Annotated in this window: 46 protein-coding genes and 6 pseudogenes (2 of these 52 only partly in view); 10 read left to right on the forward strand and 42 right to left on the reverse strand. The window is 41.5% G+C overall.

The features are described 5' to 3' along the window. Positions 1–880, forward strand: partial view of a chromate efflux transporter gene (gene chrA / locus ACE3JL_RS09105; protein ID WP_271992628.1) — the 3' portion only. The gene continues 278 nt to the left of window position 1, outside the view; the window shows 880 of its 1,158 coding nt (coding positions 279–1,158); its start codon lies off the left edge, out of view; the stop codon is at positions 878–880. Between the two features lie 565 nt (positions 881–1,445). Here chrA and ACE3JL_RS09110 read toward each other — a convergent pair. The 16 genes from ACE3JL_RS09110 to ACE3JL_RS09185 form a co-directional block, all read right to left on the reverse strand. After that, positions 1,446–2,483, reverse strand: a complete 1,038-nt coding sequence (locus tag ACE3JL_RS09110) for a fatty acid desaturase (protein WP_271992630.1) — start codon at positions 2,481–2,483, stop codon at positions 1,446–1,448. Between the two features lie 953 nt (positions 2,484–3,436). Next, positions 3,437–4,135 (reverse strand): metallophosphoesterase family protein, encoded by a 699-nt coding sequence (locus ACE3JL_RS09115; RefSeq protein WP_271989232.1) that lies wholly within the window; start codon positions 4,133–4,135, stop codon positions 3,437–3,439. Between the two features lie 21 nt (positions 4,136–4,156). Continuing rightward, entirely contained in the window at positions 4,157–4,966 is an 810-nt protein-coding gene (locus tag ACE3JL_RS09120; RefSeq protein ID WP_375329601.1) for a metallophosphoesterase family protein, read from the reverse strand. Next, positions 4,966–5,745 carry a hypothetical protein gene (locus ACE3JL_RS09125; RefSeq protein WP_375329322.1) on the reverse strand — a complete coding sequence of 260 codons (780 nt, stop codon included), beginning with the start codon at positions 5,743–5,745 and terminating at the stop codon, positions 4,966–4,968. The genes ACE3JL_RS09120 and ACE3JL_RS09125 overlap by 1 nt, the downstream gene beginning before the upstream one ends. Positions 5,746–5,970: 225 nt before the next feature. Continuing rightward, complete coding sequence (locus tag ACE3JL_RS09130; protein ID WP_260441968.1) at positions 5,971–6,096, reverse strand: hypothetical protein; 126 nt, start codon at positions 6,094–6,096, stop codon at positions 5,971–5,973. 99 nt (positions 6,097–6,195) lie between these two features. After that, complete coding sequence (locus ACE3JL_RS09135; protein WP_375329323.1) at positions 6,196–7,221, reverse strand: CobW family GTP-binding protein; 1,026 nt, start codon at positions 7,219–7,221, stop codon at positions 6,196–6,198. Between the two features lie 114 nt (positions 7,222–7,335). Beyond that, positions 7,336–9,192 carry a threonine--tRNA ligase gene (thrS, locus tag ACE3JL_RS09140; protein WP_375329324.1) on the reverse strand — a complete coding sequence of 619 codons (1,857 nt, stop codon included), beginning with the start codon at positions 9,190–9,192 and terminating at the stop codon, positions 7,336–7,338. Positions 9,193–9,301: 109 nt separating this feature from the next. After that, entirely contained in the window at positions 9,302–9,679 is a 378-nt protein-coding gene (locus ACE3JL_RS09145; protein WP_375329325.1) for a hypothetical protein, read from the reverse strand. A 19-nt stretch (positions 9,680–9,698) separates the two neighbouring features. Further along, positions 9,699–10,442, reverse strand: coding sequence for an alpha/beta hydrolase (locus ACE3JL_RS09150; protein WP_375329326.1), 744 nt, complete (start codon positions 10,440–10,442; stop codon positions 9,699–9,701). A gap of 155 nt (positions 10,443–10,597) precedes the next feature. Further along, positions 10,598–11,110, reverse strand: a complete 513-nt coding sequence (fldA, locus tag ACE3JL_RS09155) for a flavodoxin FldA (protein WP_002760221.1) — start codon at positions 11,108–11,110, stop codon at positions 10,598–10,600. Between the two features lie 266 nt (positions 11,111–11,376). Continuing rightward, a complete protein-coding gene (locus ACE3JL_RS09160) occupies positions 11,377–12,405 on the reverse strand; it encodes a chlorophyll a/b binding light-harvesting protein (RefSeq protein ID WP_375329602.1) in 1,029 nt (342 codons plus the stop codon). Between the two features lie 468 nt (positions 12,406–12,873). After that, a complete protein-coding gene (locus tag ACE3JL_RS09165; RefSeq protein WP_150976011.1) occupies positions 12,874–13,185 on the reverse strand; it encodes a hypothetical protein in 312 nt (103 codons plus the stop codon). Positions 13,186–13,391: 206 nt separating this feature from the next. Beyond that, on the reverse strand, positions 13,392–14,153 hold the full coding sequence (gene tatC, locus ACE3JL_RS09170) for a twin-arginine translocase subunit TatC (protein WP_271990741.1): 762 nt from the start codon (positions 14,151–14,153) through the stop codon (positions 13,392–13,394). Positions 14,154–14,843: 690 nt separating this feature from the next. Then, on the reverse strand, positions 14,844–15,719 hold the full coding sequence (locus ACE3JL_RS09175) for a 3'(2'),5'-bisphosphate nucleotidase CysQ (protein ID WP_375329327.1): 876 nt from the start codon (positions 15,717–15,719) through the stop codon (positions 14,844–14,846). A 395-nt stretch (positions 15,720–16,114) separates the two neighbouring features. After that, a complete protein-coding gene (locus ACE3JL_RS09180; protein WP_375329328.1) occupies positions 16,115–17,926 on the reverse strand; it encodes a proline--tRNA ligase in 1,812 nt (603 codons plus the stop codon). Between the two features lie 686 nt (positions 17,927–18,612). Then, entirely contained in the window at positions 18,613–20,322 is a 1,710-nt protein-coding gene (locus tag ACE3JL_RS09185) for a diaminopimelate decarboxylase family protein (RefSeq protein ID WP_375329329.1), read from the reverse strand. A gap of 734 nt (positions 20,323–21,056) precedes the next feature. On the opposite strand from ACE3JL_RS09185, the pseudogene ACE3JL_RS09190 reads away from it, so the two are divergent. The 3 genes and pseudogenes from ACE3JL_RS09190 to ACE3JL_RS09200 all read left to right on the forward strand — a co-directional run. After that, positions 21,057–21,197 (forward strand): annotated as a pseudogene (locus ACE3JL_RS09190) (transposase); the annotation flags it as partial. 28 nt (positions 21,198–21,225) lie between these two features. Beyond that, positions 21,226–21,651 (forward strand): annotated as a pseudogene (locus ACE3JL_RS09195) (hypothetical protein); the annotation flags it as partial. Between the two features lie 537 nt (positions 21,652–22,188). After that, positions 22,189–24,909, forward strand: coding sequence for a valine--tRNA ligase (locus ACE3JL_RS09200; protein WP_375329330.1), 2,721 nt, complete (start codon positions 22,189–22,191; stop codon positions 24,907–24,909). Positions 24,910–25,079: 170 nt separating this feature from the next. On the opposite strand, the gene ACE3JL_RS09205 is transcribed toward ACE3JL_RS09200, so the two are convergent. Together ACE3JL_RS09205 and ACE3JL_RS09210 are read right to left on the reverse strand one after the other, a co-directional pair. Next, positions 25,080–25,202 carry a hypothetical protein gene (locus ACE3JL_RS09205; RefSeq protein ID WP_002738230.1) on the reverse strand — a complete coding sequence of 41 codons (123 nt, stop codon included), beginning with the start codon at positions 25,200–25,202 and terminating at the stop codon, positions 25,080–25,082. Between the two features lie 722 nt (positions 25,203–25,924). Then, positions 25,925–27,625 (reverse strand): hypothetical protein, encoded by a 1,701-nt coding sequence (locus tag ACE3JL_RS09210; RefSeq protein ID WP_375329331.1) that lies wholly within the window; start codon positions 27,623–27,625, stop codon positions 25,925–25,927. A 273-nt stretch (positions 27,626–27,898) separates the two neighbouring features. Between ACE3JL_RS09210 and ACE3JL_RS09215 the strand changes: the two genes are divergently transcribed. Continuing rightward, complete coding sequence (locus tag ACE3JL_RS09215; protein ID WP_375329332.1) at positions 27,899–29,113, forward strand: ISL3 family transposase; 1,215 nt, start codon at positions 27,899–27,901, stop codon at positions 29,111–29,113. A gap of 14 nt (positions 29,114–29,127) precedes the next feature. Here the strand turns inward: ACE3JL_RS09215 and ACE3JL_RS09220 are convergent. Beyond that, positions 29,128–29,352: pseudogene (locus tag ACE3JL_RS09220) on the reverse strand (ISNCY family transposase); the annotation flags it as partial. Positions 29,353–30,189: 837 nt separating this feature from the next. Here ACE3JL_RS09220 and ACE3JL_RS09225 point away from each other — a divergent pair. Further along, entirely contained in the window at positions 30,190–30,663 is a 474-nt protein-coding gene (locus ACE3JL_RS09225; protein WP_375329333.1) for a transposase, read from the forward strand. 226 nt (positions 30,664–30,889) lie between these two features. Here the strand turns inward: ACE3JL_RS09225 and ACE3JL_RS09230 are convergent. Continuing rightward, positions 30,890–32,651 (reverse strand): annotated as a pseudogene (locus tag ACE3JL_RS09230) (IS1634 family transposase). A gap of 401 nt (positions 32,652–33,052) precedes the next feature. On the opposite strand from ACE3JL_RS09230, the pseudogene ACE3JL_RS09235 reads away from it, so the two are divergent. Beyond that, a pseudogene (locus tag ACE3JL_RS09235) lies at positions 33,053–33,745 on the forward strand (IS630 family transposase); the annotation flags it as partial. A 15-nt stretch (positions 33,746–33,760) separates the two neighbouring features. On the opposite strand, the gene ACE3JL_RS09240 reads toward ACE3JL_RS09235, so the two are convergent. After that, positions 33,761–34,710, reverse strand: a protein-coding gene (locus ACE3JL_RS09240; RefSeq protein WP_375327693.1) for an IS630-like element ISMae26 family transposase whose coding sequence is annotated in 2 segments (ribosomal slippage) — positions 33,761–34,368 and positions 34,368–34,710 — 951 coding nt in all. Because the reading frame shifts where the segments join, the coding sequence is not laid out codon by codon here. Positions 34,711–34,778: 68 nt separating this feature from the next. Here ACE3JL_RS09240 and ACE3JL_RS09245 point away from each other — a divergent pair. Further along, a pseudogene (locus ACE3JL_RS09245) lies at positions 34,779–35,087 on the forward strand (transposase); the annotation flags it as partial. Positions 35,088–35,483: 396 nt separating this feature from the next. On the opposite strand, the gene ACE3JL_RS09250 reads toward ACE3JL_RS09245, so the two are convergent. The 3 genes from ACE3JL_RS09250 to ACE3JL_RS09260 form a co-directional block, all read right to left on the reverse strand. Further along, the gene (locus ACE3JL_RS09250) at positions 35,484–37,328 is read right to left on the reverse strand and encodes an AAA family ATPase (protein ID WP_375329334.1); all 1,845 of its coding nucleotides are present in this window, start codon (positions 37,326–37,328) and stop codon (positions 35,484–35,486) included. Between the two features lie 83 nt (positions 37,329–37,411). Next, the gene (locus ACE3JL_RS09255) at positions 37,412–39,313 is read right to left on the reverse strand and encodes an ArsA family ATPase (protein ID WP_375329335.1); all 1,902 of its coding nucleotides are present in this window, start codon (positions 39,311–39,313) and stop codon (positions 37,412–37,414) included. Positions 39,314–39,325: 12 nt separating this feature from the next. Further along, positions 39,326–40,009 carry a GvpL/GvpF family gas vesicle protein gene (locus tag ACE3JL_RS09260; protein WP_271988823.1) on the reverse strand — a complete coding sequence of 228 codons (684 nt, stop codon included), beginning with the start codon at positions 40,007–40,009 and terminating at the stop codon, positions 39,326–39,328. Positions 40,010–40,101: 92 nt separating this feature from the next. On the opposite strand from ACE3JL_RS09260, the gene ACE3JL_RS09265 reads away from it, so the two are divergent. Further along, positions 40,102–40,434 carry a gas vesicle protein gene (locus ACE3JL_RS09265; RefSeq protein ID WP_334311244.1) on the forward strand — a complete coding sequence of 111 codons (333 nt, stop codon included), beginning with the start codon at positions 40,102–40,104 and terminating at the stop codon, positions 40,432–40,434. A gap of 132 nt (positions 40,435–40,566) precedes the next feature. Here ACE3JL_RS09265 and ACE3JL_RS09270 read toward each other — a convergent pair whose 3' ends face one another. The 11 genes from ACE3JL_RS09270 to ACE3JL_RS09320 form a co-directional block, all read right to left on the reverse strand. Next, positions 40,567–40,830 (reverse strand): gas vesicle protein GvpG, encoded by a 264-nt coding sequence (locus ACE3JL_RS09270; RefSeq protein ID WP_271988820.1) that lies wholly within the window; start codon positions 40,828–40,830, stop codon positions 40,567–40,569. 14 nt (positions 40,831–40,844) lie between these two features. Further along, positions 40,845–41,579, reverse strand: a complete 735-nt coding sequence (locus ACE3JL_RS09275; RefSeq protein ID WP_271988818.1) for a GvpL/GvpF family gas vesicle protein — start codon at positions 41,577–41,579, stop codon at positions 40,845–40,847. A gap of 15 nt (positions 41,580–41,594) precedes the next feature. Beyond that, entirely contained in the window at positions 41,595–42,068 is a 474-nt protein-coding gene (locus ACE3JL_RS09280) for a gas vesicle protein K (protein ID WP_271988816.1), read from the reverse strand. A gap of 91 nt (positions 42,069–42,159) precedes the next feature. Beyond that, a complete protein-coding gene (locus ACE3JL_RS09285; protein ID WP_271988814.1) occupies positions 42,160–42,369 on the reverse strand; it encodes a hypothetical protein in 210 nt (69 codons plus the stop codon). A gap of 63 nt (positions 42,370–42,432) precedes the next feature. Then, a complete protein-coding gene (locus ACE3JL_RS09290) occupies positions 42,433–42,741 on the reverse strand; it encodes a gas vesicle protein (protein ID WP_334311243.1) in 309 nt (102 codons plus the stop codon). Further along, positions 42,698–43,108 carry a gas vesicle protein gene (locus tag ACE3JL_RS09295; RefSeq protein ID WP_271988812.1) on the reverse strand — a complete coding sequence of 137 codons (411 nt, stop codon included), beginning with the start codon at positions 43,106–43,108 and terminating at the stop codon, positions 42,698–42,700. The genes ACE3JL_RS09290 and ACE3JL_RS09295 overlap by 44 nt, the downstream gene beginning before the upstream one ends. Before the next feature lie 29 nt (positions 43,109–43,137). Beyond that, positions 43,138–44,178, reverse strand: a complete 1,041-nt coding sequence (gene gvpN, locus ACE3JL_RS09300; protein WP_271988811.1) for a gas vesicle protein GvpN — start codon at positions 44,176–44,178, stop codon at positions 43,138–43,140. A 646-nt stretch (positions 44,179–44,824) separates the two neighbouring features. Further along, on the reverse strand, positions 44,825–45,364 hold the full coding sequence (gene gvpC / locus ACE3JL_RS09305) for a gas vesicle protein GvpC (RefSeq protein WP_271988809.1): 540 nt from the start codon (positions 45,362–45,364) through the stop codon (positions 44,825–44,827). 441 nt (positions 45,365–45,805) lie between these two features. After that, positions 45,806–46,021 (reverse strand): gas vesicle structural protein GvpA, encoded by a 216-nt coding sequence (gvpA, locus tag ACE3JL_RS09310; protein WP_002735503.1) that lies wholly within the window; start codon positions 46,019–46,021, stop codon positions 45,806–45,808. Between the two features lie 376 nt (positions 46,022–46,397). Next, positions 46,398–46,613: a gas vesicle structural protein GvpA gene (gvpA, locus tag ACE3JL_RS09315; RefSeq protein WP_002735503.1), complete on the reverse strand. Its 216-nt coding sequence runs from the start codon at positions 46,611–46,613 to the stop codon at positions 46,398–46,400. Positions 46,614–47,776: 1,163 nt separating this feature from the next. After that, positions 47,777–48,046, reverse strand: coding sequence for a hypothetical protein (locus tag ACE3JL_RS09320; RefSeq protein WP_271990033.1), 270 nt, complete (start codon positions 48,044–48,046; stop codon positions 47,777–47,779). An 896-nt stretch (positions 48,047–48,942) separates the two neighbouring features. On the opposite strand from ACE3JL_RS09320, the gene ACE3JL_RS09325 reads away from it, so the two are divergent. After that, positions 48,943–49,755, forward strand: coding sequence for an HMA2 domain-containing protein (locus tag ACE3JL_RS09325; RefSeq protein WP_271990037.1), 813 nt, complete (start codon positions 48,943–48,945; stop codon positions 49,753–49,755). Between the two features lie 343 nt (positions 49,756–50,098). On the opposite strand, the gene ACE3JL_RS09330 is transcribed toward ACE3JL_RS09325, so the two are convergent. From ACE3JL_RS09330 to ACE3JL_RS09360, 7 genes are all read right to left on the reverse strand, one after another. Continuing rightward, positions 50,099–51,718 (reverse strand): SUMF1/EgtB/PvdO family nonheme iron enzyme, encoded by a 1,620-nt coding sequence (locus ACE3JL_RS09330; RefSeq protein WP_375329336.1) that lies wholly within the window; start codon positions 51,716–51,718, stop codon positions 50,099–50,101. A 142-nt stretch (positions 51,719–51,860) separates the two neighbouring features. Continuing rightward, entirely contained in the window at positions 51,861–53,549 is a 1,689-nt protein-coding gene (locus tag ACE3JL_RS09335) for a SulP family inorganic anion transporter (RefSeq protein WP_271992242.1), read from the reverse strand. 112 nt (positions 53,550–53,661) lie between these two features. Further along, a complete protein-coding gene (locus tag ACE3JL_RS09340) occupies positions 53,662–54,345 on the reverse strand; it encodes a Mo-dependent nitrogenase C-terminal domain-containing protein (RefSeq protein ID WP_002754710.1) in 684 nt (227 codons plus the stop codon). Positions 54,346–54,589: 244 nt separating this feature from the next. After that, on the reverse strand, positions 54,590–55,975 hold the full coding sequence (locus ACE3JL_RS09345; protein WP_375329337.1) for a UDP-glucose dehydrogenase family protein: 1,386 nt from the start codon (positions 55,973–55,975) through the stop codon (positions 54,590–54,592). A 45-nt stretch (positions 55,976–56,020) separates the two neighbouring features. Beyond that, on the reverse strand, positions 56,021–56,947 hold the full coding sequence (locus tag ACE3JL_RS09350) for a UDP-glucuronic acid decarboxylase family protein (protein ID WP_271992245.1): 927 nt from the start codon (positions 56,945–56,947) through the stop codon (positions 56,021–56,023). A gap of 187 nt (positions 56,948–57,134) precedes the next feature. Continuing rightward, on the reverse strand, positions 57,135–57,563 hold the full coding sequence (locus ACE3JL_RS09355; protein ID WP_271992246.1) for a type II toxin-antitoxin system VapC family toxin: 429 nt from the start codon (positions 57,561–57,563) through the stop codon (positions 57,135–57,137). Continuing rightward, a protein-coding gene (locus ACE3JL_RS09360; RefSeq protein ID WP_271992248.1) for a hypothetical protein crosses the window boundary here: on the reverse strand, positions 57,560–57,671 show its final stretch. 125 nt of this gene lie beyond the right edge of the window; 112 of the gene's 237 nt are visible here — the last part of the coding sequence; the start codon falls outside the window, past its right edge; its stop codon occupies positions 57,560–57,562. Before ACE3JL_RS09360 ends, ACE3JL_RS09355 begins: the two co-directional genes overlap by 4 nt.

Genomic DNA, 57,671 nt, shown 5'->3' on the forward strand with positions numbered 1-57,671 from the left:
GGTGTTAATTACGGGTTTTGTAGCTTGGATTTATACTACCTACGGGACTTTACCCGATGTGGCTCCGATTTTTGCGGGGATTAAACCAGTAGTAATTGCCGTGATTTTTCAGGCACTCTGGCGCTTAGGTAAAAAGGCACTAAAAACCCGTCAATTACTGTTCATCGGATTGGGAGTTATCGGATTATTAATCTTAGGTTTAAATGAAATTATCGCTTTACTGTTAGGGGGAATTATCGGGATGTTTATCCTCAAAAAATTCGCTACTTTTCCCCTGATTGTGGCAGGAATAGGCAGTGCGACGGCTGTTGCTACTCCTAGCAATATCCCACCGACATTAACAGGATTAGGGCTATTTTTTCTCAAGGTAGGTAGTGTTTTATTTGGTAGTGGTTATGTATTAGTTGCCTTTTTAGAAGCGGATTTAGTGCAAGGGAAAGGATGGTTAACTCGACAACAATTATTAGATGCTATTGCTATCGGTCAATTTACCCCGGGTCCAGTGTTATCCACAGCCACTTTTATCGGTTATCAAATATTAGGAGTATCGGGGGCAATTGTGGCAACTCTAGCGATTTTCTTTCCTTCTTTTATCTTTGTTTTATTACTTAATCCTCTTATTCCTAAACTGAGACAATCCGCTTGGGCGGGGTCTTTTTTAGACGCAATTAATGCTAGTGCAGTGGCTTTAATGGTAGCAGTAATTTTTAATTTAGCTCTAGCTACTTGGTTACAACCCTACGGGAATTTACCTTTTAACTTATTGGCTATCATTTTATCTCTTGTTTCTGGTATTCTTTTACTACGTTTTCAGGTTAATTCTACCTGGTTAATTCTGGCTGGTGCGCTCGTTGGTTTACTATTGAAACAATTAAGTTAGGTGGAAATACTGCCCCAAACTAACCTATCTTTTCGTTAAACTTTTGCCATTAATGTAGTTGCTTCTCTGAGCTTTTCTACCCAGTTATAAATCTGATCGCAATTTGGTCGATAGCTGAGGGGATGGGCGATTCATCAAGTGCTACTAGCAAATAATTCTTCACCTGTGTCATAATCTGCTACTTTTTTTGCTGTCTGAGCAATTAATCTTTTATAGCAAAGTTATAATTGAGCTACTACAATAGACGGTATCATACAAATTCACTCTTTAGACCTGCTTGAGCATAAATTTTTGGAATTATGGATGCTTAATATCCTCTTGTCAGGAGCTGTTGAAAAGTCAAATGATCAAATTATAGAGAACCGCTTTGATATTTGTTTGATTCTTGGCCAATTCTACCAATGTCATTCCCTTTGTATGTTGTTCAATTTCACTGCATCAGCTTTATCCCTTGCCACTGAATCAAATAAAAACAAAGACTTTACCTCCAGTTTTGGCAACTATTTTCGGTGTGAGAGGAGGAGGCAGATTTTGCTGCCGTTTCCTCCTAATATCTAAGACAGGATTAGTTTTTGCGGTAAAAAATCTTACTACCTTGGTCACTGACAAAATGACAATTGCGGTAGGACCGCCAGAGAGATTTGAAAATCGGTTCTTTCGAGACGCGATAATAGTCTCCTAGGACGGGACGGATAGCCTCGGTTGCTTCTTGGAGATGATAGTGGGGAATGGTGATAAAAATATGATGGGCGACGTGGGTACCAATTTGGTGATGGATGGGATTAAAGATGCCATAATTGCGATCGATGGTAGAAAGCGCCCCTTTGAGAAAGTACCAGTCTTGACCGCGATACCAGGGAATATCATCTTCGGTATGGTGTAGGAATGTCACCAGGTCCAACCAAACCACAAAGACGATGTAGGGCATGATGTAGTAGTTAAACAGAAACCAAAAGCCTTGGCTAATACCCACCCCGATTAATAGACCTAACATAAAGGTACAGCAAACGGTGCTAGTCAGTACCTGCCACCGTTCTGAGGGGCGAAAGAGGGGGCTTTCTGGCATAAAATGGGATCCCTGTTTGTTAGGGGAACGACGGAAAAGATAAAGGGGATAAACAAATAAAATTAGCTGAAAACGAGCTAATTTCTCGTACCAGGCCATATTGTTATACTGGGTTTCCGTGACGGGATACCAACTTTCATCGGTGTCGATATTGCCAGTATTAGCATGATGGGTGCGATGACTGATACGCCAACCGTGGAAAGGTACGAGAATGGGAGTATGACTGAGATGACCGATTAGGTTATTTAACCAACGATAACGGGAAAAGGAACCGTGACCGCAATCGTGACCGACGACAAATAAGGCCCAAAACATGGTTCCCTGCATAAACCAAAAAAGGGGGAAGAACCAAGCTTGATTAATCTGGTAAGTTATCCAGTAAAGTAGGGTAATAATGCCAAGATCAAAAAAAAAGTAAGCTAAAGAGCGAAAAACGCTTGATTGGAAGCAACGGTCTGGGATAGCTAGACGGACATCCTGTAGGGTAAATGGTAAAAATTCTCTTTCTAGGGTGGGTTTAGATAGGGTTTGGGACACTAGGTTGTAACTCAAGATGGATAACAGGGCAGCATTGACGAAAGCTTGAGTAGCTCAAGTTTTCTGTTTCTCGATACGCTATCTTTTCTCTATCTCAGCTAGGAGCAGATAAGACTGGGCAATCGAGCGAATTTCGTCTAACTCACTAGAATTTTATTGTAGGGCTTAATGTAACTTAACAAAAGCCCCTAGGGAAAGTTAGTCAGATTTTCCCCCTGTCTGTCCGTCTGTCCCCTTGGGCATCTAGTACAATAATATCTGAGAAAAGAGATAAGACTCTCGGTTATTCAATCAACATTATGAACCAGTTACCTATTCCTTTCCTGGACAGCAATTCTCATTTTGAAACGATTTTGCGTTGTTTCAGCGATCTAGAGATTCGTTAAGAATTATTAACCCCTCTAGGTGCAAGGGTTTTAATGTCATGAAACCTTAAAATGAGAATTGCTGGAGAGTTTGTACGGTCATTGCTAAGACATGGGCACAAGTATAAGGATATGGGAATCCAAAAATATGTCACAAGACCTGAAAAAAGATATAAAGGTCAACGCAGACACAGCAGTTTTTATGTGGGTCAACATCTCTATCATTGGCTCCAGCTACATCAAATGTTCCAAAAAAATATAGAAGAGCTAATGCAAATTAGCCGCTATCGGTTGAAGGATTACATCAAAGGACAAAGAGCGATATCGCTTGCCCTATCTACCTTCTAGCTCGCTTGTCCCCCTCTCAGCCTTGAATATCGTAAACAATCTCAAAAGTTTGATTTTGCCACTGCCAAGAAAATTTCTGGAGATTAGCTGCGTCTGAAGTGACCACCATAACTATTACCTCATAGTTAACTAGATTGATTCTATCTTTAATCTAACTAAGAATAATTGCTTTTACTTGTCATTGTATCATGATCAAGAGCAACCAAATTAATCTTTAATATTTAATTGATCTATGAAAGATTAATAAGATACGGTTCTAAACTCCACGCAATTATTACTAGGATTATAGAGAGTGTAAACTGCTTTATTTAATTCTTTACCAACGCTACCAACCCCAATTAAACGCTTATCTTGAATCGTCAAAGTTTCCCTTGGTTGCCGTTTATCTAAAGTAGTAACAGTGCTAGTTAAATTAGCGGACTGTAAAGAATAATCAAAAACTTTTCCTGCACGACCACAAAATAGATTATTAACTCCCACCCGTTGCAGTCGATCTAAAATTTGCCATGGAGGAGTATCGGAGGTTAATTCTTCACTAACACTGACAGTGCTGCCATGAATTAATAAACAATCTAACTCGACAAAACCAAAATCGAGATTTCGTAACCATTGCACCGTTTCTAAAGAAACTGCGTCCCAGAGTTGTTTAGTGCTGTCAATTCCATGTTTATCGATTAATTCCTTCGGTTCTCCTGTTGCTCCTAAACTGTGTAAAATTAGACATTGTTCTTCCCACCATCCCCGACAAACCTGTGGATATAAGTTATTTTTAGTGGGATAACGTATTTGTTCTACCAGCATTTCACTATCGGGATTAACACCGATAAAATCTCCTAAAATATATAAATTTTCTACAGTAACTGACCGTTGCTGAATATCTGCTAAGACCGCTTGATAGGCTGGTAAATTGCCTTGAATACCGCTTAAAATTGCCCACATAATTTCTTGATTTATCACAAATTAACGTTCGCAAACATGATTCGGATCATCGGCTTTTTCCGCATATTCTAGACCCTTAGCCAATCGCCAAGCGAAAATAGGAGGTAAACCCGATGCTAAAATAGCCTGACAGGTTTCCTGATAGTTATAGGCCACTTCTCGCAGTTGTACCGCTGCCGTTTCTCGATCGTAAATCACATAGGTGGCATTTGGACGACCGTGACGCGGTTCTCCCACTGATCCCACGTTGATGATACGCTTGACCGGTGTGGTAAATTGCCGCGACTGTTCCCCATCCGGTTGATACACTTTTATTTGCAAGCTTCCCGCGTCGAGAGTGCGAATGTAGGGGATATGGGTATGTCCACAGAATAAAACCTCTGTATCTACCGATAAAACCCGTTCTAAAGCCGTAAAAGCGTCCATTTCGGCTAAAAGGTACTCATGGTTACTTTGGGGACTACCATGGACAAAACAGAGGTGATCTAGCTTAAAAATTTCGGGCAGTTTTGACAAATAATTACGGTTTTCTGGGGTGATTATTTGATTTGTCCACTCATGAGCTAATCTACCGCGTTTTTCTGCTAAAAGCGACGGATAACTGCATTCACAGGCATTTAATCCCTCAACGATATCCTCATCCCAACACCCTTGTACTGTAGTAATCCCCAGTTGACGGATTTTTTCCACCACTTGGTTAGGATGGGGTCCATACCCGACTAAATCCCCTAAACAGTAGATTTCTTGACAACCCTGTTGGTCTAAATCTTGCAAAACAGCATTAAAAGCGGGCATATTGCCATGAATACAGGATAAAACGGCTATTTTCATCATATTAACTCCATTTCTGGCTCTAAAGATTCTTGAAATTGTTGTTGATAATAAAAAAGTGCCTCATCGGACAGACAACAATCACTCAGGGTATCGGCAATTGTCGGTTTATCGAGATTGCGACCGACGATTTCAATCCCACTAAAGCGATTCGGTCTCCCATCGAGATTTAAGGGTAAATTTAAACTTTGAAAGTCTTTTTCTGGCCATTCATCCATAAATTCCCCATAAATACACTGACCATCGATGATATCGAAGATACTTTTAAGCCGCAGCACTTCCCCATAGGCCCCTTGGGTTAATTCTGTCCAAAAGGTAGTTAAACTGGAAAAATCGAGGATTTCTCCCGTTAAAACGGCTCTATAAATCTGTATTTCTCGTTTTTTTAACCATTGATTACCTTTTATGGTTGTTTTGACCGGACTAAAGACAATTTCATCGACGGGTACTTGTCCTTCGGGGATTTCTTCGTCTGGAGACGTAATCGCTACCCGATGACAATTGAGGGGTTTTAGAAAGCTTTCGAGGGATTGCGTGTCTAAATGCCACGGCACTTCCATATAGACCGTGTTTTCGATGGATAAACTGCCTAAATGGTCTTCTTCTTCCCTTGATACACAGGATAGTTGGGGGAATTCATTCTGCAAAATTAGGCGATCGATGGGAAAAGTTTCCGTCTGGGGGCTAAAATATAGGCTTGGCTGCTTCTGTTGGGCGATTTGTTGGCGAATCCAATGGGTTTTTCCCGCAGCTATACCCCCCGTCACCACGATAATCATTTTGCTCCTTCTCTACTGTGGTAATGATAATCATTCTAGCATAAGTGAGATTGGGGCAAGTAATCTTCCTTAACCAATCCTCTCGACTTAGCCAGGTTATTTTGGGAAAAATTGGCGGTTTCTTGGGATATTAATCATGGTTATGGCTCTTTTCTCTAGGATACCATTGGCTTTGTCCATCGGGTAAATCAACTAAGGTAATTCCCATCGTTTTTAATTGTTCCCTTAATCGATCGCTTTCGGGATAGTTTTTTCAGCGAGAAAACGGGTTTCTTGAAGAGATCGTTTTCTCGCTGAATTGATCGCCGCAAAAATAAGGGTTAAATGGCATAAAATCTGTAAGTAGACCATTTAATTGATTATTATTCATTCTTAATTCTCCTGACTACTGACTACTGGCTACTGACTCCTAACCCTAAAAACGATTTTTGATTTCTGCAAGAGGTCTATTCATAGTTTGTGCTTTTGAATTTTTTGCGAACTAGCCAAGCATTCGTTTAGTTGTGTCAAGATTTCCTCTTTATTCAAATTTCTGCCGATAAAAACTAACTGATTTTTAGGAGATGTATCCCATTCTACCGCTTGCAGATCGTAACGAAGACCGCTCAATTGAAAAATATGTTTTAAATCGCTTTGTTGAAACCAGAGAATCCCTTTAGCTCGAAAAACATTTATCGGCATTTTTTCCGTGAGAAAAGGTTCAAATTTATCTAGATTAAATGGTTTATCGCTAACAAAGGAGACAAAATTAAAGTCTTCAGGAGATTGATTATCACTGGAGTTTGGGCGATTTTTTTGAAAGTCTCTCAACTGGTTTTTATACAATTCTTCTTTAGTCAAACCTAGATCTAACAATAAACCTAAAGGAACCTGACCATAACTACTTTTTAGGAGTCTTATACCCTGTTTTTCTCGACGAATAAACTTTTCTAAATCGTCTAATTTTTTGCCCCTGACTCGATCTATCTTATTGAGAATTACCACGTCACCGTAACGAATTTGACTAAGGGCAATATTACTATCAAAATGATCAGCAGTAAAGGTTTCAGAATCCACGAGGGTAATAATAGAATCTAAGCGAGTCAAATATTTTAACTCTGTGGCTAAAAAAGTCAGAATAATTGGTAGAGGATCGGCTAATCCTGTGGTTTCAATGATTAGATAGTCCACGGGAATTTCCTTTTCTAAGACCTGATAGACTGTCTCAATTAAACTATCATTAATCGTACAACAAATACAGCCATTACTCAATTCTACCATATCTTCATCAATGGAAACAAGCAATTGAGAATCAATATTAATATCTCCAAATTCATTAACTAATACGGCAACTTTTAGACCTTCTTTATTGTCAAGAATATGATTTAGTAAAGTGGTTTTTCCACTACCCAAAAAACCAGTAATAATCGTGACAGGCATTCCCGATTTAGGTAAGCAAGGGAGAGAATCGGAGAGAGGAATTATCAAAGAACTCATGGCAGCTAACCCACTTTTAAGTTAATTAATTGGCAGAAAATAGGCTTTTCTCAACCCTGTTAAATTCGCTTGGAGGGGATCGATATCCACTAATTGCTGGTTTATACAAAAGTTTCAGGGATTAGTTTTATCTGCGATCACTGTTTGCATTTTTCCTAATAAATCTGCCAGCGTCATCGAACCTAAATCTCCCCCTTGTCGAGTGCGAATGCTTAGAGTTTTACTGCTAACTTCTCGTTTTCCAATCACAGCTAAGACAGGGATTTTTTCCAGTTCTCCTGTACGAATTTGTTTGCCTAAACGCTCACCACTTTTATCGATTTCCACTCGATAACCAGCTTGTTTTAACTGCATTGCTACCTCTAAAGCATAATGCTGCTGTTCATCACTAACGGGTAATAAACGGACTTGAATAGGTGCTAACCAGAGAGGAAAATCTCCCGCATAATTCTCGATTAAGATACCAAAAAATCTTTCCAAAGAGCCAAAAATAGCTCGATGAATCATAATCGGTCTTTCCCGAGTACCATCCCTAGCGACATATTGCATATCAAAGCGTTCTGGCAAGTTAAAATCGACCTGAATTGTGGAACATTGCCACATTCTACCGATCGCATCTTGAATTTTTATATCAATTTTAGGACCATAAAAAGCCCCACCTCCCTGATCCTCAATATAATCCCACTTTTTAGTATTTAAGGCCTCAATTAAAGCTGCAGTTGCCAATTCCCAAACACTATCGCTACCCACGGATTTACTGGGACGAGTCGATAAATTTATCTGATAATTAGTAAAGCCAAAATCGGAGAGAATTTTCTCGGTTAAATTTAAAACTCCTAGAATCTCTGCGGCAATTTGTTCTGGTAAACAGAAAATATGAGCATCATCTTGAGTAAAACCTCTTACCCGCATTAATCCGTGTAAAACCCCCGATCTCTCGTAACGATAAACTGTGCCTAATTCTGCCCATCTGAGGGGAAATTCTCGATAGGAATGCAGGTCATTTTGATAGGTTAAAACATGAAAAGGACAATTCATCGGCTTAATTTGATAGCTTTGCTGTTCTAACTCGATCGCCTCAAACATATTGTCGCGATAAAAGTCCCAATGTCCAGAAGTTTTCCACAGATCTAAATTAGCTAGATGGGGAGTATAAAGAAATTGATAACCCGCTTCTAAATGAGCTTGGCGCCAATAATCTTCGATTAAATAACGCATTGTTGCACCCCGGGGATGCCAAAAAACTAAGCCACCACCGGCATCTTCTTGGATGCTAAATAATTTTAATTGTTGTCCCAATTTGCGATGATCTCGTCGCTGCGCTTCTTCTTTTTGTTGGAGATAATTTTGTAATTCTGCGGGGGTTTGCCAAGCTGTGCCGTAAATTCGCTGTAATTGCGGCTGTTTTTCATCTCCTTGCCAATAAGCACCCGCTACACTCTCCAAGACGAAAGCATTCGGGTTAATTTCCCCCGTCGAGTTGAGATGGGGTCCCGCACACAGATCCCACCAAAATTCTTCCGGGGGAGAAACAACCCCATCAATTAACGAGGGTTCTCGATCGCTCCGTCCTGCGTCCGGACTACCGATAAAATAACGGGTAATGGTTTCATCTGGGGGAATTCTCTCTAAAATTAACTTTTTGTAGGGTTGATTAAGGCGCTCGATTTCTGCGGTAATTTCGCTTTTTTCCACCACTTCTCGGATAATTGGCAGGTTTTTCCCGATAATTCGCCCCATTTCTGCTTTTATTTTCTCCAAATCTTCGGGGGTAAAGGGTGTTTGGCGATCAAAATCGTAGTAAAATCCCGTTTCTGTCCAAGGACCAATAGCGACTTTGGTTTCAGGAAAGAGAGTTTGTACGGCCATTGCTAAGACATGGGCGCAAGTATGACGTATTTTTACGATTTTTTGCGAATCTTCCTCGATAACGGGGCTTTCTGTTAGAGGATACCTAATTTGATTGACCATTGTCAGTTAAAACGATAATCATTATCATATTAGCAGAGCAGGGCTGATGTCTGAGAAAAAAATGCGCTCAAATCCTCTAGCGGCAAGCTCAACGCTGATAGCTTACCGCTCAAACTGGAAGTTTCCCCGTTTTAAAAACAGGTATTACCGACGATATTCTCAACTTAACAGCCAGAATCCAGGTTATGATGACGAGAAAAGAAACTGAGAAAACGGGTTTCTTCAAGAAACCCGTTTTCTGATTTTCCTGAATTTCTCGCTCAAAATCCCGACAATCGATCGCCTCTTCCGAAAAGGCACGCATTGGATGCACCGCACATTTCAAGCGATAATCTCCAGTACAAAAAACACAGCGACTACAGGGAATCCGATGCAGCTTTTGCAACTGCCGGCGCCCTTGGGCAACAGCAAGAAAAAGAGCAGTAAAAAAGAACAGCAGCGTTATCCAGATTGCGATCGGACAAAAGAGCGGTATTAGCCTTAACATAAATCTCGATTTTTGTCAATTAAGGAATAATTACAGTTTGCTCAGAAAGAAATTCCTGTCGGATTAGCGATCGCCAGAAACTAAAAATCTCTTGACTGACGCTGTAGGGGTGGGAATAGTGGAAAAAATAACGCCCTTTGTGACAACTCCAAATGCGATCGCCTGACTTTAACCAGGGTTGCCATCCCTGCAACAAATGCTGATCGATAATCGTATCGATATCTCCCCCACAGACTAACAGGGGTACGGGAACTGTCCCCGGGGCGAAATGGGCATTCTGATAGAGATTATGGGGAGAAAGGGACAATAATAAATCTTCTTCCAAGAGATAGCGATATTCTTGGGTTAAAGCGCAGGGTTGATGGCCAAAAAGATTGTGAACCGATTGATTGAGCAGAGTTTGACGAGAACAAGGCAGTAATTTTGATAGCACATAATAATGAGCTTGCCAATCGATCGCCGGATAGACTCCCACAGAGAGCAAAGTTAAGGATTTTACCCTTTCTGGATAACGACGCGCATACAGTAATCCTACTAATCCCCCCGTGCCGTGGCCGACTAAATGCAGCGGTCGATCGCATTGTTTCAGGTAATCTTGTAGTAATACCAAGGCGATATCAAGAGAAGCTGGCTGATCAAGAGATTGACAGTATTGCCAATCAGCGATCGCAATTTCCCGGGCTAAAAAATCCAACACCGGGCGATCAAAACGGCGAAAACTGGGGTTAACATTAATCCAAACTGCATCAGGTAATCGAGACATAATAATCAAGGAGATGGGGGATTTTTCAGTGTTGCCAAAGGCACGGCGTAGCCGTCCAGTAAACAGTAATCAGTAATCGGTGAAAAGAAAGCTGCGAACTAGCCACTTAATACTATTCACTGGTAACTGATAACTGATAACTGATTGATAGCTAACTAAACGCCAAATTCGCCCTTAAGTCCCGCGACCCAAGTTTTGATCCGTTGTTCAGTTAAATCGGATTGGTTGTCTTCATCGAGGGCTAAACCGACAAATTTGCCATTTTTTAGGGCTTTCGACTCGTTAAAATCGTAACCTTCTGTCGGCCAGTAACCGACGGTTTTACCCCCCAGGGAGGCGATTTTTTCTTCCAGTATCCCCAGAGCATCTTGAAAGTTATCCGCGTAACCGATTTGATCCCCCATCCCGAAATAAGCGACCTTTTTGGAGACGAAATCAATGTCATCCAATTCATCGTAAAAACCCTCCCAATCGCTTTGTAATTCGCCGATATTCCATGTGGGACAACCGATAATCAGGGCATCGTAGGGGGCAAAATCCTCGGTAGAAGCGGAGGAGATATCGTGTAATTCTACAATTGCCTCACCTCCAAATTCTTTCTGAATCATTTCCGCCACCGTTTCGGTTTTGCCGGTTTGCGTGCCAAAAAATAAGCCAATTTTTGCCATAAAATTTGTCCTTGTTGTGAAATAAGTGAGTTTAACTCTTAATTCTCCTTGATAGGGAATAAAGCCCCTGATTACAGTTTTCGGCCTCTGAAACTGGCATTTCCTGCCGGCAAGAACTACAGTACCAATAAGAGCGAGAGCGTCCAATGTGATGCAGCAATTTGGTGTTACAACAGGTACAGTAAGGCATAAGGGACAGTTAGAAAGATTGATCAGCGGGGAAAATTAGGAAAATCGATAATTTATCCTAATCTTCCTTGAAAAAACTAGGCTTCTATCGCATTTAAGGCTTTTTCTACTCGTTTAAAGTCAAAACCCATCGCGCGTAAAGCGTGCCAGAGATGACCTTGTAAAAAGAAGAAAGCGAGGAAAAAGTGGGCATTAGCTAACCAACAGCGCGCCGTATGCACTCCAAAGGGCAATTTCACCGTGTCGGCAAAGTAGGGAGCAATTCCTAACTTCACTTCTAAAATTGGCCCGTAAAATTCGACTGGATAAGCGAGGGTATTTACCCCACAGAAATAGGCGGCCACGAAACCAGCTAGGGCAATTCCGCCCAAAGAATAGGATAAAATGGCTTCTCCAGAGAAAATCAGCACATTTCTCGCCCATTTGAGCGGGGGAACGATAATATGCCAGATACCGCCCCCAATTAACATTAAACCGACGTAGATATGACCACCGACTAAATCTTCGAGATTGTCCACAGTAGCAAAGTGGGTTTGATAGCCATAGATAACCCAAGGATCGAGGGTTGGTTCACTAACGACTCGGACAGCGCCGATAGTTGCGTCGTATAATCCCCCCCAGTACATAGCTTTGGCCACTAATAATAATGCAGCTATACCTAAAAAGAGCAGGTGATGACCGAGAATAACTCCTAATTGTCGGGGTTCACTCCAATCGAAATGGAATTTTTTCCCTGGACCGGAGGAATCTTTCAGGGTTTCTGGGACTCTTAACAGGTGAAATAAGGCTCCTGCTCCCAAAACTGCCGAAGAAATCAGATGAATTGAGCCAATCACGAAAAAGGGATAGATATCGATGATTTGCCCATTTTCTCCGACTCCAAAGCCTAAAGTGGCTAGGTGCGGCAGTAAAATTAAGCCCTGTTCTGCCATGGCTATATCGGGGCGATACTGGGAAATTTCAAATAAGGTGAAGGCTCCTGCCCAAAAAGCGATTAAAGCAGCTTGGGCAACGTGGGCGACGATAAATAAGCCTGATTTATCGGCAAAACGGGCATTTCCTGCCCACCAGTCGTACTCGATCTGAGGATTATCGTAGGTCTGCATGGCATCTTTTAAGGAAAATAGAACCAAGCTTATTGATAATAATATGCAATAAGCTTTAAGTCTTAGTCTAGAATAATTCTCAATAAAGTCAAGTTAAGAATTGTTACAGTTGCTCGGTATCCTTTAATACATCAGTATTTTTAGCCTGATCAGCCTTTGAAAATCAAGGCTTTTCAGCATGAATCTTGGATCGCAGCTAGAGTAATCTTCTAAAATAATTGAGAATAATTATTAATTAATTTCTTCTGAAAAAGGCCTAGGGTAGGGTCAGGCAGAATGATCCGAGGCTGTGAGGAAGGAGTTTCAGGCTTTGTTGCCCCCTTTTTTTTGTACTAATTTATGTACTACAAGAAGGATAATGCAAGGTTTTTGAAGGTTCTAATCCCATTTTCGCAGCATGAACATCGGATTCTAATAGGTCAAAAGCCTTATTTTAAAAGGGTTTTACCATTATTCGGCAAACCCTAATTACTTCCTCAGCAGTTCTTCGGCATTTTGCAGGATTTCGAGGACTTGTTCGGCACTAATCAAGCGTTTTAGCACCACTTGCCCGATAGTGGGGACAGTATCGGCAATTTCTGAACTCTTGGGGGCAACTTCCACCATAATCACAGCTTCTTCCACCTTATAAAGCCATAAAACCTGTTCTCCCTCTAAAATACCGATATTTAATCGCTCTATCTGTGGTGGTCGTCGCCAACTACTAGCGTGATCCCACAAACCGCCAAATTCCCACACCCGTCCTATTGTCCAACCTGCCGTTAAGAAAAAATATTTCACTTTGTTACTCAATCTAGAATCAATCTCTAGCTTTCTGGCTTAATTAGTTTTCAGCCGTCAAATTTTATCAGCTTTTAAGCCATCAGCCATCAGCCAGAAAAGGCAAAAGGTAGCTTTGTTATCCCTGCTCCCCGCTCGTCAATTCATAATGCATAATTTATAATTCATAATTCCCAATCCTGTCTCCTATGACGGCTAATAGCTAGTTAACGTCCTGTTAATTTCACTACCCCAATCCCCCCAAAGTATAGACCCAAGACCGCCCCTGCTAACAGGGATTGGGTGAGAGGATCTGTGGAAGGGGTTAAAATTGCGCCTAAAATCACCGCACCCAAAACCACGAAACGCCACCCCGATAACATCGTTTTCGAGGAAATAATGCCTAAAAAGCTCAAAATCAATTGAATAACGGGAATTTGAAAGGCGATGCCGGTACTAAACAGTAAAAGTAAGACAAATTCAAAATAGCGCTCGATCGACCAAGCTTGTTCGACTACTTCCGCCCCATAATTGACAAAAAAGTTTAAAGCGGCGGGAATCAGAGCAATATAGGCAAAAAATAAACCGGCAAAAAATAAAAGACTCGATCCTAACACTACCGGGACAATTAAACGTCGTTCGCGACGGGTTAACCCCGGCAACACAAAGAGGATAATTTGCAAGAGAATGACGGGACTAGCCACCAGTATGCCGCTATATCCAGCTACTTTTAGGGAGACGAAAAAAAATTCTCCCGGGGCCAACTGCAAAAATTTTACCCCTTGAGCGGGGACTTCTAGCACTTGCACTAGGGGTTTAACGAAGATAAAACATCCCACCGCACCTACAGCCACAGCAATTAAACTATAAAAAATCCGGCGCCGCAACTCCTCCAAATGGTCGAATAAGGACATTTCCACTTCTCCGGGTAATTCATCGAGGAATTCCGGACTGTCTGGGGGTGGGGTTTTTACTTCTGTCGATGACATGGCTTTGGCTCGATCGTTCTTTACTCAAGCCTTTATCCTAGCATTGATAACCCTTAGCTCTCAGGTGTCGGACTTCGTCCGTGAGCGCAGCGTTCGACTGAGATCACGCGGCGTTTCGACAGACTCACCGTCCGCTCGTGTTAGTGAGCTTGCCGAACGTCCGAAGTCTCACACCGAAGTCCGAACGGAGTCAGTAGTCAGGAGATTGCTTTTATTTATTCTCCCCACCCTCCCTACGGCTCTCTTAGGTTTAGTGGGTAAAATTTATTCTAAGATACATTACTCCTAGCAGGGGGGTGGAACGAACCACAAAGAGAAAACGGACACAAAGATTGATCGATCATATTGTAAGTTAAACTTATCACACAGAACCTAGAAGAGCCAAATTAATAGACCTACTGCTTCTAGAAAGAATTTCTCTGCGAGGTATTGCTGGAGTAACTGGAGTGAGTTGGTCATGATTAAGCTTTCGTAATTTAAATTGCTTGTTGAGATCAGACAGGAGGTAGGGGGCAGGAGGAAAAATCGAATATGCAATTTAGATTCAAAACAGCTTACAATGCACTGCAAAGCAAAGGATTAAGCCACCATCACTACTACCGAATCACCACCCAAAACAGAGGTTGTCGCTTTTTGTGAAAAGGGAACTTCCCTTTGGCCAATCTCTGATTCTCGGTTAGGGGGGAGAAATTAGACAGGGGCATCAATTGTGGCGAGGATTGCCGTGGACAACTGACAAAGTTGTTGATGACAAAGACCATTACTAGCCATGATCCCACCCCATTGTCGCACATCGCCGCGATTATAGTACACTGGTTGACCATCAAAATAGGAAAATTTGCCGCCTGCTTCTGTTAAAATTAACTCTGGGGCTGCAAAATCCCAGTCTTTAGCCGCCGATTTCCCCGATAGGGAGATATAAACATCGGATTTTTGTTCGAGGATTGTGGCAATTTTACAGCCCACACTACCCACATAATTTTTACCTAAGAAGGGTATTTGACTTAATAGATTATCAAAATGTTGGTCGCGATGGGTACGACTAACCACCAGATAGAGGTCGGTAATTTTATCTTTATTAGCAACTTTTATCCGTGTAATATTTCCGTCGCTACTCTCTAGAAAAGTGCCTTTTCCTTTTTGGGCAAAATAGAGTTTTTCTTGATCCGGTAGGGCAACCACGGCGATCATCGGTCTTCCCTGATAACATAAAGCAATATGCAGGGCATATTCTCCCGTTTTGTCGATAAAATCACGGGTTCCGTCCAAAGGATCGATAATCCATACCCAATCTTTTGGGATAGCTTCATTGCCCTGATGGGTTTCCTCGCTCAGATAACCAAAGTCGATATCAGAGAACTTTGTTTGTAATTCTCCTAAAATATAGTGATTTGCCGCTAAATCCGCTGCCGTCACTGGTCCGCCTTTTTTTTCCTCGTTGACGGCTAAATCCTGTTCACCGCGGTAGTAGGATTGGAGAATTCTAGCCCCCCCCCAACCGACGGCACGAGTTACAGCTAAAATGCGATCAAGCGTTTCGGTATCTTGCCGGGTTAAATTAATCATAAAATAGCGTCAGTTTTTCAGGTCTAAGTAGTTGGACAAAAGTAAAGTTAACTGTGGGCATAAGTTCACAACAAAAGGCCGCCCCCATCTGTTCTGGGTCGAAGTCTGGGGCATTGATTAAGCTGGACAGGAGTTAGTCGTTAATTGTCATAAGCTAAGACGCATTTAAACCGCTTATTCTTAGATTAGCCGAACCTCTCCCAATCCCTTTACTGTTGCCTTTTGCCTCTTGCCTCGTCTCAACAGCAATTTAAATTACGAACGGCTTATCTGCTATGATACAGTCAAGGAGTGCTGTTCGTCCATTATTAGTTAACTTTTCTTATTGCACTGACTAATTACGCGAATATTTTGAGCAAGAACTACAATCCCAAAATCTCCACCAGTATATTCACTCAATAGGAAGTGTTTATTTTTGAAATAGCAGTTTTTAAATAGGAAACCACCTCATTAATTGCTACTTCTGACGCTTTTTTACTCGCTCTTTCGACTAATTCCACCTTACCCGATTTGAGAGATTTACCCGTGACAATGCGATAGGGAATCCCAATTAAATCCGCATCTTTAAACTTAACTCCTGCACGTTCATCCCGGTCATCTAAAAGGGTTTCAATGCCCGCTTGATTTAAATCATTGTATAAACTTTCGGCGGTTTTTACCTGCTCGGCATCGGCTAAATTAGGAATAACCACAATCGCTTGATAAGGGGCAATAGCTACCGGCCAAATAATACCATCTTTATCGTAGGATTGTTCTACGGCTGCCTGGGCTAAACGGGATACTCCTATGCCATAACAACCCATACAAATGGGGGTAGATTCTCCCGCTTCATTAGTATAAAAAGCATTCATAGCTTGAGAATATTTATAGCCCAATTGGAAGATATGACCAACTTCAATTCCTCTAGCACTTTGCAAGGTTTGATTAGGATCGTGAATAGCTCGATCGCCTACCTGGGCTTTGCGTAGATCGACGATTAATTCCGGTAAGATAAAATCTTGACCCCAATTGGCTCCCACTACATGAAATCCAGTTTCATTAGCACCAGTGATAAAGTTTTCTAAGTCTGTCACCGTGTTGTCTGCTATGCGTAAAAACTTAGGAGCTATATCGCTGGCTTTTTTGAGTAAATTATCTTCTAAGTTGGGAGCAATATAACCTAAAGGTAAGGGTTGAGTTGCCCATTTCTGTTGAGCAGCAGCATCGGGTATTTTTAAAGCCAAAATTGTTTTAGCATTATAACGGCTCGCCTGTCTAACTAATTCATTTTGTAGTTTAACTTCGTTAACTTCTTGATCACCACGAATATGCAGTAAAACTAAAACAGTTATACCGCTATCATAAACCACTTCGTAGAGAACATTTTTAACAATGGCAGTGGCAGAACAATCGAGAAATTTAGCTAAACTTTCGATCGTGTTGGTGTTAGGAGTCTCTTTTTTAGCAAACTTTTTCAAGGGAGAAGCCACTTTATCTGCTGGCAAAGAAACGGCTTTTTCCACATTAGCCGCATACTTTTCATCGGCAGTAAATAAAACCTCATCTTCCCCAGCATCACCTAGGACCATAAATTCTTGGGATGCGGAACCGCCAATCGCTCCAGAATCGGCTTCTACTGCCCGAAAAGCTACCCCACAACGGCGGAAAATATTGCGGTAAGCTATATCCATCGCTCGATAGGTTTTCTTTAAACATTCCTCGTCGAGATTGAAAGAATAGGCATCTTTCATAATAAATTCCCGTCCCCGCATTAAGCCAAAACGAGGGCGAATTTCATCGCGAAATTTAGTTTGAATCTGATATAAATTAACTGGTAATTGTCGATAGGAACGAATTAAATCACGAGCGACGGCAGTAATTACTTCTTCGTGAGTCGGTCCTAATCCTAACTCCCGCTTTTGCCGGTCTGTCAGGGCAAACATAATCCCTTCTGCTTTCGTGTAGGTGTCCCAACGGCCTGATTCTTGCCAGAGTTCCGCCGGTTGCAGTTGGGGAAGTAAACATTCTTGGGCGCCAGCTTTATTCATTTCTTCCCGGACTATCTGGGAGACTTTCTGTAAAACCCGCCACATCAGGGGTAAATAGGCGTAAATACCGTTGCCGATGCGACGAATGTAACCGGCACGGACTAAGCATTTATGACTGGGGATTTCCGCCTCGGCTGGATCTTCCCGGAGGGTGACAAAAAGCTGTTGAGAGAGTCGCATCCTATCGATATCCTTTTGAACAGAAGACTTTCTATTATCTCATCAAAGGAGAGCGACTGCAATTATCAATTACTTGTGTTGACAAACAATAACAGCGATCAGTTTACCGATTCTCAGGTATTTCCCCTCATAACTTGAGACTGGTTGGAGAAGCATTGAACCTCGGTTGCAATTGCCTAACTCCCTTGTTCTCTACTCTAGGAAATATGAGCGTTCAGGTTGATCGCTGTTATCGCCGTTATCGAGACAGAATGTAACTTTAACAGGGTTTACTCCTTTGTGAACTTGACCTTATAACCTTGCCAGTTGATCTGTCAGGGAAGCTTTTTTCTTTAGCTTCAATTATTAATATAACATCGGATCGGGGCTAGAAGTCTTTCTCTTAATTAAACTTTACATTGCCGGGGTCAAGGAAAAGCTTAGATGTTTTGACGCTTGACCGACCATAACTCTTATTATTCAAAAATTATGGCAGCAGTGACCTCAACAGTAGTCAAAGAAAGCGCAGAAGAATTAACTAACTCAACAGAACAAAGAAGCAATCACCGCTAGGGAAAAAGACAAACTGCCCCTAAAGCAAGAAAAAGCTCCCACCCTCAAGGTGATAGCTAAAAGTTGAGGGCATCATAGAAACACAGTGCCAAGGTGCTTGTGTAAATATCGTGAGCAAGGCAACGAAAAGAACTTTATAAGATGAATCGGAACGATCCCTTAAACTTCCCGTTGCCGAGGTCCCAGTGAGACAGGTGAGTAGTATGCTTATCCACAGGGAGGCTTGATTTGGGCGCTATATATACAACCAGTCTCAATGGCTGGCTGGTACGAATTATCGTGTCTGACTTCAAATATGTTCTTGTTCCCCAAACTGAAACATCTTTGGCCTGTTTGCCGACAAGATACAAAGCTGAAATTATTGTGGCATCCGAGGCGATGCGGACGGCGAATGGGATTGATATCGCCCCTAAAGAACTCTTCGCCTTCACCATGAACTGCAAAGTTCTTGGCGCTATGAGTTGGACTCTGGTAAATGCGTAGCCATCTGAAGATTCTCCCTGCTTGAGATAGTCACTGCTTAGTCTTTCAATGATATCGAGATCAATTTCATGATCTAGAACTTCTGAAGGGGGGTGCGTCGGCCTGGAAAATCCCAAGAAACTGTGATCAGCAAATACGTCCTCAGCAGCGTAAGCCGTTTCTATTTGACCCATTTCATCTATGGTTATATGCCCGGGCCCGTGAAACCCATTAAAGTGATTGCTTACTGAATAGCAATATGCTCCTGCGTGTTGGATTAACAATGGATCCCCAGGACTCTGGCCTTCTAAATTGGTCGATGGTAGCAATATATCGCCGGCAAAACAAAGTGGCCCTCCAATAGCATCGTTCCCTTGAGTAGGCAGGGTGCGATGATTGCGATCGATAATTTGGTGGCTCCATGAGAGGAGAGTCACCTTGATTAGCTGGTCGGAGCCAACATCAACAATAGCCCAACGTCTGCCCCGCATCTGCTTAAGCTCGCGGATACGAGTCAACAAGGCGACGGCATTACCAACCAGTGCGTGTCCAGGCTCGACTATGTACTCAATACCGGGTAACAAGTGTTTCTTTAATGCTTCTGTGTACTCTGGGATTGTTGGAAACTGTTGCCCGTCATGGAAGTCAATGCCAAGCCCACCGCCAAGATTTAGTTTTCTCATGCAATGATTCGAGCCGGCTTCGATTAAGTTTTTCAAATGATGAATAAACTGAATCGAATGACTAAATGCCGATACATTATCCATCTGAGTTCCAATATGGATATGCAAGCCAGCTATAGGTAGTTTGCAACTGGCCAGAACATCTGGCAATTCCTCGGATGGGATGCCAAACTTACTGTTGGGCGAGGCGTGAGAAACCAGATCCTGCCAATCAGTATTGTGGAAATATTCCACCGGTTTTTCTGGGTTAACCCGAACCAGCAAGCTCCCACTCCAATCCTTGCCATAAAGCTTATGTTGAAGATCATCTAATATAGCTTGGGAGTCAGCAACTACTGTTGCGCCTCCATTGAGGAGATCTACCATTAGCTGGCGGTCGGGTGCCGGACTGTTGTATGTGATCCGATTCAATGGGAATCCGCAAGAAAGGGCCAACTCAACTTCATATTTAGAAGAGCAGTCTGCGGAGCATCCCAGGGATGCCAGTTCATTCAGAATCGCCATCGACGGATTAGCCTTTACCGGGTAAGCAACCTGAGATGGACTGCCCACAAGCTCCACAAAGTGGGACAGGTTCCGGCGAAGCTGACCGACGTTCAGTATGTAGAGAGGAGACCCATGGCGTTTTGCTATCTCCTCGATGTCAATTGATCGCGTCCAAGTTTCCATAATCCCTTCTATAATCTCGCTTTTGTCCAACGCCTAGCATCACCCGCAAACAGCGATCAGTTTATCGATTCTCAGGTATTTCCCCCCACTACTTGGGACTGGTTGGAGAAGCATTGAACCCTAGCTGCAATTGCCTAACTCCCTTGTTCTCTACTCTAGGAAATATGAGCGTTCAGGTTGATCGCTGTTATCGTCGTTATGCCACCCTATCGAACCATACCAAGTAAGGAAGAACCTTTTTTTTTAGCTTCAATTATTAATGTAACATCGGATCGGAGCTAGAAGTCTTTCTCTATAATCAAAGTTTACATTACTGGGATTAAGGAGAGGCCTAGATGTTTTGACGCTTGACGATAATTAACCTCAGTTCGGTATCAGAAAAGGAGGGGGTGGTAGCCTGAAAAAATACAAACGATTCAGCACCCCCGTTCTACATTAGCCGAGTCCCGCCCTCTCGAACCGGTCATCGAGTTTTTCGCCACGCTCTGACGTAATATGAAAAATCACTTAGCGATGGCGTACTGCTAGGCAGTGGCTTCGACATTGCAATCAACTTATGGAACAGGGTCAGACGGAAGGCGATGTTAGTCCAAAATTATTTATTTTGAATTACCATTGTTGCACAAGTAATTATATTTTCTAAATTGTTATACTCATATCTTTGTTTTTCAATATAATTATCAAATAAATAATTTTTGTCTGGATATTTTATCGCTAAGTCTTGGCATTTTTGTTTAAGATAATTGAATTGCATTCATACTCATCATTTTGATAACCGAACAACCCAGAGAACAGTTGAAGGAATTAACAATAAACTGAATGTGATTAAAAGGAGAGGCTGTGGATTTAGAAACTTTAAAAACTTTAGTCTTAGATATTTATTAAATTGGCATTTTGCTAGTTGATTTTATATGGTAAGTTCGGAAAAACTAGAAAAATGAAAGACAAGAGTTTGAAAATCTGCGAAGACTTCTTAAAGTAGAAAGAAAGGGTAGTCGCGGGGATAAAACTTATGAAGAAACAGCTTACTATATCAGCGGTCACTGAGCCTTTACATTGAGCTTGTTGAAATGTGTCGAAGTGTAGCCTAACCGAATCCGCTCAAGTATTTGCCAAAATTATTCGCGGTCACTGAGCTTTTACATTGAGCTTTTACATTGAGCTTGTCGAAATGTGTCGAAGTGAGGACATTGGAAAATAAAAAATCAGTTACATTGGGTAAAAGATGTAATTTTTGAGGAAGATAAAAGCCAGATCAGGGATTTTCAAGCGGCAAGCAATTGGTCAATTCTCACAACTATAGGATTGAATCTTTTTAGAGGTTTGGGTTTTCTCTCAATAACAGAGGGACAAAGGTGATTAGCTGAACGTTGGGAAAAACTGATAGTTTTATCGACGTAAGAAGTAAGCAGAAAAATTAGCTAAATTAACAGGATGTACTCTCAGACAATTTCAAGAGAGATAGGCTTTTAGTGGCTTGATAACAAGCTTTATCAATCTATTCATAATAAATATTGGCAGAGGATTAAAGATTAATTGTTGTGACTAATTCTTTTAGTTAGAGAAAGATAAACTTGAGAATCTTCAGTCAAATTTATTAACTCAAAATCAGCTGTACTTAATTTAAATGAACCAACCCTACCTTAATAAGGGGGCATCTGAAAGTTTTTAATACCTACCTACCCATTGATTGACTCCCTCAATTGATTATAGCAATTATTATACTGATGAAATGCAAAATAATTACCAGAAATTAGCTATGTTTACCCCTGCAAAAGATAACAGCTATCTTAATAGGACTCTTGAAAATTTTTAGCCGGCAACTAAACAGGAATTTGATTTCTCCCAAATGTGGGACAATTGACAAAGAACTAAGAATTGTAGAATCCCCCCATCATGACCTCGGAATTATCGAAGCAATACGATCCCAAGATCACAGAAACGAAATGGCAGCAATATTGGGAAAATCAAGAAATATTTACAGCCAACCCCGAAAAAGGCGGCGAAACCTACTGTATAGTCATCCCCCCTCCCAATGTTACCGGTAGTCTCCACATGGGTCACGCTTTCGAGAGTTCCTTGATTGATACACTTGTTCGCTACAAGCGTATGACCGGCAAAAATACCCTCTGGCTGCCCGGCACGGATCACGCTAGTATTGCAGTACAAGCTATACTCGATCGCCAATTAAAAGCCGAAAAAACCGACCGTTATCAACTAGGAAGGGAAAAATTCCTCGAACGCGCTTGGCAATGGAAAGAAGAGTCCGGTAGTACCATTGTTAATCAACTGCGACGCTTGGGGGTATCCGTCGATTGGACGCGGGAACGTTTCACCATGGACGAGGGACTTTCCCATGCTGTTCGTACTGCTTTTATCAAACTCTATGAGGACGGATTAATCTATCGCGGTCAATACTTAGTTAACTGGTGTCCCGAATCCCGGTCGGCCGTTTCCGATTTAGAGGTGGAAAACAAGGACATTGAGGGAAATCTCTGGTATTTTCGCTATCCTCTTAGCGATGGTAGCGGTTATCTTCAAGTAGCCACCACAAGGCCCGAAACCATGCTCGGTGATACTGGTGTCGCTGTCAACCCGCAAGACCCCCGTTATCGCCATTTAATCGGCAAAACCGTCACTTTACCGATAATGGGGCGAGAAATCCCGATTATTGCCGATGAATTAGTGGATCCCCAATTCGGTACCGGTTGCGTCAAAGTTACGCCGGCCCACGATCCCAAGGATTTTGAGATGGGTAAACGCCATAATTTAGCCTTTATTAATATCATGAATTTAGACGGCAGTTTAAACGAAAATGCCGGAATATTCGCAGGTCAAGATCGTTTTGTTGCCCGCAAAAATGTCGTTAAAAAACTCGATGAAGACGGTTTTTTAGTTAAGATTGAAGCCTATCGCCATAGCGTCCCCTATAGCGATCGAGGTAAAGTTCCCGTGGAACCCCTTTTATCTACCCAATGGTTCGTTAAAATTGAACCTTTAGCCACAAAAGCTTTAACCTGTTTAGATCAGGAAAACTCGCCCCGTTTTGTGCCAGAAAGATGGACAAAAGTTTATCGTGATTGGTTAGTTAAACTAAAAGATTGGTGTATTTCTCGACAACTGTGGTGGGGTCATCAAATTCCCGCTTGGTATATTATCAGTGAAACTAACAACGAAATTACTAACCATACTCCCTTCGTCGTTGCTCAGGATGAAACCTCCGCTTTAGCTAAGGCCAAACAGGAGTATGGAGAGGATATAATTATTCAACAAGACCCCGATGTTTTAGATACTTGGTTTTCCTCGGGATTGTGGCCATTTTCGACTATGGGATGGCCAGAAAAAACCCTTGATCTAGACACCTATTATCCCACCACAACCCTCGTCACCGGTTTTGATATTATCTTTTTCTGGGTGGCCAGAATGACGATGATGGCGGGGTATTTTACGGGACAAATGCCCTTTAAAGATGTCTATATTCACGGTTTAGTTAGGGATGAAAACGGCAAAAAGATGTCTAAATCTGCCAATAACGGCATCGATCCCCTAATTTTAATTGATAAATATGGAACCGATGCTTTACGATATACCTTAATCCGAGAAGTGGCAGGAGCAGGACAGGATATCAGTCTGCAATATAACCGTAAAACCGATGAATCGGAATCCGTAGAAGCGGCCCGAAATTTTGCCAATAAAATTTGGAATGCTTCCCGTTTTGTGATGATGAATCTGGAGGGAAAAACCCCAGAAGAATTGGGAGAACCAGCTTTAGAAAATTTAGAATTAGCCGATCGCTGGATTTTATCTCGTTATCATCAAACAGTGCAAAAAACTAGAGATTATCTAGAAAATTATGGCATGGGAGAAGCGGCAAAAGGTCTATACGAATTTATCTGGGGCGATTTCTGTGATTGGTATATCGAGTTAGTGAAAACTCGTTTATGGAAGGATAAAGAATCGGTTTCCTGTGCTACAGCAAGGCAAACTTTGGCTTTTATCTTGGCAGGGACATTAAAATTATTACATCCTTTTATGCCCCATATTACCGAAGAAATTTGGCATAATTTAACCCAAGAAAATCAGCAGGTTTTGGCTTTAGAAACCTATCCAATAGCTGATAGTTCTCTGATCGATCTAGACTTAGAAAATACTTTTGAGTTATTAATAGAAAGTATTCGGGTGTTGCGTAATTTGCGGGCCGAAGCGGGGATTAAACCGGGGGCAACGATTACGGCAATTTTACAGACAGAAAACAGCCAAGAATTAGCTATTTTGCAACGCGGACAAGTGTACTTAAAGGACTTGGCCAAGATCGAAAACTTAATTTTGACGACCAAATTAACCGAGGAAGTCAATCAAGCGATCGCTGGTGTTGTCGCTACGGTAGAAATCCTCATCCCCCTGTCCGGATTGGTTGATATATCGGTATTGGCCGGGAAATTAGCGAAAAATTTAGCTAAAGTGGAAGGGGAAATCAAGAGTTTGAGCGATCGCTTGAATAAACCTAGCTTTGTCAAAAAAGCTCCCGAAGCTTTAATCCAAAAAACGAAGCAAGCTTTAGCAGAGTCCGAAAAACAAGCCCAAATTCTCCAAGAACGCTTAAAACGTCTGCAATAGTGCTTTTGTACTACCTAAGTCCAGTGGGCTAGAGCAAAGCTACTGCGATCGAGATTATCCCTTAATCCATTGACTTAGTTGTTCAAGTAGTTGAAGTTAAAGGAGAGGGGCTAACCTAGGGATGACTTTGGGGAACTTAAGCATCTCATAAACTTGCTCCTCTTAACTCCCTATCTAACTCGGACTCCTTGTCCAGCAAGTCTTTCAGGAGTTTTCTGCACCACTGGGTCAATTAAGTTAGCAATTTCAAATTCCGGCTCAATAACAATAAAGCTAACCTTGACTCGCTGCATCTACGACCAAAACCTTATTTTTTTCTGTCACATTTCTAAATAAACAATCAAAATGATGATCAACAAGGATACAGTCCTTTCTGGACAACAATTAAATATTTGTTCAGCGATTTGATTGAATAATTTTTCCTTTACAAAAATACAAGAATTATTATAAAGATTTAGATAAACAAGAAAAAATATAAAGTCTTATGAAGATTATTCAAGAATTATCTCAAAAGTCAACAATTGATGAGATTCTGTCCAGATAATTGGGGTGGTAGATCAACCTTATCCGAAACAGAGATTGTTGTCGAGAGTCGGAGAGAAAAGCAATGAATATCAAGGATACGTTACAGAATGTTGTCCAGTACCTAACAGACAGGGTAAGGGTATCTTAAAAATCCTTGACAAAATGAACTTTATGTGAGTTGCTTACCCAGATGACGATTCAGGCATATTTGAGGAGAATTTGCCATCTCAATTGTTAAACAAAAATCGACCAAATGGGTCGAGTTCGTAACTATTCTGATTGACTGGTATCACTTGAAATGCCCACACAATTGGCCAATTGTCAATAGGGTATGATACTAAATCCGTTTTTAATAGTACGATTAACTCCCAAGAATGATAAGGAGTAGCAAAATAAAAATGGTTTTTCGGTCACTCGATTGATTTCACTTGCAGTTCTATTGATTGCTAATCCTGCTACCAAAAAATTGATCGCCCGCAAAGGGAAATCGTTATTCCAGGGATTCTCGAAGATCACCGCCTCCCGATACGGTTTTCCAACCGATCACCAGAAAAATGATTAAAGCAACTATCGCCATAAATAAGCCGATCGGAGTACCGATCAGATCCCGGGCGAATTGTAAACTATAGTTAGTTTTTAGATCGGCATTTCCATCCCAAACTACCGTTTTTTCCGCACCGAGAAATAACAAGTGAATCCCCCGAGAAAGAACGAACTCTCCCACGATAGTGAAGAGAATTAACTGTTTCAGTCTCACGGGTAACATGGCCAGATATTCGGTAACGATCAAGAGCAACAGAACCACGATAGGAGTCATACTCTCGCCGATAATTCCCCCGCGATGAAATCCGGGTTGCAGGAAACAACCTCCCAAAAAACCGCTCGCGAGTACCGATACTAAAAATGATCTGGGAAACAAAGGTTTACCCTTAACTTTTCCGAAAACTCGTTTCCCGAAAACCGTCAGAAGGACGGCGCTCAGGGTTATCGTTATAGAGCCGGCTAAAACACTAAAATACAAGCGAAACCATGAATTCCACAGCCGATAGCGTAAGATGTTAAACTCGCCCCCCTCTCCGGGGCCTTTCTGGATTCGATCTTGAACCGCGTCGGAAAGTTCTAGGGGATAAACGGTAGACCACGCATTGTTGAAAGCATCGGAAATTCTAACGCTCGCGGTCGCCCCCCCCGTCGTTCCCATTGCCGTCTGGAAGATAGAAGCGAGACCGAAGTGAGAGATTCCCCATAAATACCAGGGAAGACACACGGCGATCATGAGGATTAATGGAAAAAATAACTGACGGACTACAAGAGCTAAATTTTTACGATTTACCCAGAGATTATCGATGATCGGGGCGATAACATAGAGTATAGCGGAAGGATGACTGAGAAAAGCTAATCCCCAACTAACTCCACAACCAATCCCAGAAAGCGAATAGACTCTTGTGCGGGGATTGTTTCTCAAGTCGAGATAGAAATAGATGCCGGTTAAGATATAGACCGTGGCCAATACCTTCGGCCAAGGGTAGGTGATTATATTACTCAAATAGGGACTGAAAGCCACGAGGAAAAAGGCTAACGGAATTAACGACGGACGCAGAAAGAGAGGGATTAGGAGGGTCAGGAATACTCCTGGTAAAATCGCAGTAATTTGATAAACCGCAAATGAATTTTCTAAAAGTGCCAGATAATAACTAGAAAATAGATTGAACAAAGGAGTTCTAGAAGTAACATTATAAGTTCCAAAGTAAACCGTATCGGTTTTCTGAAGTCCCAAAAAAATTTGAGCGATATCGAAGTGCATCCACCAATCCCCGTAGTAAAATCCCCCACTGTAAAGCACGACGAAGAATTGCATCCCTAGCAGGACGAGCCAGAACAAGATCGCTAGGTATAGCCATCTATAGTTTTCTCTTTCTTCCGCTTGCCACAATTGTCGCGTCAGTAACCATAGAGAGATAATAAATAAACCAGCCGTCGCTAACAGAAAAAAAGTTCTTCCAGAAAAGCCACAAAGAAAATTAACGAAAGCGATCGCCGATTGTAAAGCCATTCCCCAAGCACCAGCAAGGGCCATACATTCCTTGACGGTAAGGCGCGAGATCGCTCTCAGGCTAACATAGCCGAGGGTGAAAGTTAGGGTTAGCGAGATCGCCCCGAAAAAAAACAACTGTAAAAAGCTTATATTCACGATTAACTATTTACCTGAATCTATTTTAGTGACCCCATCTTTTAATACTATCGAAAAGTTGGGATTAAACCTCAACAAAATTAAAGAACTTCGGCTCTTCGGGAATTGTTATGCAAATAATTAACTTAAAATAAAATTCGATGAGAGTACCTAAGCTCAAAAGTAGCTGAAATCCATACAGGGAAGGACTTAAGGCACAAACAGGTTAATACCAAAAGATAGACAATTGAGTTAAGATTTGATATAATAGCCAAAAACTGGAGTATTTTACTTATGATACTTGACAAATTTTTGAACCTACAAGGAACCTGTATTCAAGGCTATCGACACCTAGAAAATATCGGTATAGTTTTCCAAATCGAATCGAAAAATAAAAAAGCAGCCTGTCCTCGTTGTGGGTTAGAGAGCGATAAACTTCACCAAAATCATCGACATTTAGTCAAAGATTTACCGCTCTCAGGTCAACCAGTGTACCTACAAGTTAATCGTCGTCAATTTAAGTGCGGTAATTGTCAGAAACCCTTTAGCGAAGAGTTAGATTTTGTCGCCAAGAAACGAACCTATACGAAAAGACTAGCCGAGAATATACTCGAACAATTAAAAGAAGGAGATATTTTAAATGTTAGTCGAAGAAATGACGTAACGGAAGAAGAGATTCAAAGAATGATAGAGGACATAGCTGAAGAAATTACAGAGACAGACCTATCGAAATTAAAAAGACTAGGAATTGACGAAATCGCTCTAGTCAAAGGACAAAAAAATTACTGTGCGGTTTTAGTAAATTTAGATACGGGAAAACTAATAGCTATTCTAGAGAAGCGAACACAAGAAGAATTGAGGAAAACGCTTACAGGGTGGGGAAAAGAGGTGTTAGAGCAAATTGAAGAAGTCAGCATAGACCTTTGGTTGCCCTATAAAAATTTGGTGAAAGAATTGATGCCATCGGCCGAGGTAGTCGCCGATAGATTCCATGTAATGAAACAAATTAATCAAGAGTTAGACGAACAAAGAAAAGCAGAAAAAAGAGCCGTAGAAGCGCAGAAAAATAAAAAACAGAAAGCGGAAAAAGAAGCGAAGCTAGAAGTTTTAAAGCGAAGTAAATATAGCTTGTTAAAAAATGAAAAAGATTTGACGGAAACCCAAAAAATCAAACTAGAAGCTATCAAAGAAAATTTCCCAAGTTTGAAAAAGATGCACGAGTTAAAGGAAGAATTGAGAAAGATTTATGAAACCTCAGAGAATCCGACAGAAGGACTGCTATCTATCTCAGAATGGTTGGCAAAATCCTCCAGTGTTTTTACCAAGAGTTGTCAAACAATCCGAAACTGGTTTGGAGAAATAATTAGTTATTTCGAGCAAAGGACAACGAATGGGGTGGTCGAGGGAATCAACAATAAACTTAAACTAATAAAACGGAGAGGCTATGGCTTTAGAAACTTTCGGAATTTTTGGGTTAGAAGTATGTTGTCTTGGCATCTTGTCTGTTGATTTAGCATAAAGGGTAACGAAGAGCCTCTTTCTTTTCCCTTATTGCTTTTCATTAAACGTTGATGGTCTAAAAAAGACGGCGACTGAGTAAAAAAGACTGAAAATGCAGCCATCACGGCATCTTTTATCTCATATTTTCTATTATTTCCAGGTTTCCTCTCATCGGGTAAATCATCTAATTCTTGATGTAAAAATTGCATTAATTCCGAAATTTCTAGGGTTGCCGCTTTTTGAGCCATCTTGGAATAATTTGACGTGCTGGTGGATTTCTATCTCACCCATTTTACCTTAGCTGACAATAATTATAAATTTTTATTTCCCTTGAATTCTGGCTCTTCGTTACTTGGTATGGTTCGATAGGGGGGCATAAATTGACTAAATCCTTATCTGGCAAAAGACTTAATTGATGAGTTCGCTCTAGATGAAAAACAATTGACAAAAATCGCCAAATGCCTTTCTATATAAGGGTTCCATCCCTTATAACCCCCGTCCATTGCATAAGACAAACCGAAGAGCCTGAATTCTCTATTCTAAAAACAGAACTATCTTCCTGATTTAACCCTGTTCGTTCTCAGCCAACCTCTTTGATTGCTTGAGTATTTATACTTAATTTGTCTAGCCAATTGTTTTTTTTATTGTTCGCCTCTTCTAGAAAATAGTTGCTTCGTACTATATTTTCCCTGCCAAAATCGGGGTTAATGCTCTATTTATTTCAAAATGAGAATTGCTGGTATTTGAAGCTACGTTGTGCTTATCTCAACGGCGATATTGCCTGAGTATTTTTACTCATTGCAAAACTGGGATGCTCCCAATTAATTCTTCAGCAATTCTCATTTTGAAACGATTTTGCGTTGTTTCAGCGATCTAGAGATTCGTTAAGAATTATTAACCCCTCTAGGTGCAAGGGTTTTAATGTCATGAAACCTTAAAATGAGAATTGCTGTTAATTCTTAGTTACACTCGTTTAAACGCAGAAATTGAGGCTTTTAAGACGATAGTGGGTTGGCGTTTATAGCGTTTCTGATTCACAAGAGGTACATTCCCGATCCTGAACAGCTTAATCAGCAAAGGTTTAAGTGTGCCGCACAGATGCGAGAACCGCTATATATGTCACAAATACTAACAAAGAACAATTATCTTTGACAGAAGCGGTATCAGCTTATCAAGAACAATGGCAACCAGAAAGGGGATTTCATCGTTTTAAAAAAGGTCGCTTATCTGCCTTACCCATTTATTTTCGAGACGAAGATAAGATTAAGGGGTTGATGTTTTTGTTAACGATTGCTTTAAGGGTTTTTACTTTGATGGAATTTGTGGTGCGTCGTCAATTACGTCAATCTCAATCTAGTTTGGCTGGACTCTATGACGGAAACCCTAAACGCAGCACTGACCGTCCTACGGCTGAACAGATGTTAAAAGCGTTTAGAAATCTCACTTTATCCGACATTCCGCACCCTAAGCTGTCACAGAGAGAAATTACGGAGAGAAAAAATCAAAGTGAGCATAAAAATAAACATAAGGAGCGAAAAAAGGCATTTGAGAAACAGTAAAGCACCAAAAATGGCATCAAAACCTATTCTCAATAAGGAGCAATAAGAATTAACACCACCTAGAGGACTCAACAGATAAATAAATGAAGAGATTCAAGAAACAAATCATAAGTTAGACTAATCAATTAAGGTAAAAAACGAAATTATAGACATAGTAAAATGGAGCTATAAATCAAAGAGATTAGCTCATCTTCACTTATAGAAATTAAATTGATAGAGATAATAATTAGGTGACTAATTGATAGTAACGTAAACAATCATCTGGTAAAAGACGCAAGATAAAATCTCTGTCCTTATTCCAATTAGAAATATGTTCCTCCTGATTGAGTGTAATCAAATGAATACAATGAAAGCATTGAAAAATCCAGCGTAAAGTAGGGGAATTAGTTGCTTTACCTAATTGATTTTTAATTGTTGATTTAGACTCTTTCAGAGCATTTCTAATTTGACGTTGAGCCAATGTATAAACCAAGAGACATAAACCCATAATCATTCCCATAGACTCTATTCTCTCAGGACTTTTAAGGAAAATACTATCGGCAAAAAATAATGGGTCTTTGAGAAAACCAAACCCCCGTTCACATGATTGTTGAGCTTTATATTCCCTGAGCATAGAATCATCACTAAGTTCCTGTGAATCTAAAACATTCGTAGCAATAATAAAACGTCCTGCACTCAGCAATTCTGTATTAATTTTACTTTCATCCTGGCAGACTGTAGCTGATATTTGGTAGGATATTTCATTGAGAGAATCTTTTTTATTAGATTTGGCTGGAGTAACCTTACTTTCGTTAATTTGGTGATATTTGAACTGGGTTGATAATTTTGATAATGCCTTGATAGCATCGGCTTCACAAGCAAATCTCTCTTGTGATAACTTTTTCAAATCAAGAACCGCTTTTGATTCGGCTTTGGTAATTTTTTGGGTGAGTTTACGCAGGTCTGATTCTCTTCTTTCTTGACTTTGTACTACTAACCATCTTTGTTCTATTCCTGCATAATTTTCCGTTTTTGATCCTAATTTATATCCTGGTATTGTACTATCAATAAATTCTGATTCTGGGATTGTTGATATTAATGATTTTGCTGTTTTTATGCTTAATGGTACTCGACATAACCACTGTAAATCTGACATCATTTTCAGGTTTGATTCTGTATATAATGCTGAGTCAGCAACAATGAGACTATTAACTTCTAATTGTTTTTGATATTCTACTGCTATTTGACCAAAACATGATGAGTCTGCTTGGTTTCCTGATGCTAGTTTTAAAAATATTGGGATGTCTCCATCTCCTGAACATATCCTTTCTATGATGAACTGTTTTAAGTCCGGCCGATGGTCACGAGAATAACCATAAGTGATGGTTATTTCTTTTGGTGATTTTACTGCTATTTCTTCTAATTCTTGGTTATTTCCTATTTTTTGACTCTCAAATAAGTAGTCGTGCAAAATAAATTTCCTAGTGAAGATAGGCAAAAGGCAAAAGGCAAGAGGCAAGAGGTGGTTAGATATGTGTAATTAATTTTGCTTAGGTACTTATTACTTCTGGTAAGCTAGTGTTATACTGCCCATGTACGTGCATTGATGATGAGTCTAGATGTGATGTTGATAGTGATACTCCAAATTTTTTGGCGGCTTTTACTGCGATGATAAAAAAGATTGTATCTAATCCTTTTATAAATAGTTTATCCATGACTCTCCCCAATTTATCGTCGTTGAGATATTCTGGTTTTACTCCTGTTCCTATTAGATGTTCACAGGCGATTGTTTCAAAATATTCGGGAAACATATATAAGGGTTTGGAAACAAATCCTAACCCGTTGATTATCATGGCTTTTACTACTTGACCTGCATTTACTTTTTCGTCTTTTTCGACTCCTATCAATTCGTTTATTATTTCTACTATTCCGATTGAGTCTATTATTCCTGCCACTATCCCTAGATGGTCTATGTTCTGAATTTCTATTTCTTGGGGTTTTAATTTCACAACAGATTCCTCCACTACTTCTATTGTAATCAATTATTTCTTGTTTTCTGAACAATTATTTTTTTCTCTTGAATTTTCTCTTTCTCGCTCCATACCCCTTTTAATGCTATATATTCTCATTAACCCTTTTAACCTTTGAATTAATTTTAGTTACTATGTACTACTTTGATGGCTTTTTTGATCTGTGACAGTTGAGGGTGCGGAATGTGGGCTTTAAGTACCTAAGCAAAATTAATTACACATATCTAACCCCCTCTTGCCTTTTGCCTCTTGCCTTTTGCCTATCTTTACTAGGAAATTAATTTTGCACGACTACTTATAAGTAGTCATGCAAAATTAATTACCCAAATAAAAAATTAAGAAGTATAATACATGAAAAAACGAAGTAGCAGGAAAATACAATGAGATTGATTAGAGACCTAAACCCCGAGAGCCAGAAAATGCTAGAGAGAATTTATCGAGCTAGTAAACATCATCAAGTAAGAGAGCGAGCGAAATGTATACTCTTAAGTTTTCAGGGAACCACGATAGAAGAATTGAGCGGAATATTTGGAGTTACGAGAAAGACCATCTATAATTGGTTGACGAACTGGGAGGATAGAAAACTAATTGGTTTTTATAATCGTCGAGGAAGAGGGAGAAAACCTAAATTGACAGAAGCCCAAGGTCAATAAGTTATTGACTGGGTAAAAGAAGAACCGAAAAGCTTAAAAAAAATCCAGATCAAAATTGTAGAAGAATGGAAATTAACCATAAGCAAAGACACGATAAAAAGACTAATAAAAAAAATCAACATGAGGTGGAAAAGGGTGAGAAGAGGGTTGGGCAAAACCCCTGATGAGTGGGAGCTTGAGGTCAAACTACCTATTTTAGAAGAACTCAAAAAACAGGAAAAAAGAGGAGAGATTGAGATAGGATATTTGGATGAAATGGGATGGGATTCAAAGCCTTGTATTCCTTATGCTTGGCAAGAAGAAAAAACCACGATAAAGTTACCACCAATTGAAGGTAAAAGACTAAATATTTTAGGAATAATGAAACGAGATAATCAATTATTTTATGAGACACAGGTCGGAACGGTTACTAGCGAGATATAGCAATTCTCTGACTTATGAGGTACAGTAGCAACAGTGAGTAAACCAATTGCGAATATCTTTTTGAGTAACTTCTAACATAGCCAATTCAATCCCTTCTATTAAGTCTTTGTAAGTTCTCGCCTTTAGTTTTCTTAACATCGCTTTGACTTTTGACCAAAAGTTTTCAATAGGAGAGAATTCGGGAGAATAAGGAGGTAAATAGATGAGTCTAGCTTTTTCTTGTTCGATTATTTCTCTGACCATTTCTCCGAGATGAATCTTGGCGTTATCCATGATCAGACAGTCTCCTTCTTTAATTTTTGGCAGCACTTCCTTCAGAATAAATCCTTCAAATGTTACCGCATCCACTGCACCGTATATGTTGACTGATGCGACAACTTTTTCTAAGCTTATAGCACTAATTATTGAAATATTTCTCCCTCTTTTTTGTGGTTTTCTTCCCCTAGCTCTTTGGCCAATTAAGGCTCTAGCATAGAGTCTCAAAAGGGCTAAATTTACCCCCGATTCATCGATAAAAATTAGTTTTGATGCCTCAATTTCCCGAACTTCTGACCAGTATTCCACTCTTTTTTGCTGTACCCTGTCACTTTCTTTTTCCGCCGCGTGTAGTGTTTTTTTTTGAAACTATAATTGAGTTTTTGCGTCAGCCGCCCCAAGGTGGCTCTACTGACTTTCACCTGTGTCTTTTCATACAGTAAGTCCGATAATTCTTCGAGAGTTGCATCATTGTTAGCTTCGATGATTTCTATTAAAATTATCAATTGTTCACTATTTAACTTGGTTGGCGGACTTCCCCCTTGCGGACGAGGACGGATATCTCCTGTTTCTTTATGTTGCTTCAATAACTTCTGAATAAAGCTTTTGGCCACGTCAAATCTCTGAGCTAGTCCTCGAATGGAAATTTTTTCTTTCTTCCAGACATCGATAATTTTTTGGCGAAAATCTACGGAATAGGGTCTCATAGGAAGCTGGTAAGTTCTATTATTTGTCTATTTGCTTTCCATTGTACCTCATAGCTCCAAGAATTGCTATAGTTATCAATTTTCTGGATAAATATTGCCAAAATATACAGAAAAAAACTGTCATAATAATTGACCAAGCTTCCATTCATACCAGCGATGCATTTATCGAGAAACTTGAGGAATGGGAAAAGAAAAACTTGAAAATATTTTGGTTGCCCACTTATTCACCTCATTTAAATTTAATTGAAATATTATGGAGATTTTTAAAATATGAATGGATTGAATTTAGCGCCTATAAAGACCGAAAGAGCCTCCTCGCTTACGTTAAAAAAGTGCTGGACAATTTTGGAGGCGAGTATGTAATTAATTTTGCCTAGGTACTTATATTGAGCGAGATGGAAAGACGGAAATCTCTTGTCTTAATGAGGTACAACAACAAATCTTGCGGTTAATGAATATTCCAGAATCCATTTATACGACTGACTTCTTTGCTGATGGATAAAAATGGGTCAGTAACGTTCGCTCAATCCTTTACGGGGTCAGCTTTTCAGCCATATTTTCGTTACCTGACCTCAAAAAATAAGCGAACGGTGAGTTATGACTGAAGCGATTTGCGCGTCTAGGAGAGGCAGTGCTTCTCCCTCTCTGCTGCCCCAGGAGAGTCCTCCCACAGAATCAATGCCACTGGCTGCTTGACAATCCCCCCCTGAACGCTTACAGGCTGGGTTTCCTGATTTAAGATTTCCCCCCTTATTTTGTAAGGGGGAAAAAAATCAATTGGCACGCTGTTCAATCAACAGTTGGTAAGCATGATTAAAATCAGCCGTTGTAATGCGAATATCAGCTGGGTCAGTCATTCCCTGATGGCGATAACGACGAATTGCCATCAGGGCCGCTTGGTTACATAATAACGCTAAATCTGCGCCATTCCAGCCTTCGGTTGCCTCGGCCCAATAGCCTAGATCCACATCCTCTAAAGGACGTTCATCATTGTGGACCCCCAGAATTGCTAAACGACTAGAGGCATTGGGCAAATCAACTTTTAACTGTAAATCTAACCGTCCCGCTCGCAATAAGGCTGGATCTAACGTATCTGGGCGATTAGTGGCTCCAATCACTAAAATCGTTGCCCCCGTTTGCAACCCATCTAACTCCGTGAGGATTTGTCCCACAACCCGGTCACTCACGCCTGAATCCCCACTATAACGACCTCTTGCCGGTGCTAAAGTATCAATTTCATCAATAAAAACCACACAAGGGGCTGCCTGACGAGCTTTGGCAAACAACTCACGCACCGCTTGTTCACTCGCCCCTACCCATTTACTCAAAAGCTCAGGTCCATTAATACTGATAAAATTAGCTCGCGCCTGAGATGCAACCGCTTTGGCCAATAAGGTTTTTCCCGTTCCGGGGGGACCCCAAAGTAAAATACCTTTGGGAGCTTGGGCTTTGGTTTGCGTATATAATTGCGGATGGAGTAATGCTCCTTCCACGGACTCCTGTAGGGTTTGTTTAATCTGTTCAAGTCCGCCAATATTGTCCCAGACCACATGGGGAGATTCCACCTCCACAGACCGCAATACCGCTGGTTTAACTTCTTTAAGGGCTTGCAAAAAGTCGGCTTGAACCACCGTCATTGTTTCTGGAATTCGCGAGTCAATCGTAGGAACCTGGCGCCGCAAAGCACTATAGGCCGCTTTCTGGCAAACGGCTTTTAAATCTGACCCGACAAATCCCACCGCATTATCGGCAATCAGATCTAAGGAAACTGATTCATCTAGGGGCATGGAGCGGGTGAGAATATGCAGGATCTCTAAACGGCCTTTCCGGTCAGGCACCCGAAAGAGAACTTCTCGGTCAAACCGTCCGGGACGACGGAGGGCAGGGTCAAGATGGTCAGGACGGTTTGTCGCCGCTAGAACAATCACCCCCTGGCTTTGGGCAAAACCATCCATTAAACCTAACAATTGGGCCACCAGTCTTTTTTCTACTTCCCCTTCAACTTTACTGCGATCGGGTGCCATGCTATCAATTTCGTCAATAAAAACGATACAAGGCGCATTCTTACTAGCTTTTTCAAAAATTCCCCGCAGTTTTTGTTCAGCCTCCCCATAATATTTGCTGATCACCTCTGGTCCGACTAAGGCAATATAGTTAACACCGAGTTCTTCGGACAAAGCACGAGCAGTCAGAGTTTTGCCGGTTCCAGGGGGTCCGACTAAGAGAACGCCGCGAGTAGGTTCAAGTCCTAACTTGGCCAACAAGTCAGGGCGTTTCAAAGGAATGGCAATTAGTTCTTTGAGCTCTTTGATCACTTCCGTCAAGCCACCAACATCTTTCAGGGAAGCCGTGGTCGGTCCTTCGCCCGGTGTCACACTTTCTTCAACCCCTGAATCGGTGGGGGATGAGCGATTGCGATTGACCTCAAAATCACCCCCACCAGAATTGCTCGGGCGAGAAACTCCTCCTGGACGGGGAATACCGCCAGAACGGGGAATATTACTCAAGGAACGAGAATTAAATTGCACTTCGGTTTTAATTTCCCCTTTCTCCAGTTTCTCTTCTAAGGTCTTAGCGAGTTCTACTAATTGCTCAAAGCCTTTGAATAATTCTGCCATAAAATTTCTCCTGAATCAATTGAAGGACGGGGATTGGGTAATAGATGGGGTTAAGAAGTCCGACTTGCTCAGACTAATTACCTTTAAAATAACAGATCTGCCGCGGCTTTTACCCGGGCTAGAGGTTCTACTGACCGGGGTAAACTGGCTAAGCGGATCAAAGTTTGCTCTGGGAATAAATCCCAATCAATTTCCTCATTAGCGTGATAACGATTCTGCACGACATAACGTTGATATACTCCCTTTTTTTTCAAAGATGCTGTCAATCGCAGTTGTTCGGCAACGATAGCATCTTGGGCTTGCAAAACTCCAATAAATTCTGTATGTTGAGAGTCTTTTAGTTTTTTCTGGGCATACATCACTTGTTGTCTTAAGGTTCGCAATCTTCCCATTAAATCTACACGCCCTAAGACATTTTGATACTTCATCCACAGCTTAAAAATCCAACTTAACCAATCTCCTAAAGCCGTTGGCATTTCTAAAAATCGCAGGAGATGACCAGTAGGAGCCGTATCTAAAATAATCAAATCTTGTTGTTTCTGGTCTAATAACTCCATCACTGTTACTAGGGACAACATTTCATCAATTCCTGGCAGAGATTGAGCGACAATTTGTCGCCAAGCTTCCGGGGTATAAGCTAGTTTGATGTTTCCTTCTTCCTTACCTTCACCACTAATCATTTCTGCCAATTCCCATAAATAATCATCCCGAAATTTTTCTAAAACGATATTAGCATCAACTTCTTGACCACTTAAGTTATCAGTTAATTGTGTGGATTGATGTCCTAACTTTATCCCAAAGGCATCTCCCAAAGAATGCGCTGGATCAATAGAAATAATTCTAATTTTTTGATCGGGATAACGGTCAGCTAACGCCCAACCAATCGCTGCCGCAACGGTTGTTTTTCCCACACCTCCTTTGCCACCAATGATAATTAGTTGGCGTTTATCGTCAATAAAATTACTAAAACTAGGCAGAACTTTTTGCGGCCATTCAATAGGAGGTGGTGCAATAAATTCTACTTGTTCGAGGATTTTAATTTGACTCATGATCTGATCTAATGCTTCACCTCCTAGGGGTTCTTTTCCTTGTTGAGGCAGAGTGAAAATTGTCTCTTGACCTGGAATTTTTAGGAATTTATCGAGGAGTTGCTGTTGCTCGCTATAACGATCTAAATTTTGATTAGGATCCGTTAGAATGCGATTGATAAATAAGCTGCCGCAGGGAATATTTAAGTGACGCAAACTATTGAGTAATCGTTCGGTTTCTAATAAACTCATCGGTTCAGCAATTGCTACAATTAAACAAAGGGTAAAATCCCTATTTTGTAGGAGTTGCTTGCCTTCGGTTAATTCTGATTTTGTCTTGACTAAAAAGTCATCTACATCATCGGCATTATAGGTTTTTGAAAAGGTTTGCGAAATAACACGATGTTTTTCTTGAAACAACTCTAAAGAATTGAGGATAATCTCTAAAAAGTCTTTAATTTCCAATAAATTCAAGGTATGACCAGAGGGAGCCATATCAACAACAATTCGATCTACAACATTCTCTATTAGTAATCGTTGAATTTCTAATAGACCCATAATTTCATTTAAACCTGGCCAGTCTAAATCCCAAACAGGAGTTAAATCTTCTCCTTCAACAAAACTGCCACGTTCTACCAAAAGTTCTAAAAATCTTCCGTATTTTTCTTTAAACTCTAAAAGCAATTTTTCCGCATCTAATGCCCTAACTTTTAAGTTGGGTAAGTCTTCTACAGGTGATGCTTCATCGCTAACTTCTGTTTGCAATACATCCCCTAAAGAATGAGCAGGATCGGTTGAAATTAATAAGATTTGTTCCTCGGGAAATAATTTAGCCCAACGGCGAGCAAATCCACAGGAAAGAGTGGTTTTTCCCACTCCTCCTTTGCCGCTAAACATAACTAAATGTCGAGTGTCATAACGACTTAGAGAGTTATTTACCAAGTTAAAGTTAGTCATAGATCAATCAAGTTAAGTAAAGTGATAGGGGGGAGAAACTTGTCCTAATTGTAATTGCCAACGGGGGCAAGCTTTCTGCCAATGCAAGACTTGCTCGATTAGTAAAGTTTCTTCTTGAAAATTAACTAAAAGATAAATTCGTGATTCTGTCCCCGGAGCAGTAATAATCCTCGTTGACGGATAGCCTTGGGTGATCAAATTCACGAGATTTTGCCATTCTGAACCCTGCAAAGTATAAAAATCCTGTTGGGCTTCATAATGCTGTTTTTTAGCTAAAAAATATTGTCTCCCCCTGCTTTCAGAAGAGACTACAGGCTCCTCTAGCTGACGGGGAATACATTTTAAAAGATATTCTCCTTTTTCCTCAAGTTCTTCAATTTTTTCTTGATATTCTTGAGCATGAGAACAAAGATGAGTCAGTAAATTTTCTGCCTCTAAAAAAGATGTACCAAAACGTAAGGGTAAAATAGTGGTTTGTTGAAATAATTCACAGATGACTCGATCATGACATACAACGGATTGAATCAAGCGTTCATCATCATTTTGTAAAGTGTCCAAACAAACTTCGGGTTCAACTACGGCTGATATATCTCCACTGGTTATCAGTAACAATGGGTTAGCCATTCCAACTGGCAATTTTAGGCTTTCTGTGGGGGCTTTCAAAAAAGCATAAGTATATAGATTGTGCAATTTCATAGGGTTTACCAAAAGAAAATTGACGATTTTTTACAAATTTTTATATGGGGGCGTTGATATGCTAGAATATTCTAAGTTATTCAGGGATTGTTATGACAACCACTCGTCCACCCAGACCAACTAGATCTAAAATTAGCACCATGCCTCGGAAACAGTCTGAAGCAGATCACCAACTTGAGCTTTATAAGTTAATCACTGAAAAACAACGTATCCAAGAAAAATTAGAAATGATGGAGCGGCAGATTCAGCAGTTAAAAAGTCGTCTGACATCTGTGACAGCTCAAATTGAGACCACAGAACAAAGTATTCAAAATTTGCGTACAGCCAATCCTCCTAGTGTAGCTAAAAAACCTGATTCCCCCAAAACTGTTGCTCACTCCTCTAATAATTCTAGTAATTTCCAAGCCTTTTACCTAGAATATTAAGGCTTAATCAAGGGCTAGTTTTGACCGAGCTTCAACGAGTTCTTGAGCTTGTCACAGCCCGCCCTTATTTTTTCCATGGGCTATGGAGTGGGAAAGACTACCAGTTCTGAACATGGGAAGTATAGAGAAATCTTAGAGAGAAGATTCAGATTCATTTTCTGCCTCCTCCTCTTCTTCTAAGGCTTGAATTTTTAGTAAAAGTTCTTCTTCCCGAATTTCAAACTCTTCTTCAGAAATATTGCCCATATCGTAAGATAGTTGTAACGATAATAACAATTTGTGCAAATTTTCAGCCTCATCATATTCTATATTTGCACGCTCTTGAATTTTCTCCCCAATCCAGATCAGTCCCCCGATGGGACCGGTAACAGGAAGAAGTAAAAGATCGAGAAACATAACTAATACTCTCCTTAGATAAGTTGGGCAAAGGTATAGGGTGCAGTTAAATTATTATAGCGGATTCTTAGGCGATCACCAAACTGCTGATCGATCGCTTCAACGTTTTGGCTAAATTCTGGCTCTTGATCCCAGGGAATTAAATAAGCTGCATTGTAAATCATGTCATCCGTCATCGGATCGCTTTCAATCACCTCTTGGGCCCGATGATTTAACTGATCTCTAAAGACTTGAATAATGTCCTGTTTCCGTTGCAATACAGTGGCTTCGATGAGTTGACCTATATGGATAATTTCTTCCATATTTAAGTTTTTCCCCATCATCGCATCCCGTTCTTGCTTTAACTTCGGATTAGACTCCAAAGCCGCTTGTAATTCCCACTGATTATCCCAAAAAATCTTAATGCTAACTTCTCGCTGGCCCGACAGTTTAGCAAATAATTCTTTCAGTTGTATCTTATAGGGATTAATTAATTGTTCGTTGACGGATTCCCACGTTTTGATAACTAATCCAAACCGCAGAGGCAACAACGTTGTTAACCCTGCTTCCATGACAGTTTCTAACACTTTCTCGTGGCAAATCAAATAGCGACGGGATGCCAAATACTTCTCTTTATGAGCAGCGGAGTAGAGAAAACTAAAACCATCAATCACCTCGCTGTGAACTGGCTCATTATCAATCCCCTGCAAAACCAGTCCTTCAGGAAGCGGTTCGGGAAATATGCCATATAAATAAAGACCCACTGTCATCAGTATTCTCCCAAATTAAACCGGCTGAGAAGTTAAAACCAAACGAAGCTTTAGATGAATTAGATCTAGTTGAGCTAAACCCAGATCAACATTTCCTTCCACAACAACCCCCGTACTGAGGAGTCTATCCACTAATTCTAACACAGAAGGCTTAATACCCTCCTTTCCAGGATAATAACTCCCCGCTTCTGGTAAAAGAGTGCCAAACTCTCCTAGGTGGACATTCAAATCTTCTGGCTCAACTTCAAAAATTTCACATAAATAGAGAATTTGTTCTTGCAATTTTTGAATACTTTCTGCAGCTCTATCTAAATCAGACTCACTGAGAACCCCTTTCTCCATCCGGCGAATGATTTGGGCTTCGAGCAGTTGGCGTACCAGTTCCACAACAGTTAACAGTAAAGGGGCTAAACCGGCTTGGCTATTACTTTCTGGACTGGTCAGCAAGGCTTGATTATCAGAATCGTAAGGTGTGCAAGCAAGGGTCATGGTTGGAGTTGGTAAATTAGTAGTTTTTGACGGTGAGTCCCTAGGGGGGAGTTTGGCCAAGAAATTTTATCTGAGGGAAAAAATTATGTAATTAAACAATCTTAACTTTTGCCCGCCCTGTCACGATCCCAGTGACTAATTTCCTCACAGGAGGAATATGCTTGATTATTTTAACTGGCATCATGGCCTTCGATTGGGTTAGGCATTTTAAGGCTTGAAGTTCAGCTGCTGGGGTTTCTGCTAATAAGGCTTGGGATTGGCTATAGAGATAGGAGTTGCTTTCCCACCAATTGGTTGCCATCTCCCTTGCTCTATCAACAGAGGCAATCGTTAACTGCTGTAAACTTCTTGACCATTTGAGGACTCAAGGAAGGAATTTCAATGTATATAAGGAATGTGCCTGATCTTTGGGACTGTTATCACGGCTCTCCATTGCACTCCATTTGGTTAAGGATTTTAAGGTTTGAAGTCGGCGTGAAAGTTCCAGGTTTTCTGCGAACAGAGCTTGGCATTGGCTAGGGAGGTAGGGATAACCTTGCAAGCCGTTAATCGCAGTTTCCCTGGCTTTATCAAGGGGGGCAATCGTCTCGTGTAAACTTCCTAACCTTTGAGGGTTCAAGTGAGGAATTTCACGCATCTGAGGGATGTGCTTCATTGTTCGGACTGGTATCATAGCTCTCCATTGCAGTCAATTGGGTTAAGGATTTTAAGGTTTCAAGCTCGGTTTCCAGGGTTTGGAGTCGGAGTGAAAGTTCCCGATTCTCTGCTAGTAAAGCTTGGGATTGGCTATGGAGGTGGGGATCACCTTCCCACCAGTTGATTCCCATTTCCTTGGCTTTATCAACAGAGGCAATTAACAAACGAATGCGGATATTTAAAAGTTCAGTGGAGGCGATCGAAACTGAAATATCGCCAGCAATCACAATTCCCTTATCTAAAACTCGTTCAAGGATATCAGCTAAACTCGAACCTTGAGTTGCTGTTTTTAGGGAATTGCTTGATTGGTTTTTGAGCGAGCCAGCAAAAGTGGAAGAAGTCACGGTTGGTTTCACCCAATAAGAGTATAAAACTAATCTTTTTGCTTCAGCAAGTTCGTTCGAAGTAAAGATTGAATGGTTTTTAACGACTGATTTCCTGTCACAGGCTCAGAAGTTGACGCTTGGACATCGGAAGGCTCCTCTTCCTCTACAACGGATAAGGATTCTACCGGATTGTTGTCGAGGATTTCCCATAAAATAGCTCTTGAGCTATCAATAGGTAAGCTTGTGCGGGACAGGAGAACATCCTCGCAGATATCACGGAAGTCCGCATCAGCGGAGTCGGCCACAATATCGTGGGAGGCACAGACTTTAGCAATCATTAAACAGGAACGCAAACCTGACGTTTTTTCAGCTGCAGTTTTCAAACGAAAGGTTTTGACGAGGTTGACAATAAATAAAGCATCTTCTCGACCAATCCCCGTTTTTTGGGCAAGAATTTCTGTCTGAGTCAGTTGATCTGGTTCAGGCATATTGATAGTTACCAACCGATCCATTAAAGCATCTTGGGTGGCATGAACCCCACAGTATTCTTCTGGGTTGGAGGTGAAAATTGCCCGAAACTGAGAATTGACCTGTAGGTAATCGGGTTGATGGCTAGTGGGGGGCAGGGTGAGAATTTTTTCTTCCAAGGCAGACAGTAAAACGTTGTTGACCTCGGGTCGAGAACGATTGAACTCATCATAAACTAGGGTAAACCCCTCTCGACAGGCCATTGTTAAGCGAGAATCCACCCAATTGTGTTTTAGCTCGTCTTCAACCTTGAGAACGCTGTGGATGTAGTTATCCATCAGTTTTTTGTGGGTATAACCAGACTGGCTACCAATTAAATCAGAACTGGTAAAGTCATCATCGCCAAAGATCAGCATCACAGGTCTGGCTAAACAATTGGCCAAGTGCATTGCCAAGGTGGTTTTTCCCGTTCCTGCTGGACCACATAGATGGACGGAAAAACCAGCGTTTAGATAACGTAAGGCGCGAGTGGCAATTTGATCAATCGAAGGCGTAACAACAAATTGACCAGGGCGAAGGCAGAGGACGGCTCTTCTTGTTTGAGTTTCAGTAACTGTCATAGTTGAAATCTAGTAAATACCATTGATAATCCCCGCTTTGGGCGGACGGGTGTTCTTGAGCTAACAATTGCTCGTTTAAATCTACCTTTAATCACCGAGTAGGCGACGATATTGTCACCCGAATTTTACGACAGGTTTAATCGTCTTTGGCTTTTAAGGCTAACCTCACAATATATAATATATACCAAAAGATCAGGAATTGTCATCAATTAGCTTTATAACCTTAATTCTGAAGGTATTTTTAGGACATTCATCAGTCGAGGGGCTAAGAGTCCAAAATTCTTGCCTAGATTACTTTTCAAGACTTAAACAATGACAAGCCCAGATTTAGTCCTTTTCCCTTACCTCCTTTGTCAATAAAATACTACTAAGGACAATATTAACCATAAACTAAGTGAAGTTCTATAATACTGCTTAATTTACCAGAATACTGCTTAATTTACCAGTTCTTTAGATCGGCATAAGCAGGAACCCACCACTCCCACCTCGAGTCTAGAAATCTAGAAAAGCAGGATCAGCATGGTAGGTTTCAAACCAAAGGCTTATTGTTGTGTTTTTAGATAGTCCTCTAGTTTAGCCAGGAAAAGGGACTAGAGGGTTTTCACTCTAGCCCTAGGCTTAAGTGGGTTGGAATTAACCTAGAGATTTATTTGCCAAAAACGTAGATAGACAAATCTTGACGAAATTGACGCAATTCGTCTTTTAGCTGTTTAGCTTCAGCTAAACGTCGTTCTTGAAATTGACTTAAATCTTCTTTCAGTTGTTTAGCTCGATCTAGATGCTGTTGACGTAAGTCGTTCTCCAGCTGTTTTGCTGCTGCTAAACGCTGTTCTTGGAATTGACTTAAATCCTCTTTCAGCTGTTTAGCTCGATCTAGACGCTGTTGACGTAAGTCGTTGTCTAGCTGTTTCGCTGCCGCTAAACGTTGTTCTTGAAATTGACGTAAATCCTCTTTTTGCTTTTCCGCTTGAGCTAAACGCTGTTTTTGGGTAGCTGTTAAAAACGCAAGGCTTTCTTGTTGAACTTTTTCGAAGGATTGGCGCAGAGCAGTTGCCTGTTCTTGCGCTTGTTTTTGTCTTGCAGTTTTGACATCTAACAAAAAAGCTTGGACTTCTTGGGAGAGTTTAGCTACTTCTCCAGCAATCGATAAACGATCCTGGAGGAACTTTTCCATGAGAGCAGGCATGGGGTTGTCCTCAATTACTAAATACTATGGAATGGATGGGACTCAATCACCCGTTTGAAAAAAATTCACGGGGACTGGGGGTAAAGACACCAGATTTCGACTCTTCTTAATTATCCCAGAGTTGAGGTAGGGGACTACCCCAGACCAAGGGGCGCAACTTCCTACCCTAAGAATGGCTTTCTACTGGAAAAATAGTTAGCCTTATATTCTGGCGGTGGGCAGTAAACCTAGCTACAAAGGTCGAAGTCACGGTTACAAAAATAATTTGTATGGGTCTAGCTTTGTTTTTGCTATCCGTTGCCGTGCCAACCTTATTAATTATAGACTATTGCGCCCCAAGAGAGGGGTAACTAAACTCAATAGGGATTTAAAGAAAAGCCGAGAATCTGGAAAACCCATTGGGGTTTTAATTCAGCAGATAGGAGAATCTGTGATCAATCCTTAAGCAGGAACTGCTGCAGATTGAGTCAGACCAACAGCTTCAGCATATTTGAGGTAGGTTTCAACAGAAGCGATGACTACACGAGCTTCAATCGCTAATAATTCGATGCCCACTAGAGATACGCGAGCCCAGGCATCAATAACGATACCTTTGTCAAGGATGCGATCAATAACTTCAGCTAAGCTAGAGGAAGAGTTAGTTTTTTCAACTGCCATGGTAATAGACCTTTTTGTTAGTTGTATAGAAAGTGTACAGTGCCGATCCAAACGTTGAGATAGCGAACAACCACATCTCAAGGGGCGCAGGTTCCCATCCAGAGAACGACTTTGCTGTTCCGAAAAACAGTAAGTATCATAATCTGGTTATAGGGAGCAAACCTAGCTACAAAGGTCAAAATTGCGGTAACAAAAATAATTTGTATGGGTCTAGCTTCGTTTTCGCTATCCGTCGCCGTGTCAACTTTATCATTTATAGACTATTGCGCCCCAAGAGAGGGGTAACTAAACTCAATAGGGATTTAAAGAAAAGCCGAGAATCTGGAAAACCCATTAGGGTTTTAACTCAACAGATAAAAGTACCTGTGGTCAATCCTTATGCAGGAACTGCTGCAGATTGAGTCAGACCAACAGCTTCAGCATATTTGAGGTAGGTTTCAACAGAAGCGATGACTACACGAGCTTCAATCGCTAATAATTCGATGCCCACTAGAGATACGCGAGCCCAGGCATCAATAACGATACCTTTGTCAAGGATGCGATCAATAACTTCAGCTAAGCTAGAGGAAGAGTTAGTTTTTTCAACTGCCATGGTAGATAGACCTTCTTGTTGTTTTCATAGAGAGTGTACGGTGCTGAAGTCATGGAGGATTCAAAAACTCGTTTGTTTTTTTTGCCTTCATCACTTCGGCATTTGAACAATAACACCCTTTTTTTGTCGGTGTCAATACCCAACTTCGATTTTTTCGTTAAGAAATGTAGTCAATTCTCAGTTTTGTGCTTAAGAAATGCAGTCAATTCTCAGAAAATGCGGGTCAAGGTCGTTGCCGGTATGCTTTTTTCTAAGCAAAACTTCCCATTTGGACAGCAGGGTGAGCGCACCTAAAAACAATACAAATACAAGAACCTTGCAGGGATTACTGAACTTACCCCCCCCACGAAGAAAAATAAGCAAACCCTTACCCCAAGCTAGTCTTGACGATTGATCAACTACCCTAGACTAGCTACAATCGACTCAGAAAGGTAACTGGAGCCTGTTTTGATGGACACAGAACAAATAAACTAATAGTAAAAGCCTTGCTGTGCAAGGCTTTTAAGTCCTTAGGGTACAAATATATTGAGATTTTGGTTTTAACGATCGCTATCTTAGGTGTTATTTGAAGATGTGTAGTGAGGTGTTCTCCCTCCACAGGAGGCTGCCTTTTGAGACGAGTCCCAAAGAGTCCTATATTCTCTTCACAAGATTAAATTCCTGGCTCTCTTGGGTTTGGTGGGTAAAATGTATTCTAAGATACATTATGCCTAGCGAGCAAGTGGAAGGAACCACAGAGACACAGAGGACGCAAAGATTGACCGATCCTTTGTAAGTTAAACTTATGACACAGAACCTATTTGTTGACGGGATTCTTATTCCTTCTGCTCTTAGATTGTTGGCTGCATTCGTGATAGGTCTTGGATTCTGGACTTATAGTCATTTCAGATAAGTCTGATACACTCTAGACCGACAAAAGCCTTGTGAACTCTGGGATTAATATTCTCAATTTTAATTGAAATGGCTATATTCATTTTTATATCATTTTTCAAAAATAATGACAGACTTAGTTGATCACCTGAAAGCGCAACCCCTCTCTGAGAAAGAGGCTGCGCTTTCAGATGTTAGTCACGACTATTGAAAAAATTGGTATTAGCTATCTTTTCCTGGACTCTAGCCACTATTTTCAGAGATTGCTGTGGCGCGGATTCGTTGACATCCGTTCAGGTGGATTGACTGGCCAGAAATTGTTGTTGATAGTCTAAAAACTCGCCATGCCATTCCGCAAAACGCCGTTCCCCATCTTTGACTAAAAGTTGGCGGTAGGTTTCCGAGGAAATCCAAGGCTTTATTGGACGTTGTTGGGCCGAACGAGCTTGGTATTCAGCGGTTGATTGACGGCAGTAGTTGTGATAATTTTGGTGCCATTCGCGATAGCGCCGTTCTCCATCCCGCACGAGGGCTTGGCGATAGGCTTCTGAAGATAGGCTCATGGTATTACTCCTTTTCAAATCCCTTGATGGCTTGACCAGAATTATAGCACAATGTGTGTTTGATCAATAATTCTGGCTACTAATGTCAGATGGTCTAGATTTTTAACTTGAATTTCTGTTGATTTATTTATAGTCGAACAGCCCACTCGCCTAAGTTTTCCAACAATTTCTATTTTTTCATAATTAGGGGTCTCAAAACTCCCCTAGCTGGCACGGAGACAATCCTCACCAGCTAAGTCTTTTTACTCAAGTCTCTGGGGGGGGGCAGCCAATGTGACAGTTGAGAGTGGGGAATGTGGGTTTAAAATCTTAAGGAAAGTATCTAGGAGAAGTTCGACAATTATTCGAGAATATATGCACGAACATTTGAAGGAGCTAATCGTTGAAAAAGTATTTCATCTTTGCCGCTAAATTATTGAAAAAAATATCTATAAATGAACAAAAAAAGATTTTGATCAAGAATTAATTAACAGAATTCTTACATCCCTTGACATTCAATTAATGTCTTACCAACCTATTGTTTAAAAAATTTTCAGTAGTTACTATAGCTACAATGATTGATTTTTTCAAGATAAATAATTGTGATTTTTCCCAGAAAAATTGCTTATTAAAAATGTTCTCTATAGTAGTTTCTAGAATGATTTTTTTGTCAAAACATCTTGGGGAATGTAAAAATATATAAAAGTATATGAAGATGTACGGAATGTCGGATTAATATTTTAAAAGATTCCCATTGCGGGGATTTATCCCACTTTTTCAAAACAAATGGAATCCTTGGGCTTTAAGCCAAGGGAGTCTCAATAAATCTACTGTAAAAGGTGATAAAGTTCCTATTGTTACTGCTTATTGGCTAAATTATCATGCTATTTGGTAGCACGTCTGAATTTTCCACAAATGTGACCCCCAAAATCTCCTATCAAGTGGTTAGCTCACTTCCAGGGCGAATCCGCTTGCGCGTCCCTTCCCTGCGCCAAAACCTAACAGGACAAAATATTCTCCAGGGAGCGATCGCCGCCCTAGAAAGCGTTACCAGCGTCCGCGTCAACCTCTTGGCTAACTCAATCATTGTCACCTTTGCTGAAGGGAAAATTTCTCCCGCGCAATTAGAGCAAGAACTGGCAACCGCGATCGGCAAGGCCGCAGCTTCGGCGAACCCAGGAGCAGAAGTCCCCCAGAAAGCCGAATTCAAAGCGGAAAAACAAGTTCCTCGTCCCTCGGAAGAAAAATTGCAGGTGAGGGAAAATCTGGCAGATGCAAAGGTGGGTCAGACCAAAACAGTGATCAGTTCCCAGCTAGGGGAAAGTAAAGATGATAAAATTTCCCTAAACAAGATAACGAGCCACACTTTAGTTTATCGGCAGCTGGAAGCCTTACCCGTTAATTCTTGGCAGCGCCAGTGTCAAGAGCAGGCTGAATCGATCGAGAAACTAGAAGATCAACTCGCCGCCTTACAGCCGGTGGCAGCGATCGGTTCAGCTTGGCTGAGGCGGTGGTACGTTCACAGTCCAGCAACCATAGATTGCGCTGTCAGCACCGGCGCACCACTGCTGGTGGCGTTCCCCAAAACCCCGGAATCTGAAGGACAATGGCAAGAGTTGGCAGCGGGGCAAAGGCAGGTGATCGCCCAGTTGGAGCAATGCCTTGCCGATGTGCAGCGCCTAGCCGTTATTGGAGAAGCTCGATTGAAAAAATATCGCAAATACCTTTAAAAGTTGCAAAATACAGGCTCGCAGTCTCTATTTCAGGTGCGAGGAGCGCAACTGATTAGGCTTTGTCTGGGACTAAATTGCCAATTTGATCAAGAATTTTTACCCGAAGGGAGAAGAGAGGGGCTGACAGGTGTAGGTTTATTACAAAGAGGTGAGCGGTCACACACTCAGGGTGAGAAAATCAAGCTAGAGATTTAGAGGAGCATCGTGAAAGGCAATGCTGAAAAACAAATATTTCATGCTACCTCAATTTCTCAAAAAAAATCGACCCGCCTAAGGGCGGGAAAAAGAGAAAAAGAGAAAAAGAGAAAAAGGGTAAAAAGGGAAAAAAAGGGAAAAAGGGTTACAGAGTCCTCCCAGCACCGCACACCACCCGAAAACCGCTGTTGCAGTAGTAGTTGTCGCGGCGGTAGTAGTAGTTGCGGAAAGCAGAACGGCAGTCATTTGGAAGGTAGTACCAAGAACCGCCCCGCACACACTTACGAGACTGAGAACGATTATCATTCTTGAGAAACCACGCCGATCCATCCGTCGGCGCTCCGATATAGTTATCGTGCCAATCGTCTTCGCACCACTCCCAAACATTGCCACTCATGTCATAGAGTCCCCAAGCATTGGGCTTTTTCTGGCCCACAGGATGAGTTTTATCCTGAGAATTTCCTTTATACCAAGCGTAATCTCCTAACTGATTAGCATCATCACCGAAATAAAAGCGAGTAGTAGTCCCCGCACGACAGGCATATTCCCATTCCGCTTCTGTCGGTAGGCGATAGGTTTTCCCTGTTATTTGACTCAATTTCCGACAAAAAGCTTGAGCATCATTCCAACTAACCTGTTCTACCGGATTTTGTGGATTGTTTTGAAACCGAGAGGGATTTGTTCCCATTACCGCTTCATATTGTGCCTGAGTGACTGGATATTTCCCAATCGCAAAACTGTTGACTTTAACTTGGTGTTGAGGTTTTTCATCACTTGCAGCATTGGGATCACTGTCAGGAGAACCCATGAGAAACTCACCTGCTGGTAAGCTCACCATCTCTAGTGTTACTACGTTGGATATTTTTTCGGTAAATGGAGTAGGTGAAGCAATTAGGGGTATTGGTGAAACAGGCTTTTTGACTGCTGCCGGTGCTGGTGGAGGTGACGGGGGAGAATTCCATCCCACAGGTTGTAAGGCATTTAAAACCTGTTGTGCTGTCCATCTTTGTTTTCTATCTTTTTGCAAACACCCTTCAATAATCGGTTTAAACTCTTTCGGTAAACTAGGGATTTGTAGCTCACAATTCATCACCTTGGCCATTAATTGATTAATATCATTATTGAACTTATAGGGAAGTTGATTAGTGGTCATTTCGATTAACATAATACCCAATGACCACAGATCCCAAGCTGAGGAAATATCCCCCCTAAAGGCTTCAGGAGGCATATAAATAATTGTACCGCTATTGTGGACGGTTTGAGTGTGGCTTTTGTTATTTAAAGTTCTAATTAAGCCAAAATCTGCTAACTTGTATTGTTGATTAACCTTGAGGATATTACCCGGTTTTAAATCTCGATGGACTTTATTTTGTCCATGAAGATAATTTAAGCCCTGGGCGACTTGAGCAGTAATATTTTTAATTTCACTTGATGATAAACTGCCTTTGGCGATGTGATTTTCTAGGCTACCCTGTGCCAATTCCATCACTAAATAAAGCATTTCAGTATTGAGAAAAGTAAATTCCCCCACCGAATAAGCCTTAATTAAATTAGAATGTTCTAACTTTCTGGCATTTTGTAACTCAATTAATTTATCATCGCTACTTTCGGGGATAACTTTAATAGCAACTTCTTGAACCGATGTATTTCTGACCATTTCACTAGCATGAAATACACCGCCAAAACCACCCGCACCAAGAAACTTATTAAGACGATAAGAGTTTATTCGTTGCCCTTCTAACATCTTCATCATTTGTTCTAGCATAATAATAACTCCTGAATTAATCAATTTTTACGTTGTGTAACTATCCTATTAAGTGAGTGGTTTTAACGAAGGTAGGGGACAAAAGGCAAAAGGAGCAATAGATAATCAGTTTTTAATAACCAGATTTAGTCTCACGCATCAGTTAACGATTTTTAAAAGCTTCGATCGCCGCTGGCAAAGTATAGTAAATTCTTTCTTGGCTGATTTTATCTAACAAGCGAGAACGTTGCAATTGTAAGTACAGATCGTGTTTAACCCTAGCGAGGGCAAAAACTATACCCTGTCTTGATAATTCCGCCGCCAGTTCCTCGATAACCTCCACGGCTGTACTATCCAATTCCCCAAGGGTCTCCGTATTCAGGACAAACCATTCTACTGGTTTTGTCTCCCGGGCAATGGCACTGAGAGCGCGACGTTTAAAGTCGGCCGCATTAGCAAAAAATAAGGGGGCATCGTAACGATAGATAACTAACCCCGGTATTGTTTGCGCTTCCGGCCAATCCTGGAGTGCGTGTAAACCCATCACCCCCGGGACTGTACCCAAGACCGCATCATCGGGCCGAGTAATGCGGGCCAATAAATCGATAACCGAGAGACCGATGGCGATGGCAACCCCGCTTAAAATCCCCGTGGTTAGCACCCCCACCATGGTCAGGACAGCGAGGTTAAACTCACTATTGCGAAAGCTTTTTAGTCGTTTAGCGCCAGCAATATCCACCAGTTTACAGGCCGCATAAATCACCAGCGCACCCAAAGCGGCCTTGGGAAAGAGTGCCAGTAGCGGACCGAGGGAGAAAATGACCGCCACCACCACCACTGCCACCACCAGGGAGTAAATCTGACTTTTACTACCCACGGAATCCCCCACCGCGGTGCGACTGGCGCTGCTGCTGATGGGAAATCCCTGACAAAAACCCGCCGCCAGATTCCCCAGTCCCAGGGCTAAAAATTCTTGATTGGCATCGATTTCTTGGTTATGACGTGCGGCGAAGGCTCTAGCGGTCAAGACGTTATCGGAATAGCCCACCAGGGCAATGCCGACGGCCGCGGTCACTAGAGGTAGTATTTGGGAAAAATCTAGGGTTGGTAAGCTAAAATTGGGCAAAGTATTGTTAATTTTCCCCACCACTGCCACCCCTTCTCGATCAAGATGGAGGGTGGCGACGGCCAGGGTTCCCAGTAAAACCGCCAGCAAGGGACCCGGTGCTTTGGGAAAATATTTTTGGATGACAAATAGAAACAGTAGCAGCAATAGAGCTAGGCTAAGGGTTGGCCAGTGCCATTGGTTTATTCCCCAAAAAAAAGCGAAAATCTCTTTAAAAACCGTATTTTCACGTATTGACAAACCACTAATTTTACCCAGTTGTCCCGCAATCATGATCACCGCCACTCCCGCCATATAACCGATTAGGATCGGTTTGGAGAGTAAATTAGCTAGAAATCCCAAGCGGGCGATGTAAGCGACAAAACAGACTGAACCGACCATTAGGGCTAAAAAAGCCGCTAAACTGCCGTAATTTTCCCCTTGAAGGCTCATCAGAGGTGCGATCGCTGCCGCCGTCATCACTGCCGTGGTCGATTCCGGTCCGAGGGACAGTTGCGGTGAGGAGCCGAAAAGGGCGTAAACTAGGGCAGCCGGCACGAGAGTCCACAATCCCACCACCGGCTCGACCCCGGCCAGGTCGCCGTAGGCCATACACTGGGGAATAGCGTAGGCCGCCACGGTGACACCAGCGAGTATATCTCGGCCCAGCCACTGCCATTGATAAGAGCGCAGGTTTTTTAGCCCCGGTAAATCAGGAAAATCGACTCGTCGGGAGTTTTTACTCATATTTTCTCTCTGAACGGCGACGTGAACCTAATTTTAACGGAAGAATTGGCTAGAAAAAGCTTTGAGGCTGGGGATTGTCAAACCATTGTAACCGCAATTTTAGTTAAATTGGCTAAATATACTCGGAAATATCCTCTTGACAATCATCGGCTAAGTATGATAGGGCGCGGAAACGTAAACCGACTAATTGTTCGTAGAGAGGATTTAACTTGCACAGAGGCGGAATATGGACTAATTTATGGCCAAAAAGCACGATATCGCGTTCAAAAGGACATTGAGGCGGCACCATTTTGCAGATAAACCGGGCCAAGCGCGGATCGTGCATTTCTACCCCATCTAACCAGTCTTTGAGGGGATGCAGCAGATCTGGGTGGGGATGTTCAGCACTGATAAACTCGGATTTATTCGCTTCCGTGGTAATTTCGGGAATTTCACAGATAGTATGTTCTAAAGCTGACAATGCCTCGATTTCTAACCCGAAAGCATCCCGATAACTACGCAGTAATTGCGCTTCTGCGGGGGAATAAATGCCATCGGCGATCGCTACCATGACCGCCGTGCGGAGGAAGTTTTCTGATATTTTGGGGTCATGACCGAAACTTGCGGCCAATTCTTCGGGACTAATCGACTGATAGAGAACGTGGTCGTCATCTAATTCTAATTCATGAGCGAAACGGGCGATCGATTCCTGTTCGCTGGTGCTATAATCCCCATCAGACCAGGCAATTGTCAGTAATCCCCGTAACCAGTCCCTAACTTGTTCGTTAGTGTAGCGGTATTGAACAGAGCTAACCATAGGTATGTATTGCTAAAACTGATTTCTAGTTTCTCGATCTAATTCTACCCATCGCCCCCGGATTCTAGTGGCTCCTGTTCATATCATTTAACTATAGCCAATAACCCCATGGTCAGCTAGGAAGTTTTCGTTTTTCAGCCAGCATAATCGGGCAATTTTCGCCCCTAGGAGCAGGGGTAAGGGTTGTTGCTGCTTGTCCCTTCCCCACCCGCGTTAGTCCTGCTGAAAAGGCGGATTACTGGGATTAACGGCCAATCCCGAGGTAACGGAAACCAGCTGCTGTCACCACCGCAGGATCGAGGAAATTGCGACCATCAATTAACACGGGTTCGCGCATGGTTTTAACCATTTTGCTGTAGTCGAGACGGAGGAATTCTTGCCATTCCGTCACCACCACCAAAGCGTCACAACCATCGGCCAATCTTTCCGGATCCGATTCGATAATCACACCGCTTAAACCGTGACTTAAACCACTTTGGGAAACGATCGGATCATAGGCTTTTACCTTAGCACCTAAACGATTTAACTGTTCGATCATGGTTAAAGCCGGAGCATCGCGCATATCATCGGTATCGGGTTTAAAAGTTAATCCCAACAAACCGACGGTTTTACCCTTGAGGATTTTTAATTCCTGTTGCAGTTTTTCGATCGCGATTGTCCGTTGACGTTTGTTAACATTGATAGCGGCGTTAAGTAATTCCGTTTCGTAACCGTAGTCTTCTGCGGTATGCACCAAAGCTGACACATCTTTGGGGAAACAGGAACCCCCCCAACCGATTCCGGCCGAGAGAAACTTGCTGCCGATACGGGAATCTAAACCGATACCTTTAGCCACTTGGGTGACATCGGCTCCCACGCGATCGCAGATGTTAGCTACTTCGTTAATAAAGCTAATTTTGGTGGCTAGGAAGGCATTAGCGGCGTATTTAATCATTTCTGCTGAACTGAGATCCGTAACCACTACGGGAACGGGAGGCAAGGAGGGATCTTCAGAGAATTGACGTTCAATCAAAGGCGCGTACAATTCCTTCATCATTTCGATGGCTTTCGGGTTATTACTGCCTAAAACAATGCGATCAGGGTTAAAAGTATCATAAACTGCTGAACCTTCCCGTAAAAATTCGGGATTGCTGACCACATCGAAATCGGCTTCAATGCGTTCTAGTGTACTAATGCCGCCACCAGCGGCCACGAGATTTTTTTGTCTCTCGGCCACACCATCAAGGACGATCATCCGTACCCAATCCCCAGAACCGATGGGAACGGTAGATTTATTGACGATTACTTTATAACCACCGTTAAGATGGGCCCCAATACCCCGGGCCACCGCTTCCACATAACGGGTGTCACTTTCCCCTGTGGGTAGTGCTGGTGTACCAACAGCGATAAAGAGGATTTCACCGTGTTTAACTCCCGCTTCTAGGTCCGTGGAAAATTCCAGATTGCCAGAGGCTGCTGAAGACTGCATTAATTCTGATAACCCCGGTTCATAGATGGGGGATTGTCCCGATTTCATTAATTTGACTTTTTCTTCATTGTTGTCAATACAGATGACATGATGGCCGATGTGTGCTAGACAAACCCCGGTGACTAAACCCACATAACCCGTTCCGATAACACAAACACGCATGATAATCACTCCAGTGACAATTAGGTTAAATTTATTGATTAGGGATTAGCTGAGACGAGAACGGAAATCCTCGATCGTCATTTTTAAACCCTGACTTAGAGGAATAGTGGGACTCCAATCTAGATAGGTTTTAGCACGAGTGATATCCGGTTGTCGTTGCTTGGGATCATCTTCCGGCAGTGGTTTATAGACTAATTCGGCCTCGGGATTAATCATGCCTTGGATCACTTGTGCTAATTCCAGAATTGTGTATTCGTCGGGATTGCCGAGATTAATTGGCCCAATAAAATCCCCATTCATCAAACGCATTAACCCTTCCACTAGGTCAGAAACATAGCAAAAACTGCGGGTTTGGGAACCTTGACCATAAACCGTCAGGGGTTGACCGCGCAAAGCTTGCACTACGAAATTACTCACCACTCGACCATCGTTTTCTAGCATTCGCGGGCCGTAGGTGTTGAAAATCCGGGCCACCCGGATATCGACTTTATGCTCTCGATAATACTCAAAAGCTAGAGTTTCCGCCACCCGTTTACCCTCGTCATAACAGGAACGCGGTCCAATACAGTTGACATTACCTCGATATTCTTCCGTTTGCGGATGCACATCGGGATCGCCATAGACTTCTGAGGTAGAAGCGAGCAAAAATCGCGCTTTTACCCTTTTAGCTAGGCCCAGCATATACATAGTCCCTAAAACATTGGTTTTAATCGTTTTTACGGGGTTATATTGATAGTGGATTGGGGAAGCAGGACAGGCCAAGTGATAGATCTGATCGACTTCTAAACGGATCGGTTCGGTGATATCGTGACGAATTAGCTCAAAATAAGGATTTCCTAGCCATTTAACGATATTTCTGCGTGTCCCTGTGTAGAAGTTATCCAGACAGATCACTTCATGACCCTGTTCCATCAAGCGATCGATTAGATGGGAACCGATAAAACCAGCGCCACCCGTAACTAGGATTCTCATGTAATCGCACAGTAAACATATAAAATTATTCTTAAAATACCCTTACGCTGGCTTTTTGGCAAATATTTTTTTTGACGGGGTGTTAAGTATCAGTGATCAGCGATCGCCGATTCAAGGCTAATGGCTGAATAATGGCTCGGTAATGTTTAAAAAATGTAACAATTTTCCTAGTCATCCCTACAGAGTTTTATATTGTCCAATCTTGTAGGCGTAAATTAGGTATTTGAGAGAAATCACGATAATTGCGTGTTACTAAAATACTGTTTTCTGATAAACTAATCGATGCAATTCTTAAATCTTGTGTTCCTATACGAATTTTTTGCTCCCGTAATTCTCTGAAATGATAATGAGCTTCTAAGGTATAGTTAACAATTTTAAATTTGCTCAGATAATTAACTACATCTCTCAAACCTTGATACCCTTTGATTAACTTTTCATATTGATTGCTTTGAGAGTATTTTCTGATCACACTGAACCATCCTCTGACTTGTTCTTCTAAAGTAATAATTGTTATAGCAAGATCATCAGGATTGATAGACGCTACTCTCCGAACTAAGTGCGGATGTAGTTTTTGCAGTAGGGTTATATGATCGGTATCTAATATATATTGGGTCACGGTATTTCAACTTGTTGACTGTCTTCTTGGTCAACTTTTTGACGATAGGTTTCTATACTCTCTATGACTTCATCTAAGAGGGGGTTATAGGTTAGTGTAGCTGGTATA

Source organism: Microcystis sp. BLCC-F210, assembly GCF_042134685.1.
Lineage (GTDB): Bacteria > Cyanobacteriota > Cyanobacteriia > Cyanobacteriales > Microcystaceae > Microcystis > Microcystis aeruginosa_D.

What these genes read in the sequence shown, in the direction of transcription:
- gvpA (WP_002735503.1), bottom strand. Translation starts at nt 46,613, where the DNA reads ATGGCAGTTGAAAAAACTAACTCTTCCTCTAGCTTAGCTGAAGTTATT.
- ACE3JL_RS09180 (WP_375329328.1), bottom strand. Translation starts at nt 17,926, where the DNA reads ATGCGACTCTCTCAACAGCTTTTTGTCACCCTCCGGGAAGATCCAGCC.
- tatC (WP_271990741.1), bottom strand. Translation starts at nt 14,153, where the DNA reads ATGTCATCGACAGAAGTAAAAACCCCACCCCCAGACAGTCCGGAATTC.
- fldA (WP_002760221.1), bottom strand. Translation starts at nt 11,110, where the DNA reads ATGGCAAAAATTGGCTTATTTTTTGGCACGCAAACCGGCAAAACCGAA.
- ACE3JL_RS09125 (WP_375329322.1), bottom strand. Translation starts at nt 5,745, where the DNA reads ATGATTATCGTGGTGACGGGGGGTATAGCTGCGGGAAAAACCCATTGG.
- gvpC (WP_271988809.1), bottom strand. Translation starts at nt 45,364, where the DNA reads ATGCCTGCTCTCATGGAAAAGTTCCTCCAGGATCGTTTATCGATTGCT.
- ACE3JL_RS09270 (WP_271988820.1), bottom strand. Translation starts at nt 40,830, where the DNA reads ATGTTTCTCGATCTTTTACTTCTTCCTGTTACCGGTCCCATCGGGGGA.
- ACE3JL_RS09115 (WP_271989232.1), bottom strand. Translation starts at nt 4,135, where the DNA reads ATGTGGGCAATTTTAAGCGGTATTCAAGGCAATTTACCAGCCTATCAA.
- ACE3JL_RS09145 (WP_375329325.1), bottom strand. Translation starts at nt 9,679, where the DNA reads ATGTTAAGGCTAATACCGCTCTTTTGTCCGATCGCAATCTGGATAACG.
- ACE3JL_RS09280 (WP_271988816.1), bottom strand. Translation starts at nt 42,068, where the DNA reads ATGACCCTTGCTTGCACACCTTACGATTCTGATAATCAAGCCTTGCTG.
- ACE3JL_RS09275 (WP_271988818.1), bottom strand. Translation starts at nt 41,579, where the DNA reads ATGACAGTGGGTCTTTATTTATATGGCATATTTCCCGAACCGCTTCCT.
- gvpN (WP_271988811.1), bottom strand. Translation starts at nt 44,178, where the DNA reads ATGACAGTTACTGAAACTCAAACAAGAAGAGCCGTCCTCTGCCTTCGC.
- ACE3JL_RS09215 (WP_375329332.1), top strand. Translation starts at nt 27,899, where the DNA reads ATGATACTTGACAAATTTTTGAACCTACAAGGAACCTGTATTCAAGGC.
- ACE3JL_RS09345 (WP_375329337.1), bottom strand. Translation starts at nt 55,975, where the DNA reads ATGCGTGTTTGTGTTATCGGAACGGGTTATGTGGGTTTAGTCACCGGG.
- ACE3JL_RS09205 (WP_002738230.1), bottom strand. Translation starts at nt 25,202, where the DNA reads ATGCAGCGAGTCAAGGTTAGCTTTATTGTTATTGAGCCGGAATTTGAA.
- ACE3JL_RS09150 (WP_375329326.1), bottom strand. Translation starts at nt 10,442, where the DNA reads ATGTCTCGATTACCTGATGCAGTTTGGATTAATGTTAACCCCAGTTTT.
- ACE3JL_RS09335 (WP_271992242.1), bottom strand. Translation starts at nt 53,549, where the DNA reads ATGAGTAAAAACTCCCGACGAGTCGATTTTCCTGATTTACCGGGGCTA.
- ACE3JL_RS09320 (WP_271990033.1), bottom strand. Translation starts at nt 48,046, where the DNA reads ATGAGCCTATCTTCAGAAGCCTATCGCCAAGCCCTCGTGCGGGATGGA.
- ACE3JL_RS09340 (WP_002754710.1), bottom strand. Translation starts at nt 54,345, where the DNA reads ATGGTTAGCTCTGTTCAATACCGCTACACTAACGAACAAGTTAGGGAC.
- ACE3JL_RS09160 (WP_375329602.1), bottom strand. Translation starts at nt 12,405, where the DNA reads ATGCAGACCTACGATAATCCTCAGATCGAGTACGACTGGTGGGCAGGA.
- ACE3JL_RS09260 (WP_271988823.1), bottom strand. Translation starts at nt 40,009, where the DNA reads ATGAAATTGCACAATCTATATACTTATGCTTTTTTGAAAGCCCCCACA.
- ACE3JL_RS09290 (WP_334311243.1), bottom strand. Translation starts at nt 42,741, where the DNA reads ATGATACCAGTCCGAACAATGAAGCACATCCCTCAGATGCGTGAAATT.
- ACE3JL_RS09255 (WP_375329335.1), bottom strand. Translation starts at nt 39,313, where the DNA reads ATGACTAACTTTAACTTGGTAAATAACTCTCTAAGTCGTTATGACACT.
- thrS (WP_375329324.1), bottom strand. Translation starts at nt 9,192, where the DNA reads ATGGTCAATCAAATTAGGTATCCTCTAACAGAAAGCCCCGTTATCGAG.
- gvpA (WP_002735503.1), bottom strand. Translation starts at nt 46,021, where the DNA reads ATGGCAGTTGAAAAAACTAACTCTTCCTCTAGCTTAGCTGAAGTTATT.
- ACE3JL_RS09350 (WP_271992245.1), bottom strand. Translation starts at nt 56,947, where the DNA reads ATGAGAATCCTAGTTACGGGTGGCGCTGGTTTTATCGGTTCCCATCTA.
- ACE3JL_RS09200 (WP_375329330.1), top strand. Translation starts at nt 22,189, where the DNA reads ATGACCTCGGAATTATCGAAGCAATACGATCCCAAGATCACAGAAACG.
- ACE3JL_RS09120 (WP_375329601.1), bottom strand. Translation starts at nt 4,966, where the DNA reads ATGAAAATAGCCGTTTTATCCTGTATTCATGGCAATATGCCCGCTTTT.
- ACE3JL_RS09135 (WP_375329323.1), bottom strand. Translation starts at nt 7,221, where the DNA reads ATGAGTTCTTTGATAATTCCTCTCTCCGATTCTCTCCCTTGCTTACCT.
- ACE3JL_RS09285 (WP_271988814.1), bottom strand. Translation starts at nt 42,369, where the DNA reads ATGGCAACCAATTGGTGGGAAAGCAACTCCTATCTCTATAGCCAATCC.
- ACE3JL_RS09175 (WP_375329327.1), bottom strand. Translation starts at nt 15,719, where the DNA reads ATGATTAATTTAACCCGGCAAGATACCGAAACGCTTGATCGCATTTTA.
- ACE3JL_RS09330 (WP_375329336.1), bottom strand. Translation starts at nt 51,718, where the DNA reads ATGCTAGAACAAATGATGAAGATGTTAGAAGGGCAACGAATAAACTCT.
- ACE3JL_RS09130 (WP_260441968.1), bottom strand. Translation starts at nt 6,096, where the DNA reads ATGGTCTACTTACAGATTTTATGCCATTTAACCCTTATTTTTGCGGCG.
- ACE3JL_RS09250 (WP_375329334.1), bottom strand. Translation starts at nt 37,328, where the DNA reads ATGGCAGAATTATTCAAAGGCTTTGAGCAATTAGTAGAACTCGCTAAG.
- ACE3JL_RS09265 (WP_334311244.1), top strand. Translation starts at nt 40,102, where the DNA reads ATGACAACCACTCGTCCACCCAGACCAACTAGATCTAAAATTAGCACC.